Raw genomic sequence first — 53789 nt, 5'->3', positions numbered from 1 at the left:
CCTTCGGACAGCACATAGGCGCCAATCATGATGCGGCGCTTGACCTCGTCGCCAAAGCCTTCAGCGCGAGTCTTTTTGTACATGTCGTTGAGGTCGCTGTAGTTGGCCGCGCGGTGGCCGAACTTCACACCGTCAAAGCGTGACAGATTGGACGATGCTTCCGCAGGGGCCAGGATGTAGTACACCGGCACAGACAGCTCGGTGCGTGGCAGGCTGATGGGAACCAGCTTGGCCCCCAGCTTTTCGTACTCCTTCAAAGCGGCATCGATGGCAGAGCGTACATCGGCGCTCAGACCTTCACCAAAGAATTCGGCAGGAATGCCAATGCGCAGGCCTTCAATGCTGTCGTTGAGCTTCGTGGTGAAGTCCTCGGCCGGCATGTCCAGGCTGGTGGAATCGCGGTCCAGATCAGAGCCGCACATCTCGCTGAGCAGCAGTGCGCAGTCTTCGGCGCTGCGCCCCATGGGGCCGGCCTGGTCCAGCGAGGAGGCAAAAGCGATCATTCCGTAGCGGCTGGCACGGCCATAAGTGGGTTTGATACCAGTAATGCCGCAAAACGACGCGGGCTGACGGATGGAGCCACCGGTATCGGTGCCGGTCACTGCGGGTGCCAGGCGGGCAGCCACGGCTGCGGCAGAGCCGCCGGAAGAACCTCCAGGCACGCGCTCGGTGTTCCAGGGGTTGCGCACGGGCTGTGCGGCATCAAAGCCCACAGGTGCGATGGCAGAGTTTTCGTTCGCGCCGCCCATGGCGAATTCATCGCAATTGAGCTTGCCCAGGTTCACCACACCGGCGTTGGCCAGCTTGGTCACCACGGTGGCGTCAAAGGGCGACTGGTAGCCCTCGAGCATTTTGGACGCTGCGGTCGTGGGAAAGTCTTTGGTGACAAAGATGTCTTTGTGGGCAATCGGCACACCAGCCAGCTTGCCACCCTTGCCTTCGGCAATCAGGGCGTCTGCAGCCTTGGCCTGGGCCAGGGTCACGTCTTCGTTGATAGACACAAAGGCACCAAGGTTTTGGTGCTGTTTGGCGCGGGCTAGAAAGTGCTGGGCGGCTTCGACCGCAGAAATTTCTTTGTTCTTCAATCGGGCTGCCAGCTCGGCCACACCCAGGTTATGCAGTTCAGTATTGCTCATGTCGTGTGATTTGCCTTGCACTTATTCGATGACCTTGGGGACGAGGAACAGGCCTTCGCTTTGGGCGGGCGCATTTTGCATATTGGCTTCGCGCTGGTTGGCTTCCCAAGCCTCGTCCTCACGCAGGCGTAGAACCACGTCCTGGATGGCGGCAACGGGGTGTGCCAGGGGCTGGATGCCCGAAGTGTCCACAGCCTGCATCTTCTCGACAATGCCGAAAAAGCCGTTAAGTTGAGAGAGCATGCGCTCACTTTCTGCGGTTGAGAGTTCGAGCCGCGCCAAGTTGGCGATGCGGTCAATGTCGTTCGAGGTGAGTGCCATATGTTTTCTTCGGTGGGAAACCGGATGTAAAGCTGTCCGGCGGTGTGTACCGCCATGAGTTATTCACAGGGGATACGGTATTATCTGGTCTTTGCGCGATTACCATCTTTGACCATCTCTGAATGGTTGGGATTGTGCAGAAAAGCCTAAACTTGACTCCCCCCTGATTCCTGTTGATCTATACCTTGGCGATAGCAAGTCGAAGCGCGTGCTGTGCCTGAGAGGAAAATTGAATGTTCGGTGCTTTCCGTCGGTACTTTTCCACCGATTTGGCCATTGACCTTGGCACAGCCAATACCCTGATCTTTGCTCGTGACAAAGGTATTGTTTTGGATGAGCCTTCGGTGGTGGCTATTCGCCACGAAGGCGGCCCCCACGGCAAGAAGGTGATTCAAGCCGTTGGCCGTGAAGCCAAGGCCATGCTCGGCAAGGTGCCCGGGAATATAGAAGCCATCCGCCCGATGAAGGATGGCGTGATTGCGGACTTTGTGATCACCGAGCAGATGATCAAGCAGTTCATCAAGATGGTGCACCCGCGCAACCTGATGACGCCCAGCCCCCGCATCATCATCTGCGTGCCTTGCGGTTCGACCCAGGTCGAGCGCCGCGCCATCAAGGATGCTGCGGAAGCCGCTGGAGCCACCTCGGTATACCTGATTGAAGAACCCATGGCCGCCGGTATCGGCGCTGGATTGCCTGTGTCGGAAGCCTCTGGTTCCATGGTGGTTGATATCGGCGGCGGCACCACTGAGGTGGGTGTGATCTCGCTGGGCGGCATGGTCTACAAAGGCTCTGTGCGCGTAGGTGGTGACAAGTTCGACGAAGCCATCATCAGCTACATCCGCCGCAACTACGGCATGCTGATCGGTGAGCCCACGGCGGAATTGATCAAAAAGGAAATTGGTTCGGCTTTCCCAGGCTCTGAAGTCAAGGAACTGGAAGTCAAGGGCCGCAATCTGTCCGAAGGCGTGCCGCGCAGCTTCACCATCTCTTCCAACGAAGTGCTGGAAGCGCTGACCGAGCCCTTGAACCAGATCGTCTCCGCTGTGAAGAATGCGCTGGAGCAGACACCTCCCGAACTGGGCGCAGACATTGCCGAGCGCGGCATGATGCTGACCGGTGGCGGTGCGCTGCTGCGAGACCTGGATCGTTTGCTGGCCGAAGAAACCGGCCTGCCTGTGCTGGTGGCCGAAGAGCCACTGACCTGCGTGGTGCGAGGTTGTGGCATGGCGCTGGACAGCCTGGATCGTCAAGGCAGCATCTTTACCAGCGACTAATGCAGGCACACAGCTTGCCGACCTGTACCCTTGGCGTAGGCGGCAAGCTTTTGGATTGAATGGTTTCCCATGGTCTCTGAGAAAGCTCGGCTGTCCAGCGAGTCGTACGGTTCAACCGGCGATGGCGCTGGGTATACGCGCAGGTGCACACCATGAGCTTGAGAACGCTGGAGCGCGATGCTCCATCTTCATTCAAACATAGCGTTTCAGCTGGTACGCGCGTGCTGGTGCTGAGTGTGCTGGCAGTGGTGCTGATGCTGGCAGATGCCCGCTTCAGGTTGACCGAGCCATTGCGGCAAGCGGTTTCAGTGGTGCTTTACCCTTTGCAGTGGACGGTGATGCAGCCTGTTGAATGGTTGTCCAGCGGCAAAGGCTATTTCCAGGATCTGAGAGCTGCACAAAACGAAGCTGCCGAGGCGCGTCGTCAGATGACGGCCATGGTGCTCAAGGCACAAGATGCCGAACGCCTGGATAAGGAAAACCAGCAGTTGCGTGCCTTGCTGCAACTGCGTGATCGTTTGACCGTGAGCACGGTGGCTGCTGAGGTGATGTACGAAACGCCAGACAGCTACACGCGTCGCGTGGTACTGGACAAGGGCAAGGTTGCAGGCGTGGAGGCAGGAAGCCCTGTCATGGACGAGCTGGGTGTTCTGGGCCAGGTCACACGTGTGCAACCGTTTTCGAGTGAAGTGACACTGTTGTCGGACCGCGATCAGGCCATCCCAGTCATGGTGGCGCGCACAGGCGTTCGCAGCGTGGCCTACGGGGATGCATCCAACCTGCGCACTGATGGTATGGAACTGCGCTTTATGTCCAATGACGCAGATGTTCAGGAAGGTGACGAATTGGTCACCAGCGGTGTCGATGGCGTGTACATGGCCGGTCTGCCGGTAGCTCGTGTGGTGCAGGTGGAACGCCGCGCCCAGTCGCCCTTCATGCGCATTTACTGTGAGCCGATTGCCCGTTTGGATGGCGCTCGTCACGTCATGGTGCTGACACCACTCAATACCATCAAAGCCGAGCACGCACCAGATGCGCAGCCTATTGTGCCGACCGAGGCTCAGGCTCAGCAGCAGCGCGAAGACAAATCGGCCCAGCGCCGCTCCTCGGGCGTTGACAACTTGCCTGGACCGGGAGGCCAACGATGATCATGCCGCGTGGTCAGCAATTGCTGATGCCGGTGAGTCCGGCTTTTATTGCATTCAGTGTGGCAGTGGCTTTTGTGCTGAGCCTGTTGCCTTTGGGCGGCTTTGTCTGGATGCCTGATGTGCTGATGCTGGTGCTGATTTTCTGGGCCATGCACCACCCCAATCGCATGCCCATGAGTGTGGCCTTTTTGCTGGGCCTGGGTGTGGATGTGCAGCAAACAGCCTTGCTGGGTCAGCATGCGCTTACTTATGTGCTTGTTGTTTTTGTGGCACAGCACTTGAGCCGTCGCATGATGTGGTTTTCGCCACTGATCCAGGCAGTTCAATGGCTGCCTGTGTTTGCCATGGCCCATTTGCTGCAGATGCTGATTCGCATGCTGGCTGGAGGGATGTTTCCTGGGATTTCGATTGCTCTTGCTCCTGTGCTGGAGATGCTGCTGTGGCCCATTTTGGGGGCAATTTTGCTGGCCCCGCAACGCCGTGCACCCGATGCGGACAGCAACCGTCCCTTGTAAGGCTGGTGTGATGCAGCGCAGGCAGTCAACGCCCACCCTCAGGAGCCGGCATGAGTGGCTTTGAGGTCAGAAACAGCGAAACGGAGCTGATGAAGTTCCGCCTGCGCATCTGGGTGGTGGCGCTGGTGGTGCTGCTCATGTTTGGCGTGCTGGTCTACCGCCTGTTTGTGCTGCAGGTGGTGCGGCACGATGCGTTCGCTGAACGTGCCGAGAGCAACCGTACCGCAGTAGTGCCCGTGGTGCCCAATCGGGGGCAGATTCTGGATCGAAACGGTATTGTGCTGGCCACCAATTACTCGGCCTATACATTAGAGGTCACCCGCTCCAAGATCAAAGATCTGGAGGCCACCATCGATGAGCTTTCCACCCTGGTGGAGATCACGCCGCGTGACCGCCGCAAATTCAAACGTTTGATGGAGGATTCCAAACGTTTCGAGTCGATTCCTCTGCGCAGCCGTCTGACCGATGAAGAAGTGGCGCGATTTACGGCCCAGCGCTGGCGCTTTCCCGGGGTGGACATCAAGGCGCGTTTCTTTCGCAACTACCCTTTGGAAGATGTGGCAGGCCATGTGGTGGGCTACATCGGGCGTATCAATCAGAGGGAGCAAGAGGCTCTGGAAGACAGCGACGACTACGCCAACTACCGCGGCACGGAGGTGATCGGCAAGCTGGGCATCGAACAAAGCTATGAAAAGCAGTTGCACGGGCTCACGGGCTGGGAGCAGTTGGAGACTACAGCAGGGGGGTTTGCCGTGCGGCGCCTGAACAGTCGCCCGGCCACTCCTGGTGATACGGTGGTGCTGACGCTGGATGTTGGCCTGCAAAAACTGGTAGAGGAGCTCTACGGTGAGCGCCGTGGTGCCTTGGTTGCCATGGATCCACAAAACGGGGAGGTGCTGGCCATGGTGAGCAAACCTGGTTATGACCTGAACCTTTTTGTGGATGGGATTGATCAGGAAAGTTGGGACTTACTTAATAACTCGCTGGACCGGCCACTTCTCAATCGTGCGCTGCGCGGTACCTACCCTCCTGGATCAACTTACAAGCCCTTTATGGCGATCGCGGGCCTTGAGTCGGGCAAGCGCAAGATCGAGACAACCATCCAGGACAACGGTAGCTGGACTTTTGCAGGGCATACCTTTCGCTCAGGCCACCCCAACGGCCCGACCAATCTGCGCCGCTCCATCATCAAGTCCTCCAATGTGTATTACTACATGCTGGCCAACGACATGGGCGTGGACATGATCCACGAGCATCTGTTGCCTATGGGATTCGGACGCCAGACGGGGATCGACTTGCTGGGCGAGGGCAAGGGTGTGTTGCCCAGCACGGAGTGGAAGCGAAATACCTACAAACGGCCCGAACAGAAGAAGTGGTATGCGGGTGAGACCATCTCGTTGGGAATCGGCCAGGGCTATAACCACTTCACCATGTTGCAGCTGGCATACGCCACGTCCATGCTGGCCAATCACGGTATCCAGCACACGCCGCACCTGGGCAAGGGGACTGTCAATGCAGTGACGCGAGAGTTCACCTCGCTGTACCGTGAGCCCGGCAAGAACATGGGCTACAAGCCTGCACATGTGGAAGCGGTGCGCAGTGCAGTGGCTGCGGTGACCGTGGAAGGCACTTCGCGCGGTGTGTTTGCGGGGGCACCTTATACCTCGGCAGGCAAAACGGGTACGGCACAGGCCGTGACGGTGGGACAGAAGGAAAAGTACAACGCCGCCAAGCTGGCTGAACACCAACGCGACCACTCGCTCTATATTGCTTATGCTCCGGCAGAAAACCCCAAGATTGCTTTGGCGCTGATTGTGGAGAACGCGGGTTTTGGTGCGGCAGCGGCTGCGCCCATTGCGCGGCGTGTATTCGATTACTGGTTGCTGGATCGCTATCCCAGTGAGGAAGACATGGCGGCCATGCGCAAAGGCAAGGCCACACGCCCCATTGGCACACCTCGCCGTGGCTACGAAATGATGGCGCAGTATGAGCGTATGGAGCTACCCGGTGTGGGTGCACCGCGTGTGATTCAGGATTTCAGCGGTGGGGATATGGCCGAGCAGCGCGCGCAGGAATCCACATCTGCGCAAGAAGAGCCTGAAGCTGAAGCCGAGGATTGAGCCTCCAGGACACAGTTCAGACGCGGGCTGTATGGTCGGGTGCTGTTGGCTTGCTTTTTTTCAGCCACGGTGCTGGTTGCCATTGGCTGAAGATCAAGGCTGCCACAATCAAGGCCGCGCCTGCGATGGCCACCAGACCCATGCGCTCATCGATCAGCCACCATGCGGTGAGTGAAGCAAACACGGGCTCCAGACCAAACACAATGGCGCTGCGCATGGCATCCACGCGTTGCTGCCCCCAGGCTTGAAAAACAACCACCATGGCGCTGGCAATCAAGCCCAGATAAAACAAGGCAACCCATGCATTGGTCGACAGTGATGAGGCCTGGGTATGGAGCTGGTGCATGCCCTGGGGTTGCACCAGCAGAATCAGCGTGGTGCACAGCCACATGGAACCAGCCAGGGCAGCGGCCATTCGGCCTGCGCGCAACGGTGTCCGCACGTTGCGCAGCGCGGCTGCTTCCATGCTCAAAATGAAGCAGGCATAGACCAGGGCGCTGCATAGCGTGAGCGTGTCGCCCCAGTTCCATGGAGCATCTTCAAAAAACATCAGGCACATGCCGCCCACGGCCATGGCGCAGGCGCCCCAGACCTGCCAGCCAATTGCTCGACGCATCAGCAGCCAGGCGATCAGCGGGACGATCAAGACATTCAATCCGGTGACAAAGGCATTGCGGTTGCTGCTGGTGTAGTGCAGACCTTCGATTTGCAGCCAGAAAGCCACAAAGTTCAGCACACCCAGACCCAGGCCCCAGCGCCACTCGGCGCTGCGCATGCCCCGCCACAGAGGCAGCAGCAGCACTGCGGCCATGCCAAAACGCAACCAGATGATTTGCAGTGCGGTCAGATCCGCAGTGAGTTGCTTCATGGCGGGGAAGGTTGTGCCCCAGACCATGGTCACGGTCAGCAGAGCCAGCAGGCCCAGACGTTCGGTACGCATGAGAAATCGGAGAAGACGCAAAAAAAGCTGCCAGCACGGCGCTAGCAGCTCTTGAAAATAGAGGGCTGCCGCTGGGAATGCGGCAGGGTCGCAGTGCTTAGTGTGCCACGCGGCCAATAAATGCGGCGATGCGTTCGTTGGCAGGATGTGCAAAGAACTCAGCGGGAGGTGCTTCGTGGGCAATGCAGCCCTGGTCAAAGAACATCACGCGATCAGCCACTTCGCGAGCAAAGCCCATTTCATGGGTGACTACAATCATGGTCATGCCGCTTTTGGCCAGTTCGCGCATGACTTCCAGCACCTCCTGCACCATTTCGGGGTCAAGTGCGGAGGTCGGCTCGTCAAACAGCATCACCTGTGGCTCCATGGCCAGCGCACGGGCGATTGCTACACGCTGCTGCTGTCCGCCGGACAGTTGCCAAGGATACTTGTGTGCATGTGCCTGCATGCCTACGCGTTCCAGCAGTTGCATGGCTTTGGCATTGGCAGCGGCACGCGCCATCTTGTGGATGCGACGAGGTGCCAGGGTGATGTTGTCCAGCACCGTCATATGACCAAACAGGTTGAACTGCTGGAACACCATGCCGACTTCGCAGCGCTGCTTTTGCAGCGTGGCCTCATGATCGGTGACAGGCACGCCACCGATGGTGATGCGGCCTCCGTCATGGGGCTCCAGGCGGTTCAAGGCACGAAGCAGGGTCGATTTCCCGGAGCCCGAAGCGCCAATGATGACGGTCACTTCGCCCTTGCTGAACGCAGTGGACACACCCTTGAGCACCTGGTGGTTGCCAAAGGATTTGGTGACGTGTTCGCAGACGATGTACGGTGTGCGGTCTTTGGTGGCACTGATCATTTCTGGCGACCCTCCACATCAAAGCGGTACTCGACGGCTGCCGTCACCTGGGTCACCAGCGTGGTCAGCACCAGATAGGTCACACCCACGGTGATCAGGGTTTCGACGGGCTGAAATGTGGAAGACTGGATGCGGTTGCCCACATTGGTCAGTTCCACCACGCCAATGGCATACGCCAGCGATGAGTCTTTGAGCAAAGCCACAAAGTTGCTCACCAGCGGTGGTAGCGAAATCTTGAACGCCTGGGGGAAGACCACATCCGAAAACACGCGGGTTTTGGGGAGACCCAGTGCGCGTGCGGCTTCGGCCTGGCCACGCGGCACGGCATTCAGGCCAGCGCGTACTGCTTCAGCGTTGTAGGCCCCGACGTTGAGCGACAAGGCCAGGCAGGCTGCGGCAAAATCGGGCAAATTCAACCCGGGCACCAGTACGGGCAGCGCAAAGTACATGAACAGAATTTGTACCAGCAGCGGCGTGCCTCGGATGATCCAGATGTAGGTGCTGGCGATGGTGCGCAGCACAGCATTGCCCGAGGTGCGTGCCAGCGCTGCGATCACTCCAAGCAGCAGGCCTGCAGCGCCACTGATAAGAGTGAGATACAGGGTGGTGCGGGCACCCTCGGCAAATTCGGCTGCGTGGTCGCCAATAGGCTCGGGCATGAGGGCGAGCAATTCACCCAGCAAAGACACGACCACCACCATCAGCACCAGTGCGGTGACCAGGGTGGCATTGCTGCGCTGTGGACGGCTCCAATGGGAGGGCCAGAGGGCGGTAAGCATAAGAAAAATGAGGTTGGTGAAACAAAAAACGCCCTGACAAGTGGGTCAGGGCGCTGGGAGCACGCTGCGCCGGCCATCGTCATGGCGCGTGCAGCGGCTGCCCTTTCGCGGCTTTACTCAGGGCAACGAATGTCTTCCTGGAACCATTTTTGCGAAATCTTGGCGTAGCTGCCGTCCTTCAAGGATTCGGCAAATGCCTTGTTCCACGCGTCAGCCAAAGGCTGGTTGTCTTTGGCAACGGCTGCAGCGATCTTTTCCACAAACAGCAACTCGCCTTGGTGGAACTTGATCTTGGGGTTTTTCTGCAGCATTTCCTTGGCCAGGAAGCGTTCGGTTACCCAGGCATCGGAGCGCTTGGTCATCAGGGCGTTCATGGCAGCTTCGTTGGTGGGGAAGTTCACCACACGCTTGACGCCGGGAACGCTTTTTTGCACGTAGTCCAGATAGGTGGTTCCGGTCTGGGCGGATACGGTTTTGCCATCCAGATCCTTGCCTGCCTTGATGGCTGCGTCGGTGGAGATGACCTGCGCACCCGAGCAGTAATGAGGCGCAGTGAAGTTCACGGCCTTTTCACGTTCGGGCGTGATGCCGTGTGAGGAAATGACCAAGTCCCAACGGTCTTGCTTGAGGCCGGTGAGCAAAGCATCGAACGAGATGGTTTTCCACTCGAACTTCAACCCCATTTTTTGGGCCATCAGTTCGGCCAAATCCACTTCAAAGCCCACCAGCTTTTTGCCTTCAAAGTAGGCAAAAGGCGCGTAGTAGCCTTCGGTTGCGAGGCGGAGGGTGCCATCTTTTTGGATGGCATCCAAGCTACGGGCGTGGGCACCAGTAGCAGCCAGTACTGCCAAGGTGGCAGCGGCGATCACGGAAATGCGTTTCATGAGAGGTTCCTGGAGACAGTCGCAGGGTCCGGCCCCCGGCTCCAAGCGCTTGGAGCCTCCGCACGCACCACGCGGCGCGGAAACATAGGGGCCACAGCCGGCTAGCAAGGCCAGGGCTGTACCGCCCGGCAATCAGTGTTGATGCACTGATTGCCGGGCGGCCTGAGGGCGAAAGCAACTCTCGATTATAGAAGCCGCCCCTCTTTGTTGCAGACGGGTGTCTGAGCAGCCTTGAGGGATTCAGGCCCACTGTGTGCAAAGTTGCTCACGGCGCAAAGGCATCCCATCCGGTTTTAAGAATCAGCAGCCCTACCACGACAATAAAAATCACGCGGACAAAGCCAGCGCCGTGGCGCAGTGCCATCCAGGTACCCAATATGCTGCCCAGCACATTGGCAATGGCCAGTGGCACTGCAAAGTGCCACCAGACATGGCCCTTCATGGCAAACAGCAGGATGGCCGCCAAATTGGTGGTGACATTCATGAGCTTGGCATTGATGGATGCATTCAAGAAGTCGTAGCCCAGCAGACGTACCAGCAAGAACACAAAGAAACTGCCGGTGCCTGGGCCAAAAAAACCGTCATAAAAGCCAATGACCAAACCGATGGCTGCGGTGAGCCACTGGGTGGTGCGCTCGTTGTGCTGCGGCTTGTGCTCTCGACCCAGTTCTTTCTTTGCCAGGGTATAAATCAGCACACCCAGCAAGATAAAGGGCAGCAGCTTGCGCAGAAAATCGGGGTTGACCAGAGTGACGGCCCAAGCGCCAAGAAAAGCACCAACGCCTGCTGCAGCAATACCTGGAACGATGGTGCGCCAGGTGATATGGATCCGGCGGCTATATTGCCAGGTGGACATGGCAGTGCCCCAGACTGCGGCGCTTTTATTGGTGCCAAATAGCGTGGCAGGTGCGGCGTTGGGGAAAGCGGCGAACATGGCGGGGACCAAGATGAGGCCACCGCCGCCGACGATGGCATCCACAAAACCCGCAAGTGCTGATGCCAGAGAGACAAAAATCCATTCCATAGCCGTGCATTGTGCGCCCGGTGGGCAGCAAAAAGGTGTCACCCGCACAAACAAAAAGCGCCGGGGTTGCCGGCGCTTTGGAAAGGCATCTCATTGGCGGATGCTTTTTGAATATTGGTCTTGCTTGTGGATCGAGTTGTCTCCTCGGGCCCTCCTTGCTGCACCTTGGTGCGAGCTAGAGTGAATGGACTGTAAGCGCTGCATGATCTTGGTGCATCGGGGATTTCCCGCAAATATGGCGTGCATTGTCTGACAGCACGCCTTGTGCACAAGGGGTTGACCCAGAAAGTAATCCCTCGCGTTCTCCACCAAAAGCGAGCGCGGCAAGCAGCAGCTTAAGCAGTGAGTGACTGCAGCACTTCGGTCTCTGGTGTGTCCGCGACAGTGGGCAATGCAATCTGGCTCAGGCGTGCCTTTCGATCCGCACGAATCCATTCTGCAGCTTTTTCGGCCAGCATCAGTGTTGGGCTGTTGGTGTTGCCACTGGTGATGGTGGGCATGGCGCCAGCATCCACCACGCGCAATGCTTGTACGCCGCGTACGCGCAAGCGGCTGTCCAGCACCGCCATTTTGTCACTGTCACTCCCCATTTTGGTGGTGCCGACAGGGTGAAAAATGGTGGTTGCAATATCACCTGCCAGGCGCACCAAATCATCGTCGCTTTGATATTGCACACCGGGTTTCCACTCCTGCGGCTGATAGCGAGCCAGGGCGGGTTGGCTGACGATACGGCGTGTCACGCGCAAGCTTTCCGCGGCCACTCGTCGGTCTTCCTCGGTGCTCAGGTAGTTGGGTGCAATGGCTGGGGCATCTTCGAAGTTGGGACTCTTGATGCGCACAGTGCCACGGCTGCTGGGGTTGAGGTTGCAGACGCTGGCAGTGAATGCGGGGAAGTTGTGCAGCGGCTCTCCAAATGCATCGAGAGAAAGGGGCTGCACGTGGTATTGCAAATTAGGGTGCTCAAGCTCAGGGCGGCTGCGCGTGAAAGCACCCAGTTGGGACGGTGCCATGCTCATTGGTCCTGAGCGGCGCAGCAAGTATTCCCAGCCAATGCGCAGCTTGCCCAGGTTGGTGGCAGCCAAGGTATTGAGCGTGAGTGCATCGCTGATTTTGTAAACCGAACGGATTTGAAGGTGGTCTTGCAAATTGCTGCCTACACCGGGTAAGTCGTGTACCACGGCAATGCTTTTGTCATGCAGCAAATGACCAGGGCCAATGCCTGAGAGCTGCAGCAGCTGTGGCGAATTGATGGCTCCGGCGCAGACAATGACTTCTTCGGTGGCGGTCACCTGCTCCAGCCCGTCGCCAGACCAGACCTGCACACCGGTGCAGCGCAAGCTGCCGTCTGCTTGCCGCTCGGTGATGAGTCGCGTGGCCTGGGCCATGGTCCACATCTCGAAGTTAGGCCGGGCGTAGCATTTGGGGCGCAAAAAAGCCTTGGCAGTATTCCAGCGGAAGCCATCTTTTTGGTTGACCTCAAAGTAACCGACGCCTTCATTGTTGCCGGCATTGAAGTCTTGCGTGGCAGGAATGCCGGATTGCTGCGCAGCCTGAGCAAACGCGTCCAGGATATCCCAGCGCAGGCGTTGTTTTTCGACGCGCCATTCCCCCTTGTCGCCATGCAGTGCGGCAAAGCCTGCGTCCTGGGGCTGGCCTTCGTCCAGGCGCCAGTGACTCTCGTGGCGCTTGAAGGCGGGCAATACATTGTCCCAGCGCCAGGCGTCATCGCCCGTGAGCTGTGCCCACTGGTTGTAATCGCGCGCCTGGCCGCGCATATAGATCATGCCGTTGATGCTGGAGCAGCCGCCCAACGTCTTGCCGCGCGGGTAACGCAGGCTGCGTCCATTGAGTCCAGCATCAGCTTCTGTCTGGTAGAGCCAGTCGGTGCGTGGATTGCCGATGCAGTGCAAATAACCAACAGGGATATGGATCCAGTGGTAGTCGTCTTTGCGCCCGGCTTCGAGCAGAATTACGCGCACATTTCGGTCAGCGCTCAGGCGGTTGCAAAGCAAGGCGCCAGCAGTGCCGCCCCCAATGATGATGTAGTCGAAAGTGGTTTCACTCATGGTGGGCGCCGTCCAAGAACGGCCCAGAATCAAGCCGTCCGAGATGGAGGCCGCTTGCGTCATTTTGGGTAGAAGCCGCTGTCTGTCGATAGGGAAAGCGTGTAGTCCAATGCTGGCTGTGTCGCCGTCGTGCAGCCAGCGCTGACAGGGTGGCTGGGCTTGCGCCTTCGGTATCCGGGCAGAAAGCTTGTAAGCTTGTGCCAGTTTGGCTTTAGATCGCACTATGAATGACATTGCTCCTCGCTTACACCTTGCCTCGGACAACGAGGGGGCCTGGGTGCAACTGCAAGGGCGCTGGGGGGCGGCAGAGCTGGGACAGCGTGCGCATTGGGAGGCGGTGCAGCTTGCCTTGCAAGCCAGGGATGTGAAAGCGGCACAGGGGTGGGACTTGCAGCAGCTGCAATGGCTGGACCATATTGGCGCGCAGCTCTTATGGAGCCATTGGCAACGTCAATGGCCGCAGCACCTCAAGGCCACAGATTCGCAGCGGGCCATGCTGTCACGCATTGCTTCCTTGCAGCTGGCAGAGCCGCCAGTGGCCAAGCCTCTGGGCTTGATGGGACGTGTGAACCAACTGGGTTTGCTGGTGCTGCGTGCGCTGGGACACTTTCAGCATCTGGTACAGCTGATTGGTCAGTTGGCGATTGACCTGGTGTATCTGCTGCGTCATCCGCGCAAAGGGCCGTGGCGAGACTTTTCGGGGCACCTCTACAGCATGGGTGCCACAGCCTTGCCGATTACGGCCTTGGTGGGTTTTTTGATTGGCGTGGTGCTGGCGTATTTGATGGCGTTGCAGTTGCGGCAATTTGGTGCTGAAGCTTTTATTGTCGATATTTTGGGTATCTCATTGATCCGTGAGCTGGGTCCACTGCTTGCAGCCATTTTGGTGGCAGGCCGATCGGGCTCTTCCATTACGGCGCAAATCGGTGTGATGCGGGTGACCGAAGAGCTCGATGCCATGCAGGTCATGGGTATTCGACATGGCTTCAGACTGGTGATGCCACGAGCGATGGCACTGGCGCTGGCCATGCCGCTGATTTGTTTGTGGACCACTTTGGCCGCATTGGGCGGGGGCATGCTGGCCGCAGACTTGACCATGGGAATCTCTGCCGCTTTCTTCTGGGAAGCATTGCCGGATGCCGTGCAGATTGGCAACCTGGTGCTGGCGATGGCCAAATCCGTGGTGTTCGGTATTTTTATCGCCTTGATCGGTTGCCACTGGGGCTTGAGCGTGGAACCAAACACGCAGAGCCTGGGGCAGGGGACCACAGCGTCGGTGGTTTCATCCATCACCATGGTCATCATCGTGGATGCGATTTTTGCGATCGCTTTCAAGGATGTGGGGTTCTAAACTATGCATGCACAGACACCAGGCACCGAACCCGTTGTCATCGTCGACAAGCTGTGGAGCATTTTCGGCGAAGGTGACAAAGCATTTGCCGTGCACCAGGATCTGGACCTGACGGTGTATCGCGGTGAAATGCTGTCGATTGTGGGAGGCTCTGGCACGGGTAAAACGGTGCTGTTGCGACAAATTCTGGGCCTGCTGCAGCCGGGTAAAGGCAGTGTGACGACGCTGGGGCGGCCTGCTTTGGAGCTGTGCCAGGAAGGAGCTGCGGCGCGGGTTGGCATGCTGTTTCAACACGGCGCCTTGTACTCGGCCTTCAATGTGCTGGAGAACATCGGCTTTGCCTTGAGGGAGCAAGGCACGTTGCCAGACGCCATGGTGAACGAGGCCGCCATGATCAAGCTGCAAATGGTGGGGTTGAAGCCTGAGCATGCCACGCGCATGCCAGCTGACTTGTCGGGTGGCATGGTCAAGCGTGTGGCGTTGGCACGCGCCTTGATCATGGACCCGCCCCTGTTGCTGCTCGACGAGCCAACAGCAGGGCTGGATCCCACCAGCTCTGATGAGTTCTGCACTTTGCTGAGAGATCTTCACGCAGAACTGGGGCTGACCATGATCATGGTTACGCACGATCTGGACACTTTGTTTGCACTGTCCAGCCGTGTTGCCGTGCTGGCCGATAAAAAAGTCATCGTTACGGGCGCGCCGCGTGAAGTGGCGCAATTTCAGCATCCTTTTATTGAGACTTTCTTTCAGGGTGAGCGCGGTCGTCGTGCCATGGCGCCCGCACCCGTGGGAGGCAATTAAGTATGGAAAACAAATCACATGCCATGGCTGCCGGCACTTTTGTGCTGATTTTGGCGTTCATGCTGGCCGGGCTGACTTTATGGCTGACCCGAGATCGCCACGAGTACATGCTCTATGAGCTGTCGACTTCTGACGCTATCAGCGGACTGCAAAACCAGGCCACTGTGCGCTACAAGGGCGTGGCCGTTGGCAAGGTGACAGACATCACGTTTGATGATGTGCAGAAAGGGAATGTGCTGATTCGCATTGCTGTGGACAGCAAGGCTCCGGTATCTACCACCGGTACTTACGGCATGCTCGGTTATCAAGGTGTGACGGGGATTGCACACATTCAGCTCGATGATGTGACAGAGCCGATGCAAGCTTTGGAGCCTGGTGAGAGCGGTATTGCACGGCTGCCCATGAAGTCGTCGCCACTGAGCGTCCTGGCCGATCAGGGCATGACGATTTTGAGCAAGGTCGATGAGGCCACCAAGCGCATCAACCAATTGCTGGGCGATGAAAACCAGGCGCGTTTCAGCAGCTTGTTGAGCAATCTGTCGGAGGCAGCAGGCAATGTCAGCGATGTCACCCGCGCCATGGACACCGCCTTGCGTGAAGAGATAGCGCCGGCTGTCAAAGAATTCCCGGGCATGGCCCAGGATGCTCGCAAAGCGATGCAGGCCATGGAGCGCGCGGGCAATGAAGCAGGAAATCTGGCACAGGAAGTGCGCGGTATGGCGGCATCGATGCAAAAACAGGGTGGCGCGCTGGACCAGGTCACGCAAGGGGCGCAAACGATGGCACGTGCGGCAGAACGCTTTGACAGCCGTACCTTGCCGAGCATCAACCGGGCCGCTGACGATGTGTCATCCGCTGCGCGCAACTTGGGTAATGCTGCTTCAGGCATTGGCGATAACCCACAGTCTTTGATCTATGGCTTGGGCAATGACCTGCCAGGGCCTGGTGAAGCTGGTTTTGTAGCTCCTGCAGCCCGTTAGAAAAGGATTTTTCACCATGCATGTACGAATGGATTCCTGGATGATGCGCTTGGGGTGTGCGCTGGCTGTGGTGTGGCTGGCAGGCTGTTCGGCCCTGCCTTCTAGACCTGCGGCCAGTGTGCGTTATGACCTGGGGCTGGCAGATGTGAACCCTCCTGCCGCCACTGCCTCGGCTCCTATGGTGGCTCCCGTGCCTTTGGTCATGGCACCTGTACAGGCACTGAACATGCCGGAAGGTATGACGGCAATGCTGTACCGCCTGAATTATGCGGATGGGCAGCAATTGCGTGCCTACCAAAATGCTCGCTGGAGCCAACCGCCTGCCCAGATGCTGGAGCAACGCCTGCGTATGCGGCTGGGGCTGGAGCGCCCGCTGCTCTCCGAGCGTGATGAGATCAGTTTCCGTACCCCGGACAATCGCATGCTGGCAGTTCTGAAAATAGAGCTGAATGAGTTCAGCCACGTTTTTGAAAGTGTGAGCAGCAGCTATGCACTCGTGCATGTACGTGCCAGTTTGATTGCGCGGGATGCTCAAAGCGGAGGGAATATGCTGCAAGGCCAGCGCATTCTTACAGCGCAAGTTCCCGCTACTTCAGCGGATGCAGCCGGCGGAGCCCAGGCGATGGCTGCGGCAGTGGATGAAGTGGCCGGGCAGCTGAGTCGTTGGCTGCAGACCTACGGACGTTGAGGCACTTCTGGCAGCGATGGGCGGAATGGTCTGACCGTCTGGTTCCTGCATCGACTACGCCCTGCAGCGCAGTATCTTTTTAGATTAAAGCTTCGATTTGCACGAAAGTTTTCGACTGTTTCGGCGGCGAGATGTACGTGCATGCATCCTGTTTTTTTTTCATTGAGGAGGCGCTATGAACGAAGACCGTATTGCAGGCAACTGGAAGCAATTCAAGGGCAAGATTCGTGAACAGTGGGGCAAGCTCACAGATGATGATATAGATGTGGTTGCGGGCAAGCGCGATCAATTCCTGGGCAAGCTGCAAGAACGCCAGGGCATCGCAAAGGACGAAGCAGAAAAGCAGCTGGGTGACTGGCAAAAACGCAACCCGGACTTCCGCTGGGACGAGTAATTTCTGCTTGCTGTCAAGCATGGACAGTGTGTCCATTTTTTTTTGCGATAGACCATCGAAGGAGTCATCAATGTCATTGAGTACACGTTGTTTGGCCTTAGCGGCAACCGCCATGTTCGCCAGTTCTGCTTTTGCCTTGAGCAGCGACGAGTTCAAAGCTGAGAAAGAGCGTATCGCTGCGGAGTACAAGACTGCGAAAACGCAGTGCCATGCTCTGAGCGGCAACGCCAAGGATGTGTGTGAAGAAGAAGCCGAGGGGCGCGAGAAAATCGCCAAGGCTGAACTGGAACTGCGCAAGGACCCCAGTGAAAAGAATCGCTATGAACTTGCAAAAACCAAGGCGGATACTGCCTACGAGGTCGCCAAGGAAAAGTGCGATGACCTCAAGGGCAACGCTCAAGACGTGTGCGAGAAAGATGCCAAGGCCGAGCATGTGAAGGCGCTGGAAGCAGCCAAGGTAGCGGATGCCCGGGCAGATTCCAGCAAAGACGGGCAAGCCAAGGCGGCCAATGTCTCTGAAGTGCGCAAGGATGCGGCACAGAACGTACGCGAAGCAGAATACAAGGCTGCGAAAGAGCGCTGTGACTCCTTGTCTGGAGATGCCAAGGACAAGTGTGAAAACGACGCCAAACGTATGTTCGCGCAGTAATTGGCCTGGTATCTACGCAGGCCCTTTTGTGAAACTGATGCCCCGCTCGACGGGGCTTTTTTGCGCTGATGAAATAAAACTGTAAGTCAAAGCCTTGTGCTGGCTCTGCTTTGATGTGCCGCAAATCCTTAATCAATGTCAACCATAAGCTGGCGCTCGTTGTAACAACACATATAAAAAGGAGTTGCGCTATGGCCACACTTGAATGGTCCCCAGATTTGGTGCTGGACATTCCTGTCATGGATGAAACGCACAAGGAGTTTGTGGATCTGCTAGCCGGTGTTGAGAGCGCGGCAGATGCTCAGCTAGTGCCCTTGTGGCAAGCGTTGATTGAGCACACTGTAGAGCACTTCGGTCAAGAAGACCGCTGGATGGAGGCTACCGGGTTTGCAGTGGGCAATTGCCATGCGAGCCAGCACAAGGTGGTGCTGGAGATTATGCGTGAAGGCGCCCAGAAAGCCGAATCTGGCGACTACACCATGATTCGCGGCATGACGCCGGAGCTGGCCTCCTGGTTCAGTTACCACGCACAGACTATGGATGCGGCATTGGCGCAGCACATGCAAAGCCTGGGCTTTGACCCGGAAACAGGGGTGATGACCAATGCGCAGGCATTGCCGGAGGAGCTCATCAGTGGCTGCGGTGGTGCCTGCTCTCAACCCGAAGACCATGCCAAGCATGAGGCACAGGCGGAGAAAGTGGCGCAGGCTGCATTTTGAGTGGTTTTCGTTCTGCGCTGGCGGCGGCAAACGCTGGGGCAGAGCGAGCTTAGCCAGCAGCCAAAACCGGGAAAATTTTTATCAATCCGCCTGCCATCACCTCTACGGCCAGCGCCGCCAGAATCAGCCCCATCAGGCGCGTCATGACATTGATGCCTGTCTTGCCCAGGACCCGTGCGATCGGCTCCGCCATGGAAAAGCTGGCCCAGACGGCAGCAGCCACGACAACCCCATAACCTACCAGCGCCAAGTGTTGCCAGAACGTGGCAGCCTTGTCCGCATAGATCACCACTGTGGACATGGCTGCCGGGCCGGTCAGCAGGGGGATGGTTAGTGGCACTACGGCAATACTGTTGCCCATGGCCGCTTTTTCAGCTCCGGCTTCCAGTGTGTCCTCATGGCGTCGGTCTTCGGCTGGCCGGGCGTTGAGCATGTTCATGGCGCTGATCAGCAGCAGCAAGCCACCCCCCACCTGAAAGCTTTGAAGCGAGATGTTGAAGAAGTCCAGCACCTGAAGGCCAATCAAGGCACAGGCGGCAATCACCACAAAAGCACTGAACGCCGCAGTGCGAATGGTTTGTGCACGCTGCGCCGCATCAAAGCCCTCTGTGTAGTGGATGAAAAACGGGACAATCGCCAAAGGATTGATGATGGCGACGAGGGTAATCAGCGGTTTTAAATCCATGGGTGCTCAAGCCTGAGGCAAAGGATGGGTGTAAGTGGAACGCAGATTGCTTAAAGTCGCCATTGTGGTGGCCGAAGTCAATAAGGCGTTTGTGTGCACTCGGGCCACACACAACAACCATAAGGGGATTCAAGCATGGGTCATTTTGTACAGTTGGTGGCAGAAGATGGTAAGCAAATTCCCGCCTGGGTGGCTGAGCCGCAAGGCCAAGTACGCGGCGCGGTGGTTGTGGCGCAGGAAATTTTTGGCGTGAATGCCCATATTCGGGAGGTCACGGATCGCCTGGCAGAGCAGGGCTTCATTGCCATCGCACCTGCGCTATTTGCACGCTTGGCACCAGATGTGGAACTGGGCTATGACCAGGAGGGCGTGGCAGAGGGCAAGCAGTTCAAAGCAGCCGCAGAGGCTCTGCCAGGGCAGGGCGTGATGCAGGATATCCGTGCTGCTGCACGCTGGGCGAAGGAGCGCAGCGGCTGTAATGTGGGGATGGTGGGTTTTTGCTGGGGAGGCCTGCTGACATGGCGCGCGGCAAGCTTGATTGATGAGATTGCTGCAGCCGTGTGCTACTACGGTGGCGGGATGACCGTGCCACCTGAAATTGCGCGAACACCTCGTATTCCGGTGATGGCGCACTTCGGTCGTCGCGATGCCTATATTTCGCTGGACAGCGTTCAGGCTTTTAGTGCAGCACACCCTGAGGTGCAAGTGCATTTGTACGACGCGGACCACGGTTTCAATTGTGACCACCGGGGCGGCTACGATGAAGTCAGTGCAGTGCAGGCCAAAGATCGGACCTTGACTTTCTTTGAGCAGCATTTGAGCTGCGATGCGGGGCGAAGTGTTGGCGCTGAAAAGCGCTGAGGCACAGAGAATCAGCAATGGGCTGTCAGGAAGGGCTGAGCATCGACTCAGTCTTGTTCGCCGAGCAAGCTGGCTTTCTCGATGTAGCGGCGGCGCCAGAAGAACACCAGCAGCACGATGCCAATCAGGGCCATGGAGCCCATTGCCCACCAGAAACCGTCTTCTTTGTGTACCAGGGGCAGAACATCAAAGTTCATGCCGAACACGGCGGCGATCAGGTTCAATGGCAAAAAAATGGCTGTGAGTGTGGTCAATGTGCGCATGATGTCGTTGGCGCGGTTGCTCTGGGCAGAAAAATGCATCTGCACCGCTGCTTCAGCGCTTTGCTCCATGCGGTGCACATGGTGAATCACCCGTTCAATATGTTCCAGTACATCGCGCGAACGCACACGCAGCAGCTCTAGCGCACGGCGTTCGGACTTGCTGCTGTGCTCGTCTTGCCAGGTTTGCAGTGCGTCCAACCAGTCCTGGATGGCTGATCGCTGGTCTTCACAGATTTCATCGAGCTGGTGCAGCGCCATGCGTGCCTGCAAGACCTTGCCCCATTCGTTGAAGCGAGACTTGGGGTTGAGCAGCTGCATTTGCCAGACATCGATTTGCTTGGCCATCTCTCGCCGCAAGTTCAGAAAATCGTCCACCATCAGATTGATCTGGCGCAGCATCAAGTCAGCGCTGCTGGCTGGCAGACGGTTGGCAATGCCGCGTTTTTCGGGTGCTGTGCTGGGTGTCAGCAAGCGTTGCAGGCTCTGTGCCCGCACTTGGCATGCGCTGGAATGCACGCTCAATAGCAGCGCATCAAAGACAGCGTAGCCCACGGGTATGGTGGTAATGGCCTGGAGCGCGGTTTTTCCCGATGCATTGGCAGGCATCTCCAAACGTCGGAAAAGCATGACGTCATAGTCAGATGTGTAGTCGAACGTGGAGGGGATTTGCGCATTGAGCAAGTCTGAAATGTGCAAATCCACCAAAGTCGCACCGCATAGCTGGTGCAGCAGGGCCTGTACGGCAGGCAAATGGGCTTCGAACTCGTCGCGTTCTCCGGACAGCCAATAGAAGCTGTCGCCTTCAGGCTGGACCAAATGCGGTGCATCTGCGACAGGCCATGGGCCAAGGTCTTGAATGCGTTTGGTGGCGGGCTCTATCAGCAGCAGGCGCATGGTGGGTCAAGAAAATGACTGCGGGCGTGAAGACATCAGGCACAGGCAGTGCACAAAAACAAAAAAGGCAGCCCAGAGGCTGCCTGTGCATGGGAGGCCTACAGCTTACAGACCACGCAGTTTTTTCGCAGCATCAATGGCGAAGTAAGTCAGGATGCCATCAGCACCTGCGCGTTTGAAGGCCAGCAGCGCTTCCATCATGACGGCGTCGTGGTCGAGCCAGCCGTTGGCCGAGGCAGCCTTGATCATGGCGTACTCGCCGCTGACCTGATAGGCAAAGGTCGGAACCTTGAACTCGTCCTTGACGCGACGCACGATGTCCAGATAAGGCATGCCTGGCTTGACCATAACCATGTCTGCACCTTCGGCAATGTCCATGGCGACTTCACGCAGGGCCTCGTCGGTGTTGGCGGGGTCCATCTGGTAAACGTTCTTGTCGGCTTTGCCCAAAGCACCGCGCGTACCCACGGCATCACGGAAAGGCCCGTAAAAGCTGCTGGCGTACTTGGCGCTATATGCCATGATCTTGGTGTAGATATGGCCTTGCAGCTCTAACGCTTCACGTATGGCGCCAATGCGGCCATCCATCATGTCGCTGGGGGCGACCATGTCCACGCCGGCTTCAGCATGGGCCAGCGCTTGACCGACCAGAACTTCCACAGTCTCTTCATTGAGGATGTAACCGGTGTCGTCCAGGATACCGTCCTGGCCATGGCTGGTATACGGATCCAGGGCCACGTCGGTCATCACGCCCAACTGGGGGAATTCTTTTTTCAGGGCTCGAACCACACGAGGGATGAGACCATCGGGGTTCAGCGCTTCTTTGCCATCGGGTGTTTTCAGACTGGCATCAATGGCAGGAAAAAGCGCAAGCACGGGAATTTCCAGTTTGGCGCATTCCTCTGCGATGGGAAGCAACAGATCAAGGCTCAGGCGTTCCACACCGGGCATGGAGGCGATAGCTTCGCGGCGGTTGTTGCCTTCGTGCACAAACACGGGATAAATGAAGTCGTGCGCCGACAAGCGGCTTTCGCGCACCAGGTTACGGGTGAAGGCGTCGCGGCGCAGACGGCGTGGACGGCTTTGCGGGAAAGGGGTAGGGCTAGACAGATGCATGTCCGCCATTGTGCGCTTGTCCGCTCATCCTTGCGAGGTGGTGCGCTTGACGCAGGTAAAGCATTGGCTGCAAGCACCTTGGGGATTGTCCCTGTGTACGTGTTCGGGTGCGATTGCTAGATTTGCTGCTGAGCGCGGTTCGCCGCATTCCCTGCTTCACCTCCCTGAGCAGGCCTCTTCCAAGAGGATTTTCAAAGCCCGGCAGTGCCGGGCTTTTTTTATGTTCCGTCCTGCCCTTTACACTGTGTGCATGTTGTGGGTCAAAGCTTTTCATATCGTCTTCGTGACCAGCTGGTTTGCTGGTCTGTTTTATCTGCCGCGCATTTTTGTGAATCTGGCCATGGTGACGCCTGGCTCAGTGGCGGAGCGTGAGCGCTTGATCGGCATGTCGCAGCGCTTGTTGCGCTTTACCACGATCCTGGCTGTACCCGCAGTGGCGCTGGGCTTGTGGCTGTGGCTGGGATACGGCTTTGCGGGCGGATGGCTGCACGCCAAGCTGTTATTGGTGTTGGCGGTCATGGCCTACCACTACAGCTGTGCCGTGATGCTGCGTCAACTGGTGGCCGAAACCTGTCAGCGTAGCCACAGCTGGTTCCGTTGGTATAACGAGTTGCCCGTTTTGCTGTTGATGGCCATCGTGATTTTGGTGGTCGTCAAACCTTTCTAAATCGCGTACGCCTCAAGTTGAGGGGGGCTGACTGTGTTCAAAACTTCGGCGTGGCCACTGGCCATGCTGTACACCGCCATGATTGTCTTTGCCAGCCTGTTCCCTTTCGAAGGCTGGCGGGCGCAGGGCATTTCACCGTGGGTGTTTGTCTCGGCACCGTTGCCACCTCCATACTGGACGTGGTTTGACGTCAACATCAATGTGATCGGGTACGCCCCGCTGGGCTTTTTATTGGCGCTAGGAGGTCTGCGTAGCGGCTTGCGTGGCTGGTCACTGCCCATAGCCCTGGTAGTTGGCGCAGGGTTGTCGCTGTGCATGGAGTTCTTGCAGATCTATTTGCCGCGTCGAGTACCTTCGAATTTGGACTTTGTGCTCAATGCTGCAGGTGTACTGCTGGGTGCATTGGTGGCTGGTGCGCTGGAATGGCTGGGCGCCCTGGATCGCTGGAGTGTATTTCGCGAACGCTGGTTTGGTCAGCAGCCTCATGGCGGTCTTGTGCTCATCGGCCTGTGGCCGCTGGCACTGCTTTTTCCGCAGGTCCTGCCTTTCGGGCTGGGCCAGGTGCTGGAGCGGCTCGATAAAACACTCGATGCATGGCTGGAGGGCACACCCTTTATGGATTGGCTGCCTCTGCGTGAAGAACCTTTGGTGCCGTTGATGCCCAGCGCAGAGATGCTGTGCGTCATGCTCGGTCTGCTGGCGCCGTGCTTGCTGGGTTATATGCTGATTGATCACAAAGGGCGCCGTGCCATTTTTGCGCTGGTGACTTTGGTGGCAGGTCTGGCGGCGACAGGTTTGTCTTCAGCCATGGCCTATGGCCCCAATCATGCGTGGGAGTGGCTCACCTTGCCCACGCAGGCGGGCATGGTCGTGATGGTTTTTTTGGCCGCATGTGCGTTGCCTGTCCCGCGCCGCTGGTGTGCAGTGCTGCTGATTCTGGTGCTGATGTGGCAGCTTAACTGGCTCAATCAGGCGCCACTCAATCCCTATTTTGCAGACAGCCTGCAATCGTGGGAGCAAGGGCGGTTCATGCGGTTTTATGGTCTGGGGCAGTGGCTGGGTTGGGTCTGGCCCTATGCCGTGCTTGCTTATGTGGCACTTCGCCTGACTCAGCGGCCAGCGCAATCCTAGAATGAGTAAATCATGAGTGAAAACACACCCAGCGGCTACTACAGCCGCCATATTTTCTTTTGTCTGAATGAGCGCCCCAACGGGGAAGACTGCTGTGCCTTGCATGGAGCTAAAGCGGGCTTTGATCGCTGCAAGAAAGCGGTCAAGGACGCGGGTTTAGCTGGCAAGGGGCAAGTGCGTGTGAACAAGGCTGGCTGCCTGGATCGCTGTGCGGCAGGTCCGGTGGCCGTGGTTTACCCGGAAGGTACGTGGTACACCTTTGTGGACGATGCGGACATCGATGAAATTGTGGAGTCGCATCTCAAAAACGGTGAAATTGTTGAGCGACTGTTGGTACCACCGGAACTTGGTCGATAAAACAGACTCCCAGGTGGCAATGTGAGATTTCTGGCAACACGCTTGTCTGGTAAAAGCAGATTGCTATGAATAGAGTAGTATTTTGACGAGGACCGCTTTGAACGCCCAAACTGAACGTTTTTCTCTCACCGGCGCTGCCGGTTTGATTGAGGCTTTGCGGGACCGCCCCGCAGGCATGCCAAAGGGGGTTGCTGTAATTGCCCATCCCCATCCGTTGTTTGCTGGCACCATGGACAACAAGGTGGTGCAGACACTGGCTCGAGCCTTCGTACAGTCTGGGTGGGAGGCAGTCCGTTTCAATTTTCGAGGCGTAGGTGCCAGCGAGGGAGTGCACGATGGCGGACGTGGTGAGGCCCAGGACTTGATTGAGGTGGTGCGCCAAGTGGCTCCGCAAGGAGCGTTGGCGTTGGCGGGCTTCTCGTTTGGTGCGTTTGTAGCCACCCATGCCGTGGCGGCGCTTTGGGACGAGGGGCGCGTTGAGAAGGTGGTGCTGGTTGGCACTGCCGCCAGCCGCTTTGAGCCAGCACAGTTGCCTGTAGCGGCCCACGAGCGCACCTTGGTGTTGCACGGCGAGGCTGACGATACGGTTCCACTGCAGTCCGTGATGGACTGGGCTCGTCCACAGACACTGCCTGTAACAGTTGTGCCCGCTGGAGGTCATTTCTTCCACGGACAATTGCCCTTGCTCAAAGGGCTGGTGGCTCGCCACCTGAGTGCTTCACACCCGTGAAACACTTTCCTTGTGATCCTGATTAACTCGAGTTGTTCATGAAGCCTGTTTTTTCGACCTTGCGCACGTTGGCGCTGACCGCGGCCTTGGCTCCCTTGTGGGCCAATGCCCAGATTGCACAGTTGCAGCCACCAGAGATTGCGGCGCACACCTATATGCTCGTGGATGTAACGGCTAACCAGGTGCTGGCCTCCAAGGATGTGGATGCACCGGTTGAGCCTGCATCACTGACCAAGCTGATGACCGCGTACATGGTGTTTGATGCCCTGCGCGCCAAGAAGGTGACGCTGGAGCAACGTCTGCCTGTGAGCGAGCTGGCCTGGAAGATGCCAGGTTCGCGCATGTTCATTGATCCCAAGATGCAAGTGCCTGTGGAGGACTTGCTCAAAGGCATGATCGTGCAGTCGGGCAACGATGCGACCATGGCGTTGGCTGAAGGCGTTGGTGGCAGCAAAGAGAACTTTGTTCGCTTGATGAACGAGCAGGCCAAAGCGCTGGGCATGACCGGTACCACCTACAAGAACCCTGAAGGTTTGACCGAGCCAGGCCATGTCACCACAGCCCGTGACCTGTCCATCTTGGCCATGCGCCTGATGCGAGACTTCCCCGAGTACACCCACTATTACTCCATCAAGGAGTATCGCTACGAAGGCACGCCCGCAGCGAACAGCCGTAATCGCAACACCTTGCTGTTCCGTGACCCATCGGTGGATGGCCTGAAGACCGGGCATACGAATGCTGCGGGCTACTGTCTGGTGTCTACTGCCAATCGAGAAATTCCCAATGTGGGGGGGCGTCGCCTGCTTTCGATTTTGCTGGGTGCTGCCAGCGATAACGCACGTGCCAATGAAAGCCAGAAGCTGTTGAATTGGGGCTACACCGCATACGACGCAGTCAAGCTGTTTGATGCAGGCAAGGCCATGGAAGAGGCGCAGATCTGGAAGGGCTCGCAAGGCACCATCAAGATTGGCCGTGAAGGCGCAACCGTGGTGACCGTGCCATCAGGCAGTGCCGGCAAGATCACGACCCAGGTGGTGCGCACGGACCCCTTGATGGCGCCAGTGACCAAGGGGCAGCAAGTAGGTACCTTGAAGGTGCTGGTGGCGGAGCAGGTGGCTGCGGAGCTGCCTATCTTTGCGCTGGAAAGCGTGGATGAGGGCGGTTTCTTCAGCCGCCTGTGGGACACCATCCGACTGTGGATTCGTTAGGCGAAGTCGATGACAGACGCAGCATCCGGAATTTGCGGGTGCTTATCGTTTAATCACACATGACTTGCCCCAAGTTTGCCAAGCTGGTACATTTGAGGGCTTTTCGGAATTTCCGAAGGGTTTCACGTTTTCGTTTTTTACGTTTAGGGACGTATATATGCCAACCATTAATCAACTCGTGCGCCAGGGCCGCACGGTCGAAGTTGTTAAATCCAAGAGCCCTGCTATGGAAAACTGCCCCCAACGCCGTGGCGTGTGCACCCGTGTGTACACCACCACACCTAAGAAGCCTAACTCGGCTTTGCGTAAGGTGGCTAAGGTGCGTCTGACCAACGGTTTCGAAGTGATTTCGTATATCGGCGGTGAAGGCCACAACCTGCAAGAGCACAGCGTTGTGCTGGTGCGTGGCGGTCGTGTAAAGGACTTGCCAGGTGTGCGTTACCACATCGTTCGCGGTTCTCTGGACCTGCAAGGTGTGAAGGATCGTAAGCAAGCCCGTTCCAAGTACGGTGCTAAGAAGCCTAAGGCTAAGTAATTAGCTTTTCGGTTCTAGAACACATCGGTGTTTGATTCGCCTGACTGGCGCGGTCAAACGTAGTGGCCCGAAGCGCAAATGTTTTGCGTGGGTCGAGTAAGTGAGAGTTTTTTTGAATGGCTCTCGCGGTGCCTGAAAAGTCACCAACTGAAGCAAAGATAGAGGTAAAAATGCCACGTCGTCGCGAAGTCCCCAAACGTGAAATCCTGCCAGATCCTAAGTTTGGCAATGTAGAGCTGTCCAAATTCATGAACGTGATCATGGAAGGCGGCAAGAAGGCAGTTGCAGAGCGCATCATTTACGGTGCTCTGGATCTGATCGCCAAGAAGCAACCTGAGAAGGAAGCTCTGGAAGTTTTCGTTACTGCTATCAACAACGTGAAGCCCATGGTGGAAGTGAAGTCCCGCCGCGTGGGTGGTGCTAACTACCAGGTGCCCGTTGAAGTGCGTCCTGTTCGTCGCTTGGCTCTGTCCATGCGTTGGATCAAGGAAGCTGCCCGTAAGCGTGGTGAGAAGTCGATGGCCCAACGTCTGGCCAACGAACTGATGGAAGCCACCGAAGGCCGTGGCGGCGCCATGAAGAAGCGTGACGAAGTGCACCGTATGGCCGAAGCCAACAAGGCATTCAGCCACTTCCGCTTCTAATCTGCTTATTGCAGGTTGAAACAAGACGGGCCGCTCGCAAATCTTGCCTGCGGCCTTGTCTCGATTCAAGGCACCCCCATATAGTACTGCTGGCCCCAGCGCACAAGGCCGGGTAAAGGCAGACTCTCCCCCCGATCAATCAAGGATCAATCATGGCTCGCAAGACCCCCATTGGCCGTTATCGCAACATCGGTATCTCGGCCCACATTGACGCAGGTAAGACCACGACTTCTGAGCGTATCCTGTTTTATACAGGTGTAACCCACAAGCTGGGTGAAGTGCACGACGGCGCTGCGACCACCGACTGGATGGAGCAAGAGCAAGAACGCGGTATCACGATCACCTCGTCTGCTGTGACCTGCTTCTGGAAGGGTATGGACCTGTCCCGCCCCGAGCACCGCATCAATATCATCGACACCCCCGGCCACGTGGACTTCACTATTGAAGTTGAGCGCTCCATGCGCGTGCTGGACGGCGCTGTGATGGTGTATTGCGCCGTGGGTGGCGTGCAGCCACAGTCGGAAACTGTGTGGCGTCAAGCTAACAAGCACAAAGTGCCTCGTCTGGCCTTTGTGAACAAGATGGACCGTACTGGTGCCAACTTCTTCAAGGTCGTGGACCAGATGAAGCTGCGCCTGAAGGCCAATCCAGTGCCAATCGTGGTGCCAATCGGCGCGGAAGACAACTTCCAAGGCGTGGTGGACCTGATCAAGATGAAGGCCATCTACTGGGATGAAGCTTCCCAGGGCATGAAGTTCGAATACCGCGACATTCCTGCAGAACTGGTTGAGGTGGCACAGAAGTGGCGCGAAAACATGGTGGAAGCTGCTGCTGAAGCCAACGAAGAGCTGATGAACAAGTACCTGGAAGAAGGTGACTTGTCCGAAGAGGAAATCATCTCCGCTCTGCGTCAGCGCACCATCGCTACCGAAATCCAGCCAATGCTGTGCGGCTCGGCTTTCAAGAACAAGGGCGTGCAGCGTATGCTGGACGCGGTGCTGGATCTGCTGCCTGCTCCTACCGACATTCCTGACGTCACTGGTACTGATCCTGATGACGAAGAGAAGAAGCTGTCGCGTAAGGCTGACGACGACGAGAAGTTCTCTGCGCTGGCATTCAAGCTGATGACCGACCCATTCGTTGGTCAGCTGACTTTCGTGCGCGTGTACTCCGGTGTTCTGACCAAGGGTGAAACCGTTCTGAATGCTGTGAAGGGCAAGAAAGAGCGTATCGGCCGTATCGTTCAGATGCACGCCAATGAGCGCCAGGAAGTGGAAGAAATCCGCGCTGGTGACATCGCTGCATGCGTGGGCCTGAAGGATGTGACCACTGGTGAAACCCTGTGCGACATCGCAGCACCTATCGTGCTGGAGCGCATGGTGTTCCCTGAGCCCGTGATTGCACAGGCTGTGGAGCCCAAGTCCAAGGCTGACCAGGAAAAGATGGGTATTGCCCTGTCTCGTCTGGCTGCTGAAGATCCATCTTTCCGCGTGCGTACCGACGAAGAATCCGGCCAGACCATCATTGCTGGTATGGGTGAGTTGCACCTGGAAATTATTGTTGACCGCATGAAGCGCGAGTTCAACGTGGAAGCCAATGTGGGCAAGCCCCAGGTTGCATACCGCGAAACCGTGCGCAGCACCGTCAAGGACGTGGACGGCAAGTTCGTTCGTCAGTCTGGTGGTAAGGGTCAGTACGGTCACGTGGTGTTCACGCTGGAGCCACAGGAAGCCGGTAAGGGCTTTGAGTTCGTGGACGAAATCAAGGGTGGTGTGGTTCCTCGCGAATACATCCCTGCGGTTGAAAAGGGTGTGATCGAAGCGCTGACAACCGGCGTTTTGGCTGGCTACCCCGTCGTGGACGTGAAGGTGCGTCTGACATTCGGCTCGTACCACGATGTGGACTCGTCCGAACAGGCGTTCAAGATGGCTGCTATCTTTGGTTTCAAGGAAGCTGCCAAGAAGGCCAATCCCGTCATTCTGGAACCCATGATGGCTGTGGAAGTGGAAACACCTGAGGACTACGCTGGTACCGTGATGGGTGACTTGTCGTCCCGCCGCGGTATGGTGCAGGGCATGGAAGACATGGTTGGTGGCGGCAAGGCCATCAAGGCAGAAGTGCCTCTGTCGGAAATGTTCGGCTACGCCACTTCGCTGCGTTCGCAGACGCAAGGCCGTGCGACTTACACCATGGAATTCAAGCACTACGCTGAAGCTCCTCGCAACGTGGCTGAAGCCATTGTTGCTGCACGTGCCAAGTAATTGCCAGATCAGTCATAATTGACTGTTTGGTTGCGGCAAGCCCTGAGTTTGCCGCAGTTGGATTGCCGGTCTGCGATCGCATGCCACTTTGTTCCCTGTGCGAAGTGAATCAGCAATGCGGTGCAGACCTTAAAACCCCACACAGGTTTGCTCTTTTTATTCGGAGAATTTGCAATGGCAAAGGAAAAATTCGAACGTACCAAGCCCCACGTGAACGTGGGTACCATTGGTCACGTTGACCACGGTAAGACCACCCTGACAGCTGCTATCGCTACAGTGCTGTCCAAGCACTTCGGCGGCGAAGCTCGCGACTACTCGCAGATCGACAACGCGCCCGAAGAAAAGGCTCGTGGTATCACCATCAACACTTCGCACGTTGAGTACGAAACCGCTACTCGTCACTACGCTCACGTTGACTGCCCCGGTCACGCTGACTATGTGAAGAACATGATTACCGGTGCTGCTCAGATGGACGGCGCTATCTTGGTTTGCTCCGCTGCTGACGGCCCAATGCCCCAGACACGCGAGCACATCCTGCTGGCTCGTCAGGTTGGCGTTCCTTACATCATCGTGTTCCTGAACAAGTGCGACATGGTGGATGACGAAGAACTGCTGGAGCTGGTGGAAATGGAAGTCCGCGAACTGCTGGACAAGTACGATTTCCCTGGTGACGACACACCTATCATCCGCGGCTCTGCCAAGCTGGCTCTGGAAGGCGACCAATCCGACAAGGGTGAGCCAGCAATCCTGCGTCTGGCTGAAGCTCTGGACTCCTACATCCCCACACCTGAGCGTGCTGTGGACGGCGCATTCGTGATGCCTGTGGAAGACGTGTTCTCGATCTCCGGTCGTGGTACCGTGGTGACAGGCCGTATCGAGCGCGGTGTGATCAAGGTTGGCGAAGAAATCGAAATCGTCGGTATCAAGGACACACAGAAGACCACCTGCACAGGCGTGGAAATGTTCCGCAAGCTGCTGGACCAAGGTCAAGCTGGCGACAACGTGGGTCTGCTGCTGCGCGGCACCAAGCGTGAAGACGTGGAACGCGGCCAAGTGCTGTGCAAGCCCGGCTCCATCAAGCCACACACACACTTCACTTCCGAAGTGTATGTGCTGTCCAAGGACGAAGGCGGCCGCCACACTCCTTTCTTCAACAACTACCGCCCTCAGTTCTACTTCCGTACAACTGACGTGACCGGTTCCATCGAGCTGCCAGAAGGCAAGGAAATGGTGATGCCTGGCGACAACGTCTCCATCACTGTGAAGCTGATCGCTCCTATCGCTATGGAAGAAGGTCTGCGTTTCGCTATCCGCGAAGGTGGCCGTACTGTTGGCGCCGGTGTGGTTGCTAAGGTTCTGGGTTAATTCTTAGAAAAACTAGGAATTAACAATGTCCAAGCAAAAAATCCGCATCCGCCTGAAGGCTTTCGATTACAAGTTGATCGATCAGTCTGCAGCTGAAATCGTTGATACCGCCAAGCGTACTGGCGCGATCGTTAAGGGTCCAGTGCCACTGCCTACACGCATGAAGCGCTTCGACATCCTGCGTTCGCCCCACGTGAACAAGACTTCGCGTGACCAGCTGGAAATCCGCACTCACCAACGCCTGATGGACATCGTCGATCCTACCGACAAGACCGTTGACGCTTTGATGAAGCTGGACCTGCCTGCTGGCGTGGACGTCGAAATCAAACTGCAATAAGAACGTACGGGCGCTGCTTGCAGCGCCTTGTAAGGTCTTCTTTTAACGCGAACTTGCTTGAAAAAGCAGTTCGCGTTAAAATTTGGAGCTTCGCCAAAATGGCGGAGTTTTATTAACCTTCTTTCGTGCACTTTCAGGCTTCTGAATTGGGTGCAACGCTGGGCCAATTGCAGTTACAGCGGCGAGAGTTTTGGAGAAACAAATGAGTCTGAGCAACTCCCTGGGGTTGCTGGGTCGCAAGGTGGGCATGATGCGTCTGTTCACTGATGATGGGGACGCAGTGCCTGTCACAGTGGTGGATGTTTCTAACAACCGCGTGACTCAGGTTAAAACCCAAGAGAACGATGGCTATGTGGCTTTGCAAGTCACATTCGGTACACGCAAGGCATCTCGCGTGACCAAGCCTGAAGCTGGCCACCTCGCTAAGGCGGGCGTTGAAGCCGGTGAAGTTACACAAGAATTCCGCGTGACAGACGAAACCGCTGCCAAGTATGCAGCTGGCGCAGCTCTGCCCGTGGCTGATCTGTTCAGCGTGGGCCAGAAGGTAGACGTGCAAGGCACGACTATTGGTAAGGGCTTCGCAGGCACGATCAAGCGTCACAACTTCGGCGCACAACGCAACTCGCACGGTAACAGCCGTTCGCACCGCGTACCTGGCTCTATCGGTATGGCACAAGACCCCGGTCGCGTGTTCCCCGGCAAGCGTATGACAGGTCACATGGGCGTTGACACCGTGACTACCCAAAACCTGGATGTGGTTCGCATTGACGAAGCACGCCAACTGCTGTTGATCAAGGGTGCTATTCCTGGCGCCAAGGGTGGCTTTGTGTCCGTCCGTCCCGCGATCAAGGCTAAAGCTTCCAAAGGAGCGAACTAATGCAGCTCGAACTCCTGAATGAACAAGGTCAAGCTGCGTCGACATTTGACGCACCTGAAACCGTGTTCGGTCGTGCATACAACGAAGATCTGATCCACCAGATCGTGACTGCCTACCGTGCCAACGGTCGTCAAGGCACTCGCGCTCAAAAGGATCGCGAACAAGTTCGCCACACCACAGCCAAGCCTTTCAAACAAAAGGGTACAGGCCGTGCACGTGCTGGTATGTCTTCCTCGCCTCTGTGGCGTGGGGGCGGTCGCACATTCCCCAATCTGCCTGAAGAAAACTTCACGCAGAAGATCAACAAGAAGATGTACCGCGCTGGTATGGCTTCGATCCTGTCTCAGCTGGCCCGCGAAGGCCGTCTGGCAGTGGTGGATTCGCTGACTGTTGACACTCCAAAGACCAAGGTTCTGGCTGACAAGTTCAAGTCCATGAATCTGCAGTCGTCGGTGATGGTGATCGCCGAAGAGATTGACGAGAACCTGTACCTGGCTTCCCGCAACCTGAAGAACGTGTTCGTGGTGGAACCCCGCTACGCTGACCCCGTTTCTCTGGTGCATTACAAGAAAGTGCTCATCACCAAGGGTGCAATCGACAAACTCAAGGAGATGTTCGCATGAGCACTACCAAGTTTGACGAAGGTCGTCTGATGCAAGTGTTGGTTGCTCCCATCGTGTCCGAGAAGGCCACCATGGTTGCTGAGAATTCCAACGCTGTGACTTTTAAGGTACTGCAAAACGCTACCAAGTTTGAAATCAAGGCCGCTGTGGAGTTGATGTTCAAGGTTGAAGTATTGGGCGTTTCTGTGGTGAACACCAAGGGCAAGACCAAGCGCTTTGGCAAGACCATTGGCCGTCGTGACAACGTTCGCAAGGCTTATGTGCGTCTGAAGCCCGGTCAAGAGCTGAACCTGTCCGGGGAGGCTGCTTAATCATGGCTGTTATCAAACTCAAACCAACTTCGCCTGGCCGTCGCGGCGCGGTGAAGGTGACTCGTGACCACCTGCACAAGGGTGCTGGTTTCGCTCCTCTGCTGGAAGCGCAATCCGAAAAGGCCGGTCGCAACAACAACGGTCACATCACAACACGTCACAAGGGCGGTGGTCACAAGCACCACTACCGCGTGGTGGACTTCAAGCGCAACAAGGACGGTATCCCCGCCAAGGTTGAGCGCATTGAATACGACCCTAACCGTTCCGCTCACATCGCTCTGGTGTGCTATGCAGACGGCGAGCGTCGTTACATCATTGCTCCTCGCAACCTGGCTGTTGGTGCAACCATCGTGAGCGGCTCCGAAGCCCCTATCCGCGTTGGTAACACTCTGCCTATCCGCAACATCCCTGTGGGTTCGACCATCCACTGTATCGAATTGCAACCTGCTGGCGGCGCTCAAATCGCTCGTTCCGCTGGTGCATCCGCTACGCTGCTGGCCCGTGAAAGCGTTTACGCCCAGGTGCGTATGCGTTCTGGCGAAGTGCGCAAGATTCACATCGAATGCCGCGCCACCATCGGTGAAGTTGCCAACGAAGAACACAGCCTGCGCCGCTACGGCAAGGCCGGTGTGAAGCGTTGGATGGGTATTCGTCCTACCGTCCGCGGTACTGCCATGAACCCAATCGATCACCCACATGGTGGTGGTGAAGGTAAGACAGGCGAAGGCCGTCACGCAGTTGACCCATGGGGCAACCTGACGAAGGGCTACCGCACCCGTAACAACAAACGCACACAAAACATGATTGTGTCGCGTCGCAAGAAGTAAGGGGTAGCAAATGACTCGTTCTCTCAAAAAGGGTCCGTTTGTTGACCATCACTTGGTAGCCAAGGTTGAAAAGGCCGTTGCCACCAAGGACAAGAAGCCAGTCAAGACATGGTCGCGTCGCTCCATGGTTTTGCCCGAATTCATCGGTCTGACCATCGCTGTGCACAACGGCAAGCAGCACGTGCCTGTCTACATCACCGACCAAATGGTAGGTCACAAGTTGGGCGAATTCGCTCTGACTCGTACCTTCAAGGGTCACCCCGCCGACAAGAAGGCCAAGAAGTAAGGAACGACCATGTCTGAAACACGTGCAGTCCTCCGTGGCGTCCGCTTGTCGGTTGACAAGGGTCGTCTGGTCGCGGATCTGATCCGCGGCAAGAAGGTGGATCAAGCTCTGAACATCTTGACTTTCACACAGAAAAAAGCTGCTGTGATCGTGAAGAAGGTTCTGGAATCCGCTATCGCTAACGCCGAGCACAACGACGGCGCCGATATCGACGAATTGAAGGTCAAGACCATCTACGTCGAACAAGGCACTACGCTCAAGCGCTTCACAGCGCGCGCTAAGGGTCGCGGCAACCGCATCAGCAAGCCTACATGTCACATTTACGTGACAGTTGGTAACTGAGGCCTAAAGGAAGAATATGGGACAGAAAATCCATCCTACCGGCTTCCGCCTTGCTGTAAGCCGTAACTGGGCTAGCCGTTGGTACGCTAGCAACCGTGACTTCGCCGGCATGCTGGCGGAAGACATCAAGGTTCGCGAGTACCTGAAGGCTAAGTTGAAGAACGCTGCTGTTGCACGCGTGCTGATCGAGCGTCCTGCAAAGAATGCCCGCATCACAATCTTCTCGGCCCGTCCTGGTGTTGTGATCGGCAAGAAGGGTGAAGACATCGAGGCCTTGAAGAAGGAACTCGCTACTCGCCTGGGCGTGCCAGTCGCAGTGAACATCGAGGAAGTGCGCAAGCCTGAAATCGATGCCAAGCTGATCGCTGACTCCATCTGCCAGCAGCTGGAAAAGCGCATCATGTTCCGTCGCGCCATGAAGCGTGCGATGCAGAACGCCATGCGTCTGGGTGCCCAAGGCATCAAGATCATGTCGTCCGGTCGTCTGAACGGTATCGAAATCGCACGTACTGAGTGGTACCGCGAAGGCCGCGTGCCACTGCACACTCTGCGTGCAGATATCGACTACGGCTTCTCCGAAGCTCAGACCACCTACGGCATCATCGGCGTGAAGGTGTGGGTCTACAAGGGTGATACCTTGGGCCGCAACGACCTGCCCGCCGTCGAAACTCCCCGTCCTGAAGACGAGCGTCGTCCACGTGGCCCCCGCCGCGATGGCCGCCGTGACGGTGCAGGCCGTGGTGCCCGCCGCCCCACAGGCGGTAACGCAGCTCCTGTAGACGGCAGCGACAAGCCTGCTGGCGCTGGCGCTGACTCCGTTAAGCGCGTTCGCAAGACTGACGCGCCCGCTACAGCAGCGGACGGTAAAGGAGAATAAACATGCTGCAACCTGCACGCCGCAAGTTCCGTAAGGAACACAAAGGCCGCAATACCGGTATCGCTACCCGTGGCAACGCTGTTGCTTTCGGCGATTTCGGTCTGAAGTCTACCGACCGTGGTCGTCTGACAGCACGTCAGATCGAAGCCGCACGTCGTGCGATTTCGCGTCACGTCAAGCGTGGCGGCCGTATCTGGATTCGTGTGTTCCCTGACAAGCCAATTTCCACCAAGCCTGCTGAAGTGCGTATGGGTAATGGTAAGGGTAACCCCGAGTACTACGTTGCCGAAATCCAGCCCGGCAAGATCATCTACGAAATCGTGGGTGTTCCTGAAGAGCTGGCTCGTGAAGCGTTCCGCTTGGCTGCTGCAAAGCTGCCTCTGCGTACGACCTTCGTTGCCCGTCACATTGGTGAATAAGGAGAATCAACATGACTAAAGCTGCTGAACTCCGCCAAAAAGACGTGGCCGCACTGGAAACTGAAGTGAAGTCCTTGCAAAAGGCCCACTTTGGTCTGCGTATGCAAAAGGCCACGCAACAACTGGGTAACACTGCGACTTTGAAGGCGACTCGCCGCGATATCGCTCGTGCCAAGACCATCCTTGCTGAAAAGCAAGCCGCCAAGTAAGGAGCCGACATGACGGAAGCTAAAACATCCCTCAAGCGCACCTTGGTTGGCAAGGTGGTTAGCGACAAGCGCGCTAAGACAGTGACCGTATTGGTGGAGCGTCGCGTGATGCACCCCATCTACGGCAAGATCGTGGTGAAGTCCTCGAAGTACCATGCCCACGACGAGCAAGGTGAATTCAAGATGGGTGACACCATCGAAATCACCGAAAGCCGTCCGCTGTCGAAGACCAAGAACTGGGTTGCGACCCGCTTGGTGCAAAAGGCTGCCTTGGTCTAAGCGTTCAACCGCTTTGACTGCACAGTCTTAAAAAGCGACCCACAATGTGGGTCGCTTTTTTGTTTTCAGGCTTTGCTTTTAAGTGCAAACCACGGAGAAGCGAAGGCTTATTTAAACCATTGGAGGACACACATGATTAAGGTTGGAGACGCACTGCCCGCAGTGAAGTTGATGGAATACGTGGAAGTTGAAGGCAACGGCTGCAGCATTGGCCCTAACCCTGTCGAGCTGCCACAGGCCTTGGCAGGCAAGACCATCGCTTTGTTTGCGGTTCCTGGTGCATTCACCCCCACTTGCTCGGTGCAGCACTTGCCTGGCTATATTGCACAGGCAGATGCATTCAAGGCTGCAGGTGTGGATGAAATCTGGTGTGTGGCTGTCAATGACGCCTTTGTGATGGGCGCCTGGGGGCGTGAGCAAAAGGCTGCTGGCAAGGTGCGCATGATTGCCGATGGCGATGCTGCTCTGGCCAAGGCATTGGGTCTGACGCTGGATTTGAATGGCAAGGGCCTGGGCTTGCGCAGCAACCGCTACTCGATGTTGATCAAGGATGGCAAGGTCGCCACTTTGAATGTAGAAGGTCCAGGCAAGTTTGAAGTCTCGGACGCGGCAACATTGCTGGCACAAGCCAAGGCTTAAACAGCTCTAGAAGCTGCACAAAAAAAGCGCTGCTTCGGCAGCGCTTTTTTATGAGTGATACGTGTCAAAAAATGTCGACCTTGAGATAGTGCGCCCCTGGGATGGGGTTGTGATAATAAGGATCGATGCTTTGGAAGCCCAGGTCGGTGTAGAGGTTGCGCGCAGCTTCCATATCGTCCAGCGTATCGAGAAGCACACTGGAGTAGCCCACTCGGCGGGCAGCGTCCAACGTGGCCTCTGTGAGCTGCCTGCCCAGACCGAAGCCGCGGAAAGCCTTGCGCACATACAGACGCTTCATTTCTGCAGCGTTGGCGGTGTCTGCACTGTCGAGAGGCCTTAACGCACAGCAACCTGCCAAGGCACCGTCGACATAGGCCAACAGCAAAGCGCCGCGCGGCAGTGCATAGTCGCCCGGCAAATGGGCAAGCTCATGCTCGAAGTTCTGAAAGGCCAGATCCCAGTCCAGAGTCTCTGCGTATTCGCGAAACAACTGGGCTGCACAGGCCATGTCTTGGGCGGTGGTGGCGATATCAATCACCACACAGGGCTGATCCACGGTCAAAACGAGTGTGCTGGAGTAAAAAAAGACAGGTTCTCAGTGTAGCCACACAAGGACAACAGGGACATAGGGTTAAAACGATGTGGCTCGCGTCCACACCCAATACGTCATCACGGCGCACGCGGCTGCAAAGAACAGTGCAGGAACGATGGCGCGCCAGCCATCCCGGCTAGCAGGCAGGGTTTGTGGTTGTCCAGGCTTGTCGCCATGCAGCATGGCTAGCACCAGCTTTTCACGTTTGAAGATGCTGTAGCCCGCAATCGCGATCAGGTGAAGCGCCACGATGGCATACACCAGCCACTGGCCCCAGCCTTTGTGCCAGACCGTTGCCCAGGCAATGGTGTCGCCGGATACAAATCGCACCAATGACCCGGCAAAGGCTATTTCATCATCGCTGATCAGGCCTGTGCCCACTTGTGCTGCCAATATCAGTAACATGGCAATGACGGAGAGGGCTCCCAGCGGGTTGTGCCCAGCTTTGTCCGCAGCGCTTCCTTGGCCCTTCAAATAGCGCAGCAAGCGCGCAGGACCAGGGATAAAGGTGGAAAAGCGTGACCAATGCCCTCCCGCAAAACCCCAAAGAAGGCGAAACAGAAGCAGCCCCAATACCACATGACCCAGGCGCAAATGCCACTCCATGGCATTGCCTCCCATTTTGGAGGTGACAACCAAAGCAATCGTGCTTGCGGCCAGCAGCCAGTGGAAGAGGCGGGTGGGAAGGTCCCAGATACGCAGGCGGGAAGTTTCGGAAGATCTCATATTTTGAATGTACGGGCTGGGGAGTCGGAATGACTGTTGTGCATCAAGAAGATGGGCTTAAGTTTTGGGAACCTAGTTTTTATCGGGATACTCCCTACTGAGAGTGTGTTTATTTTTTGTCAGTTCTATAGCAAGAAAGGAAGTTCCCCATGCGATTGAAAACTCTGTCAGCTGCTGCTTTGGCTGTGTCCGCGGCATTGGTCAGTGTGTCAGCTTCGGCAGATACGTTGAAGTTCGGCAAGTCTGAAGACGCTATCAAATATCGTCAGAGTTCGCTGTTTGTCATTGGACAGCACTTTGGCTCCTTGGGCGCCATGGCCAACGGTCGTGCAGCATTCAACGCGGATCTGGCCAAGCAAAATGGTGCGGTGCTGGAGAGTATTGCTGCATTGCCATGGCAGGCGTTTGGTGCTGGGACAGAGGGTGGCAAGACCAAATCTGAAGCATGGTCTGAGAAAGCCAAGTTTGATGAGCATGCAGACAAGTTTGTGGCTGAAGCTGGCAAGTTGGCTGCGGCTGCCAAAACAGGTGATCTGGCGCAACTGAAGGCAGCATTTGGGCCTGCTGCCCAAACTTGCAAGGCTTGCCACGACGCATTCCGCAACCGCTGATAGCGTGGGTGTTTCCGCACGATGGAAACACTTGATGCAAACATAAAAAAGAGCGGCTAGCACTGGTGCTAGCCGCTCTTTTTTTATGCAGAAGCCGGACTATCAGGCCTCTGCTAACAACTTTTCAATCAGCTGATGCAATTCGGAAAAATTAGGCTGACCAATATAGGTTTTCACGATTTCACCGCGTTTGTTGACGATGTAAGTGGTGGGGGTGAGTTTTACATCGCCCCATGCCTTGGCTACAGCACCGGTGTTGTCCAAAGCGACGTTGAAGGGCAACTGGCGAGATTGCGCAAAATTCACGACATAGCTGGGTGGGTCGTAACTCATTGCCACAGCCAGAGTATCAAAGCCTTTTTCTTTGAACTTGTTATGAGTGGCAATGATCTCGGGCATTTCTGCCACACAGGTCACACAACTGGTTGCCCAGAAGTTCACCAGTGTGACCTTGCCTCGCATGTCCTGTGTCGTTTTGCTTGAACCGTCCAGCAGAACAAATTGTGAATGCGGCGCAGGCTGGGCACCCTCTCCCAGATAGACGTAAGCAGCCAAGCCAGCGAATGCGGCTAGCGCTACACCTGCCACGATATGTTTAATTGCCATAGTTCGCCATTTTGCCAATTTGCGCTGTTGGCTGCAGGACAAAACCTATTGCGGTACTGATATTTGGAAATCAGAGACAGGTAAAAGTTCGCTATCCAGTTCTGTTAATGGCTGCCGATAATGCGTGCATGAACAAGAACCAAACGCTGAAGCATTATGCGGTGGGTGCTGTGGCTGCGCTAGCGCTGTTGAGTGCCTGCACGGACAAGGAGCCAGAACTGTCATGGCAGCATGTGTCGTTGGAAGACGCAGGTTTGGATATGGAATTTCCTTGCGTCCCCCAGTTTGCCAGCTCACAGGTGGATTTTGGGATGGAAATTGGTAGTGTGCCCGTGACAATGATGGGGTGCGATGCTGTGGACTCAACCTTTGCCATGTCGCACTGGCTGCTTGACGATGCTGCGCAAGCCGATGATGCATTGGCGTTTTGGCAGGTGGCGGTACTTTCTCGCTTCAATGCTGTAGATGGCGATGGTGCGAAAAGCGGGGCACGCTTTGTGCCTGCGGGTGCACTGGATTTGCCGCGATCCATTCAGGCAACGGTTGAGGGCGTCGGCCGTGCAGGTTGGACCGTGACCACACATGGGGTCTGGTTCGCGCGCAAGGAGGGGGATAAGGCGCGTATTTTTCATGCGGTGGTCTATAGCCCGAAGGCTTATCACAGGACGGCCCGTACTTTTTTCAACAGCATTAGTTTGAAATAACTCAAGCGATCTACTTGGGCGACTGGGATGCAGGCTTATGCCGACAGCTTGAGAAGCAGGCTCAAGCCATAATAGGTATGCAAAAGAAAGCTTCATGACAACCATCGCCAACCACATTTTATTGATTGCTCATGCTCCCTTGGCTCAAGCTTTACGGGAATGTGCATTGCATGTCTTTGCCGATTGCGGTGATGACATCAGTGTGCTGGATGTGCCATCCAGTCAAAGCCCTGAAGCGACGCTGCGAGAGGCAGAAATACTGTTGTCGCAAAGTGGTGCACAGCGCACTTTGGTGCTGACGGATGTATTCGGTGCAACGCCCAGCAATGTGGCGCACCGTCTGGTGGAAGGCACTCCCGCTCGTTTGCTGGTAGGGGTAAATCTGCCCATGCTGCTGCGCGCACTGTGCTATCGGAATGAGCCGCTGGAGCAGCAAACCGAGCGTGCATTGGTAGGTGGGCAACAAGGCATGTTGCAAGTGGGGGGAGGTAGTGCGCCCCAAAACCAGAATTCCCGGAAAGAACATGGTCAAGACAGAGATCACCATCAGCAATAAATTGGGGTTGCATGCACGCGCTTCGGCCAAACTGACCAAGCTCGCAGGGAGCTTTCCTTGCGATGTCTATATGAGCAAGGGTGAGCGACGTATCAATGCGAAAAGCATTATGGGAGTGATGATGCTGGCTGCCGGAATGGGCTCTGTGGTTGAGCTGGAAACCGATGGCCCGCAGGAGCAGGAAGCGTTGGATGCTTTGGTTACCTTGATCAACGACAAATTTGGCGAAGGCCAGTAATTTCTGCTTTGCAGCTTGCCTGAGAGCAAGTTGCCATGAATACCTCGCATTGTGCTGCGTAGCGCACAGTTGAAAAGGACTAGGCATGACTTTTGCCATCCATGGTTTGGCGGTTTCGCGTGGAATTGCCATTGGGCGTGCCGTTGTGGTGGCATCAAGCCGAGTGGAAGTGCGCCACTACTTTATCGAGTCTTCGCAAATTGGTGCGGAGATTGATCGAGCGCGTAAAGCGCGCGACGCCGTGGTCGACGAGTTGCAGCGCTTGGTCAGTGATTTGCCTGCAGATGCTCCGGGGGAACTGGCTGCGCTGCTGGAAGTGCATCTCATGCTCTTGCAAGACGAGGTGCTGGCATCTGGCGTGCGTCATTGGATTTCAGACCGTTTGTACAACGCTGAATGGGCATTGATGACCCAGTTGGAGCAGATATCGCGGCAGTTTGATGAGATGGAGGATCCCTATCTGCGCGAGCGCAAGGCGGATCTGGAACAGGTGGCCGAGCGTATCCTGCGCTATATGCGCGGTATTGCGGCGAGTCCCATTGCGCCGCCTCCAGCAGGGCAGGTTGCGGAAGGACTGCAGCCCGCTTTGGACGGGATGGCAGAGGCGCCGCTGGTGTTGGTGGCTCAGGATCTGTCACCGGCGGACATGTTGCAGTTCAAGCGCAGCGTGTTTGCGGGGTTTGTGACGGCAGTCGGAGGCAGGACAAGTCACACCGCCATTGTCGCGCGCAGCATGGATATCCCTGCGGTTGTAGGTGCGCGTGCCGCAGGTCAGCTGATTCGCCAGGACGATTGGATCATCATTGATGGCAATGCCGGTATTGTTCTCGTGGATCCATCTCCCATCATTTTGGAGGAGTACCGCTTTCGTCAGCGTCAGGATGCGCTGGAGCGTGAGCGCTTGGCTCGTTTGCGACACACGCCATCGGTGACCTTGGATGGACAAAAAGTCGAGTTGTTGGCCAATATTGAACAGCCTGGCGATGCGGCGGCAGCAGTGCATGCGGGTGCTGTGGGCGTGGGACTGTTTCGCAGCGAGTTTTTATTCATGGGTCGCGAAGGCCAGTTGCCGGGTGAAGATGAGCAGTTTGAAGCTTACAAGGCGGCCCTTGAAGGCATGCAAGGCTTGCCCGTGACGATCCGCACCATTGACGTGGGTGCTGACAAACCACTGGATAAAAGTAGCAAAGATGCCTCGCTGAACCCCGCTCTGGGACTGAGAGCCATTCGCTGGAGTTTGGCCGAGCCCGCCATGTTTCGTACGCAATTGCGCGCTATATTGCGAGCAGCCGCATTTGGCAAAGTCCACCTGCTGTTTCCTATGGTCTCGCATCAGCACGAGGTCCACAGCATCCTGGCGCAGGTGAAGCAGGCACAAGCGGAGCTGGATGCGCGAGGTGTTGCATATGGCGTGGTGCAGCTGGGGGCAATGATTGAAATTCCTGCGGCAGCCATCATGGTGCGCAGCTTGCTCAAGAACTTTGACTTTGTCTCGATTGGCACCAACGACCTGATTCAGTACACGCTTGCTATTGACCGCGCAGATGAGGCGGTTGCACATCTCTATGACCCTTTGCATCCGGCTGTACTGGGATTGGTGGCGCAAGTCATTCAAGCGGCCAACGACATGGGGAAGCAAGTCTGTGTTTGCGGTGAAATGGCAGGAGATACCAGCATGACAAGGTTGTTGCTGGGGCTGGGCCTGCGCAGCTTCTCCATGCATCCCGCGCAAATCCTGAGCGTCAAGCAGGAGGTGCTACGCGCGGATACCCGCAAGCTGCAGCCATGGGCGCAAGCGGTGTTGGCGTCCGATGCGCCGGCGCAGGCCATGGAGGCAGCGAAGTAACCGTTCGTCAGTAATTTTCATCGAGATGAAAACTATTTGCGATTAATTCTCATTCAGTGTTATAGTTGGCAGCACTGAGTCCCGAAGAATTGCTCTGGTGGGGGAACTCCAAGGGACTGCAGTGGTTTTGGTTTCATCGTGGGGCGACAAGCAGGCCTGTAAAGCCTGTGAGTCGTTTTTTGCCAGCCAGCGGAATGCCCGGTTAGCCACGCACTTTTTTCCGATGAGATAGAAATAATCACAGATACGAGCTTTGGCAGCGGTATTAGGATTTTTAGGCGTGCTGATTTCTGCAAGCCAACAAAAAAGCAACCCGAGGGTTGCTTTTTTGTTGGCTGTCGAGCGCCTCTCAGACGCCAGCGGCATGGGCCTGTTGGTCGGCATGGTAGCTGGAGCGCACCATGGCGCCAACAGCCGCATGACTGAAGCCCATTTTGTACGCTTCTTCCTCGAACATCTTGAAGGTGTCGGGATGCACATAACGGCGCACTGGCAAGTGACTGTTGGTGGGTGCAAGATACTGACCAATGGTCAGCATCTCGATGTCGTGCGCACGCATATCGCGCATCACTTGCAAAATCTCCTCGTCGGTTTCGCCCAAACCTACCATCAAACCACTCTTGGTGGGAACATCAGGGTGCAGGGCCTTGAATTTTTTCAGCAAATTCAGGGAGAACTGGTAGTCGGAGCCGGGGCGTGCTTCTTTGTACAGACGTGGAATCGTTTCCAGGTTGTGGTTCATCACATCTGGGGGGGCTGCCTTCAAAATTTCCAGAGCGCGATCGTCACGGCCACGGAAGTCCGGAACCAGAATTTCAATTTGTGTATTTGGCGATAGTGCACGGGTTTGTCTGATGCATTCGACAAAGTGCCCAGAGCCACCATCACGCAAGTCGTCACGGTCCACGCTGGTGATGACCACATACTTCAGGCGCAGACGAGCAATGGTTTCCGCCAGCTTGCGGGGCTCATCCACATCCAGAGGATCAGGGCGGCCATGGCCCACATCGCAGAAGGGACAACGGCGGGTGCACTTGTCACCCATGATCATGAAAGTGGCCGTGCCCTTGCCAAAGCATTCACCAATATTGGGGCACGAAGCTTCTTCGCAGACGGTATGCAGTTTCTGTTCGCGAAGAATGTCTTTAATTTCGTAGAAGCGCGTGGTAGGGCTGCCAGCCTTGACGCGGATCCACTCCGGCTTTTTCAGCACTTCGGCTTGTTCTACCTTGATCGGGATGCGCGAGAGCTTGGCAGCTGCTTTTTGCTTGGCCAAGGGGTTGTAAGTTTCGGCGGACTGCGCTTCGCGCACGACTTCGTTGCTGCTCATGGTGTATGTCTCAGAGAGTAAGGCGTGTGATCAGCTGATGACCAAACACTTGTGCCGCCTCACTCCAGGTTGTCTGGATGCCGATTGTAGAAAGATCAACCGTTGCCATTCCTGCATAACCGCATGGGTTGATCCGGTGAAAGGGTTCAAGATCCATGCCGACATTCAAGGCTACGCCGTGGTAAGTGCAGTGGCGGCTTACTTTGATACCCAGTGCGGCAATCTTTCCCAGGCCTGCAAAATCAGGTTGGGGGGGCGGGCTTCCAGGCTCGCGGTGTTGCGGGCGCTGCTCCAGTATGGCGTGGCTGAAGGGATCATCCAAACGCACGTAGATACCCGGTGCGCCGGCTACCCGGTGACCAGTCACGCCGTAGTAGGCCAAGGTGCGAATCACTGCCTCTTCGAGGCGGTAAACATATTCCTTGACGAAATATCCTCTGCGTTGCAGATCCAGCAAAGGATAGGCAACGACTTGACCAGGGCCGTGGTAGGTCACCTGACCACCGCGATTGGTGGCAATCACAGGAATGTCTCCGGCAGCGAGCACATGCTCGGCCTTGCCTGCCAACCCCTGAGTGAACGTAGGATTGTGTTCACACAGCCACAGTACGTCGGCAGTAGATGCATCGCGTTTAGCGGTGAATTCCTGCATAGCTGTATTGCAGGCTGCGTAGTCCACGCGCCCTAGCCAGCGGGCGTCAAGGTGTTGGCACATGGGAGGCGCTCAAAGTACTACCTTGACCATGGGGTGACCAGTCAAAGCACGATAAAGGTTATCGAGCTGTTCGCGGCTGGTGGCTGTCACAGTGATCGTTACACCGAGGTATTTGCCGCTGCTGCTCGGGCGCAACTCCACCGTGCTGGCATCAAAGAAAGGGTCGAAATCTTTGGCAACCTTGGTGATGCTGTGTACGAAATCGTCCGAGTGAAGGCCCATAACCTTGATGGGGAACAGGCTTGGATACTCAATCAGCGAGTCCTTGCGGGGATCAGTACTAGCGGATGTGTCGGACATGTTCATGATGGAGTTGAAAGCAAAGGTTTTTGCTTGGTTTGAAGTGCATTGTGCGCTATGGTTGCGCCGCTGGGTGAAGGGCGGGTTAAAGAAGCTGACTTGCCAAGAAAGCTACGCTGTGCAAGCGGGAAAACCCAGAGTCGTGTGGGTAGTAAGACACGCAGAAATTAGGGATTGTCCGTGAAAACCCCCGAAGGATGTCGGAGGTCATCAGTTCAAAACGGGTTTCTACGTATAATCAGAGGCTTTGTAAAAATTCCGGTTTGAGTTTTGGCTCGCTGAACACATGAAACATCAAGCCCCTGAATCGGAATTTGAGGACGAAGAGCCGCAAATCAAGCCCCTGACGCCTGAAGAGGCAGCAGTGTGGCGCAAGCAGCAGCCCAAGATGTCCATGTGGCGCATTTTGGCTGTGCAGGTACTGATTGGTGCCGTGGTTGCGCTGCTGGCGTGGTGGATTGCGGGTCGTGCTGCCGGATGGTCTGCCGCTTATGGTGCGCTGGCCATTGTGGTGCCTGCTGCGTTGTTTGCCCGAGGTGTGGCGCGCAACAGTGGTAGAGCGGCGAATGCGCCGGGTGCGATTGCAAGGCTTTTCGCCTGGGAATTTGTCAAGTTGGTGCTTTGCATTGCCATGTTGGCTGCAGCGCCCTTCTTGGTGCCAAACCTGCATTGGCTGGCGTTGCTTGCAGGAATGGTCGTAACAATGAAAACGTACTGGCTGGTCCTGGTGACAGGTCGAGCCAGTGTCCGAAAAACCGATTGATATTGAGAGAAGAGTTCACCGATGGCAGCCGACGCGCACGCTCCAACCGCAAGTGAATACATTGTTCACCACTTGCAGCACCTGCAAAATATCAAGCAGAACTCCATCATCGACTTTTCGGTGGTGAACCTCGACTCCGTTGCAGTGAGTGTGATCTGCGGCGTGCTCGGCCTGTTCGTGCTGTGGCTGGCAGCCCGCAAGGCAACTTCTGGCGTTCCTGGCCGTTTCCAGGCTGCCGTGGAGATGCTCGTCGAGATGGTGGACAACCAGGCCAAGGCCAATATTCACAATGCCGAATCGCGTAAGTTCATCGCGCCTCTGGCTCTGACAGTGTTCGTCTGGATCTTCCTGATGAACGCCATGGACTTGTTGCCCGTTGATTTGCTGCCCGTGTTGTGGCAAACCGCGCAAGGTGACTCGCATGCCTATCTGCGTGTGGTGCCCACCGCTGACCTGTCGACCACGCTGGGTCTGTCGACTGGCGTGCTGCTGCTGTGCTTCTTCTATAGCCTGAAGATCAAGGGTGCAGGTGGCTGGGCGCACGAATTGGTGACAGCACCATTCGGTACCTCCAAGAATCCTATCTTCGCCCTGGTTCTGGGCGTAGTGAATCTGCTGATGCAGATCATTGAATATGTTGCCAAGACGGTTTCGCACGGTATGCGACTGTTCGGCAATATGTACGCTGGTGAGTTGGTGTTCTGCCTGATTGCCCTGATGGGTGGTGCGGCTGCCATGTCGCTCTCTGGTGTGTTGCTCCCCGTGGGGCACATCATTGCAGGCTCTATCTGGGCGATCTTCCACATTCTGATCATTACCCTGCAGGCCTTCATTTTCATGATGCTGACGCTGATTTATCTCGGCCAGGCGCATGAAGCCCACTGACCTTTCCCTTTCAACTTCAACTTTCCTTTAATCCCTAGGAGTCATCATGGAAAACATTCTCGGTCTCGTCGCTCTGGCTTGTGGTCTGATCGTTGGTTTGGGCGCTATCGGCGCTTCGATCGGTATCGCACTGATGGGCGGTAAGTTCCTGGAATCCTCGGCTCGTCAGCCTGAGCTGATCAACGAACTGCAAACCAAGATGTTCATCTTGGCTGGTCTGATCGACGCGGCTTTCCTGATCGGCGTGGCTATCGCTCTGCTGTTCGCTTTCGCCAACCCCTTCGTCCTGGCCTAAGCTCCGATCAACGCCCTAGAAAGAAAGGTGTTGCCGTGAGTATCAACGCGACCCTGTTCGTTCAGTGCATCGTTTTCCTGATCTTGGTGCTGTTCACGATGAAGTTCGTGTGGCCCCCGATCGCGAAGGCGTTGGACGAGCGAGCCCAGAAAATCGCCGATGGCCTCGCTGCTGCTGACAAGGCCAAGACCGAGCTGAGCGCTGCTAACAAGCGCGTCGAGCAGGAATTGGCCCAGACACGCAACGAGACAGCATCGCGGCTTGCGGACGCCGATCGCCGCGCCCAGGCCATCGTTGAAGAAGCCAAGGCCCGCGCGACAGAAGAAGGCAACAAGATTGTTGCTGCTGCCCGCGCCGAAGCTGAACAGCAAGCTATCGCTGCCCGTGAAGCCCTGCGTGAGCAAGTGGCTGCATTGGCTGTGAAGGGCGCTGAGCAGATCCTCCGCAAGGAAGTGAATGCTGGCGTTCATGCTGATCTGCTGAACCGCCTGAAGACAGAGCTGTAAGGAAAGCAAAATGGCAGAACTCGCCACCATTGCCCGCCCTTATGCTGAAGCCTTGTTCAAGGCCAGCCCTCAGGCTGAGCTGAACAGCACTGTCGCTTGGGTGGAGGAACTGGCGGCGATTGCCGCTGATCCGCAATTGCGTCAACTGGCCGACAGCCCCAAGGTGACAGTCGAGCAAGTGCTCGATGTCATCACCGGTGTGGCCCGTTCGGCTTTGCCCGATGCCGCTCGCAACTTCCTGCGCGTCATCATTGAAAACGGTCGTCTGGACGCCCTGCCTGAAGTGGCTGTGCAGTTCCGCGGCATCGTCAACCGCCTCAATGGCTCGTCCGACGCTACTGTCTACAGCGCTTTCCCCGTAGAGGAAGCCGCTTTGAATGACATTAGCGATGCGCTGCAAAAGCGTTTCGGTCGCAAGCTGAACCTGTCTGTCCAGATCGATGAATCTTTGATTGGCGGCGTTCGTGTGGTGGTGGGCGATGAGGTGCTGGATACCTCCGTCAAGGCTCGTCTGGAACAAATGAAAGCGGCCCTCACCGCGTAAGCGCTGAGGTCTCGGCTAACCAAAAGAAAGAAGGAAAGAGTCATGCAACTCAATCCCGCAGAAATTTCTGAACTGATTAAGAGCCGCATCGAAGGGCTGGAAGCGAACGCCGATATTCGTAACCAAGGCACTGTGGTGTCGGTAACGGACGGTATCGTGCGCGTGCACGGCCTGTCGGATGTGATGGCTGGCGAAATGTTGGAATTCCCCGCTACAGCGGATGGTCAGCCTTCTTACGGCCTGGCTTTGAACCTGGAGCGTGATTCCGTCGGTGCAGTGATCTTGGGTGAGTACACCCACATCGCTGAAGGTGACACTGTGAAGTGCACCGGCCGCATCTTGGAAGTTCCCGTGGGCCCCGAACTGGTCGGCCGTGTGGTGAACGCACTGGGCCAGCCTATCGACGGCAAGGGTCCTATCAACGCCAAGATGACCGACGTGATCGAAAAGGTTGCACCTGGTGTGATCGCACGTCAATCCGTGGACCAGCCGCTGCAAACCGGTATCAAGTCTATCGACTCCATGGTTCCCGTGGGTCGTGGTCAGCGCGAGCTGATCATTGGTGACCGCCAGACTGGTAAGACCGCTGTTGCGATCGATGCCATCATCAACCAAAAGGGCCAGGGCGTAACTTGTGTCTACGTGGCTATTGGTCAGAAGGCCTCTTCTGTCAAGAACGTAGTGCGCGCTTTGGAGCAGGCTGGCGCGATGGAATACACCATCGTCGTGGCTGCAACCGCTTCTGAATCTGCAGCAATGCAGTACGTGTCTGCCTACTCAGGCTGCACGATGGGCGAATACTTCCGCGACCGCGGTGAAGATGCCCTGATTGTTTATGACGATCTGTCCAAGCAAGCTGTGGCTTACCGTCAAGTTTCGCTGCTGCTGCGTCGCCCACCAGGACGTGAAGCCTTCCCTGGCGACGTGTTCTATCTCCACTCGCGTCTGCTGGAGCGTGCCGCTCGTGTGAACGCTGATTACGTGGAAGCTTTCACCAAGGGTGAAGTCAAGGGCAAGACCGGTTCTTTGACAGCTCTGCCTATCATCGAAACACAAGCTGGCGACGTGTCCGCTTTCGTTCCTACGAACGTGATTTCGATTACTGACGGCCAGATCTTCCTGGAAACCAACCTGTTCAACGCCGGTATCCGTCCTGCGATTAACGCTGGTATCTCGGTGTCCCGCGTGGGTGGTGCAGCGCAGACCAAGGTGGTCAAGGGCCTGTCCGGCGGTATCCGTACCGACCTGGCGCAGTACCGTGAACTGGCGGCCTTCGCGCAGTTCGCTTCCGACCTGGATGACGCAACCCGCAAGCAACTGGACCGTGGTGCACGTGTGACCGAGCTGCTCAAGCAGCCCCAGTACTCGCCTCTGAGCACTGCGCTGATGGCTGCTTCGCTGTTTGCCGTGAACAAGGGCTTCATGGACGATATCGAAGTCAAGCAAGTGCTGCCTTTCGAAGCTGGTCTGCACCAGTTCCTGAAGACCAGCCATGGTGCTTTGCTCGATCGTCTGAACGAAAAGCGTGCTTTCGACAAGGAAGGCAAGGACGAAGCTGAATTGACCGCTGCTGTTGCTGCGTTCAAGAAGTCCTTCGCTTAATCCGGACGAGGAGCCATCATGGCAGCAGGCAAGGAAATACGCGGCAAGATCAAATCGGTGGAAAACACCAAGAAGATCACTAAAGCCATGGAAATGGTAGCTGCATCCAAAATGCGCAAGGCGCAGGAACGGATGCTGGCTGCCCGTCCATACAGCGAGAAAGTCCGCAACATTGCAGCCCATCTTGGCGAAGCCAACCCCGAGTACGTGCATCCCTTCATGAAAGTGAATGCGGATGCAAAGAAGGCCGGCGTCATCACTGTGACGACCGACAAGGGGTTGTGCGGCGGTATGAACACCAACGTGTTGCGTGCCGTTACGAACAAGTTGCGCGAACTGCAAGATGCAGGCGTCTCCGCTGAGACCGTGGCCATTGGCAGCAAGGGACTGGCGTTCCTGAACCGTATTGGTGCCAAGGTGGTCTCTCAAGCCACAGCACTGGGCGATCAGCCCCACCTGGACAAGCTCATAGGGCCTGTCAAGGTGCTGTTGGACCAATACGCTGAAGGCAAGCTGAGCGCGGTGTACCTGAGCTACACCAAGTTCATCAACACCATGAAGCAAGAGTCGGTGGTGGAGCAGTTGCTTCCACTGTCGAACGAGCAAATGCAAGCCGAAAAGACGGGTGCATCGTGGGAATACATCTACGAACCTGACGCACAGAGTGTGATCGACGATCTGCTGGTGCGTTACGTAGAGTCTCTCGTGTACCAAGCCGTTGCGGAAAACATGGCGTCCGAGCAATCGGCGCGCATGGTGGCCATGAAGGCTGCTACCGACAATGCGGGCAACGTCATCAGCGAGTTGAAGCTGGTCTACAACAAGACGCGTCAAGCAGCGATTACGACCGAGTTGTCGGAAATCGTGGCCGGCGCTGCCGCTGTGTAATCGGCTTTAACAGATATACAGATTGGAGCAAAGAATGGCTCAAGTACAAGGCAAGATTGTTCAATGTATCGGCGCTGTGGTGGACGTTGAGTTCCCTCGCGACCAGATGCCCAAGGTGTACGACGCCCTGAAGCTGGAAGGCTCGGCCCTGACCCTGGAAGTGCAGCAGCAACTGGGTGACGGCATCGTTCGTACCATTGCCCTGGGTTCTTCCGACGGTTTGAAGCGTGGTCTGATGGTGACCAACACTGGTGCAGCTATCACTGTGCCCGTGGGCAAGGCCACTCTGGGCCGTATCATGGACGTGTTGGGTAACCCCATCGACGAACGTGGTCCTGTGGATCAGGCACAAACTGCCGTTATCCACCGCAAGGCTCCTGCGTACGACGAACTGTCGCCTTCGCAAGAACTGCTGGAAACCGGTATCAAGGTGATTGACTTGGTCTGCCCCTTCGCCAAGGGCGGTAAGGTGGGCCTGTTCGGTGGTGCCGGTGTGGGCAAGACCGTGAACATGATGGAGTTGATCAACAACATCGCCAAGGCACACTCGGGTCTGTCCGTGTTTGCAGGTGTTGGTGAGCGTACCCGTGAAGGTAACGACTTCTATCACGAAATGTCTGACGCTGGCGTTGTGAACCAAGAGAACCTGGGCGAGTCCAAGGTTGCCATGGTTTACGGTCAGATGAATGAGCCTCCAGGAAACCGTCTGCGTGTTGCGCTGACCGGCCTGACCATGGCTGAGTCTTTCCGTGACGAAGGCAAGGACGTGCTGTTCTTCGTAGACAACATCTATCGCTACACACTGGCCGGTACCGAAGTGTCCGCGCTGCTGGGTCGTATGCCTTCCGCGGTGGGCTACCAGCCGACACTGGCCGAAGAGATGGGCCGTCTGCAAGAGCGTATTACTTCGACCAAGGTTGGTTCGATCACTTCGATCCAGGCCGTGTACGTGCCTGCTGACGACTTGACTGACCCTTCGCCTGCGACAACGTTCGCCCACTTGGACTCGACCGTTGTGTTGTCGCGTGACATCGCATCGCTGGGTATCTACCCCGCTGTGGATCCACTGGACTCCACCAGCCGTCAGCTGGACCCTCAAGTGGTTGGCGAAGAGCACTACAACGTGGCTCGCCAAGTCCAAGGTACGCTGCAGCGCTACAAGGAATTGCGTGACATCATTGCGATTCTGGGCATGGACGAACTGGCTCCCGAAGACAAGATGACCGTGGCTCGTGCCCGTAAGATCCAGCGTTTCCTGTCGCAGCCTTTCCACGTGGCTGAAGTGTTTACCGGTGCCCCTGGTAAGTACGTGCCTCTGGCAGAAACCATTCGTGGTTTCAAGATGATCTGTGCTGGTGAGTGCGATCATTTGCCCGAACAGGCTTTCTACATGGTTGGTACCATCGACGAAGCCTTTGAAAAGGCCAAGAAGCTGGCAGCTTAATTTGCTAGATTCACCGGGGTGTGAGCCTCGGTGATTGAAGCAAACAAGCCCAGTCCCACCTTTTCCTAGGAGCAAAGATGAACACCATCCACGTTGATGTGGTCAGCGCAGAAGAATCCCTCTTCTCGGGTGAAGCACGCTTTGTTGCGTTGCCCGGTGAAGCAGGCGAGCTGGGTATCTTGCCCAAGCACACTCCGCTGATCTCTCGCATCAAGCCCGGTTCCGTGCGCATCGAATTGCCCGATGGCAGCGAAGAGTTCATCTTCGTGGCCGGTGGCATTTTGGAAGTGCAACCCAACTGCGTGACTGTGCTGTCCGATACCGCCATTCGTGGCAAGGATCTGGACGAGCAAAAGGCGCAAGAAGCCAAGGCAGCAGCTGAAGAAGCTATGAAAAATGCCAGCAGTGACGTTGATCTGGCTAAAGCCCAGTCGGAACTTGCTGTGCTGGCTGCCCAGATGGCCGCACTGCGCAAATACCGCGGCAAGCACTAATAGCGCTTCGCCGATCAAAAGCCACCTTCAAGGTGGCTTTTTTTATGCTTCGTGCTCTCGTTCTTGTGCATCGCATGCAAGGCTGGCTTGAGCAATGGCGGCACATCTTCAAACCCGTGCTGCAGGTGGCAGCTCAGACAGGAATATGGCATGGCGTATTGGGGCACTCTGGTGGAGTGGAACGATCTTCGCAGCTTTGGCTTTATTGCCATCGATGGAGAGCAAGCGCATGTGTTTGTGCATATCAGTGCTTTTCAACCTCGGCCTTCGGCGCAGGCGCGTCCACGCATTGGTCAGCGGATACAGCTTGAAGTAGGAATAGCAAAAGGCCTAAAGTGTGCACAAAAAGTTCGATGGACAGCTGAGACCGCTGCGCGGCAGTGGGGAGCCTGTCCCGAAGAGTCATTCTCTAGCAGCAAGCCATGGGGCCATGGATTCGCGCGGCACACGCTGCTGGCCGTATTTGTGCTGCTGTTGCTTACGCTTGCGTGGCTGGGGAGCATGGCATGCTGGGTGTTTTCACTGTATGCCGTCATGAGTCTGATCACCTTTTTTGCATACTGGAAAGACAAGGCGGCCGCCCGGGCAGGGCGCTGGCGCACGCCGGAGTCTACATTGCACGCTTTGGCGTTGTTGGGTGGCTGGCCTGGAGCCATGCTGGCGCAGCAGTGGCTGCGGCACAAAACAAGCAAAAGGTCATTCAGGTGGGTATTCTGGCTGACCGTGCTGGCCAATGTTGCACTGCTGCTCTAC

The 53789-nt window shown here is 56.6% G+C and carries 65 protein-coding genes (2 of these 65 cut by a window edge); 48 read left to right on the top strand and 17 right to left on the bottom strand.

Translation table 11 applies throughout. The annotated features are described in order from the left end of the window. Together gatA and gatC are read right to left on the bottom strand one after the other, a co-directional pair. Positions 1 to 1136, bottom strand: the 5' portion of a protein-coding gene (gatA, locus tag QEP11_RS07840) for an Asp-tRNA(Asn)/Glu-tRNA(Gln) amidotransferase subunit GatA (protein ID WP_284336081.1). The gene continues 355 nt to the left of window position 1, outside the view; the window shows 1136 of its 1491 coding nt (coding positions 1–1136); the start codon lies at positions 1134 to 1136; the stop codon falls past the left edge of the window. A 21-nt stretch (positions 1137 to 1157) separates the two neighbouring features. After that, positions 1158 to 1457 (bottom strand): Asp-tRNA(Asn)/Glu-tRNA(Gln) amidotransferase subunit GatC, encoded by a 300-nt coding sequence (gene gatC, locus QEP11_RS07835; protein WP_284336080.1) that lies wholly within the window; start codon positions 1455 to 1457, stop codon positions 1158 to 1160. Between the two features lie 233 nt (positions 1458 to 1690). Between gatC and QEP11_RS07830 the strand changes: the two genes are divergently transcribed. The 4 genes from QEP11_RS07830 (at position 1691) to mrdA (ending at position 6517) form a co-directional block, all read left to right on the top strand. Then, entirely contained in the window at positions 1691 to 2734 is a 1044-nt protein-coding gene (locus QEP11_RS07830; RefSeq protein ID WP_284336079.1) for a rod shape-determining protein, read from the top strand. Positions 2735 to 2886: 152 nt separating this feature from the next. Further along, positions 2887 to 3882 carry a rod shape-determining protein MreC gene (mreC, locus tag QEP11_RS07825; RefSeq protein WP_284336078.1) on the top strand — a complete coding sequence of 332 codons (996 nt, stop codon included), beginning with the start codon at positions 2887 to 2889 and terminating at the stop codon, positions 3880 to 3882. Then, positions 3879 to 4397 (top strand): rod shape-determining protein MreD, encoded by a 519-nt coding sequence (gene mreD, locus QEP11_RS07820; RefSeq protein WP_284336077.1) that lies wholly within the window; start codon positions 3879 to 3881, stop codon positions 4395 to 4397. The genes mreC and mreD overlap by 4 nt, the downstream gene beginning before the upstream one ends. A gap of 50 nt (positions 4398 to 4447) precedes the next feature. Beyond that, positions 4448 to 6517, top strand: coding sequence for a penicillin-binding protein 2 (gene mrdA / locus QEP11_RS07815; protein ID WP_284336076.1), 2070 nt, complete (start codon positions 4448 to 4450; stop codon positions 6515 to 6517). Positions 6518 to 6533: 16 nt separating this feature from the next. Here mrdA and QEP11_RS07810 read toward each other — a convergent pair whose 3' ends face one another. From QEP11_RS07810 to QEP11_RS07785, 6 genes are all read right to left on the bottom strand, one after another. Next, on the bottom strand, positions 6534 to 7457 hold the full coding sequence (locus tag QEP11_RS07810; protein WP_284336075.1) for a DMT family transporter: 924 nt from the start codon (positions 7455 to 7457) through the stop codon (positions 6534 to 6536). A gap of 97 nt (positions 7458 to 7554) precedes the next feature. Then, entirely contained in the window at positions 7555 to 8310 is a 756-nt protein-coding gene (locus tag QEP11_RS07805) for an amino acid ABC transporter ATP-binding protein (RefSeq protein WP_284336074.1), read from the bottom strand. Beyond that, entirely contained in the window at positions 8307 to 9089 is a 783-nt protein-coding gene (locus QEP11_RS07800; RefSeq protein WP_284336073.1) for an amino acid ABC transporter permease, read from the bottom strand. Before QEP11_RS07800 ends, QEP11_RS07805 begins: the two co-directional genes overlap by 4 nt. A 113-nt stretch (positions 9090 to 9202) precedes the next feature. Then, positions 9203 to 9973, bottom strand: a complete 771-nt coding sequence (locus QEP11_RS07795) for an ABC transporter substrate-binding protein (protein ID WP_284336072.1) — start codon at positions 9971 to 9973, stop codon at positions 9203 to 9205. A 265-nt stretch (positions 9974 to 10238) separates the two neighbouring features. After that, positions 10239 to 10997: a sulfite exporter TauE/SafE family protein gene (locus QEP11_RS07790; RefSeq protein ID WP_284336071.1), complete on the bottom strand. Its 759-nt coding sequence runs from the start codon at positions 10995 to 10997 to the stop codon at positions 10239 to 10241. 335 nt (positions 10998 to 11332) lie between these two features. Beyond that, the gene (locus tag QEP11_RS07785; RefSeq protein ID WP_284336384.1) at positions 11333 to 13063 is read right to left on the bottom strand and encodes a GMC family oxidoreductase; all 1731 of its coding nucleotides are present in this window, start codon (positions 13061 to 13063) and stop codon (positions 11333 to 11335) included. Between the two features lie 223 nt (positions 13064 to 13286). On the opposite strand from QEP11_RS07785, the gene QEP11_RS07780 reads away from it, so the two are divergent. The 7 genes from QEP11_RS07780 (at position 13287) to QEP11_RS07750 (ending at position 18648) form a co-directional block, all read left to right on the top strand. Next, entirely contained in the window at positions 13287 to 14414 is a 1128-nt protein-coding gene (locus QEP11_RS07780) for an MlaE family ABC transporter permease (protein WP_284336070.1), read from the top strand. A gap of 3 nt (positions 14415 to 14417) precedes the next feature. Continuing rightward, positions 14418 to 15218, top strand: a complete 801-nt coding sequence (locus QEP11_RS07775) for an ABC transporter ATP-binding protein (protein ID WP_284336069.1) — start codon at positions 14418 to 14420, stop codon at positions 15216 to 15218. Positions 15219 to 15220: 2 nt separating this feature from the next. Beyond that, positions 15221 to 16198 (top strand): MlaD family protein, encoded by a 978-nt coding sequence (locus QEP11_RS07770; RefSeq protein ID WP_284336068.1) that lies wholly within the window; start codon positions 15221 to 15223, stop codon positions 16196 to 16198. 16 nt (positions 16199 to 16214) lie between these two features. After that, on the top strand, positions 16215 to 16886 hold the full coding sequence (locus QEP11_RS07765; RefSeq protein WP_284336067.1) for an ABC-type transport auxiliary lipoprotein family protein: 672 nt from the start codon (positions 16215 to 16217) through the stop codon (positions 16884 to 16886). A 175-nt stretch (positions 16887 to 17061) separates the two neighbouring features. Continuing rightward, positions 17062 to 17280, top strand: coding sequence for a CsbD family protein (locus QEP11_RS07760; RefSeq protein ID WP_284336066.1), 219 nt, complete (start codon positions 17062 to 17064; stop codon positions 17278 to 17280). Positions 17281 to 17350: 70 nt separating this feature from the next. Next, entirely contained in the window at positions 17351 to 17929 is a 579-nt protein-coding gene (locus QEP11_RS07755; RefSeq protein ID WP_284336065.1) for a hypothetical protein, read from the top strand. A 191-nt stretch (positions 17930 to 18120) separates the two neighbouring features. After that, the gene (locus tag QEP11_RS07750) at positions 18121 to 18648 is read left to right on the top strand and encodes a hemerythrin domain-containing protein (RefSeq protein ID WP_284336064.1); all 528 of its coding nucleotides are present in this window, start codon (positions 18121 to 18123) and stop codon (positions 18646 to 18648) included. A 49-nt stretch (positions 18649 to 18697) separates the two neighbouring features. Here QEP11_RS07750 and QEP11_RS07745 read toward each other — a convergent pair whose 3' ends face one another. Next, positions 18698 to 19333 (bottom strand): MarC family protein, encoded by a 636-nt coding sequence (locus QEP11_RS07745; RefSeq protein WP_284336063.1) that lies wholly within the window; start codon positions 19331 to 19333, stop codon positions 18698 to 18700. 135 nt (positions 19334 to 19468) lie between these two features. Here QEP11_RS07745 and QEP11_RS07740 point away from each other — a divergent pair, with 135 nt between their 5' ends. Continuing rightward, a complete protein-coding gene (locus QEP11_RS07740) occupies positions 19469 to 20194 on the top strand; it encodes a dienelactone hydrolase family protein (protein ID WP_284336062.1) in 726 nt (241 codons plus the stop codon). A gap of 47 nt (positions 20195 to 20241) precedes the next feature. Here the strand turns inward: QEP11_RS07740 and QEP11_RS07735 are convergent, their stop codons facing one another. Both QEP11_RS07735 and hemB read right to left on the bottom strand, forming a co-directional pair. Continuing rightward, on the bottom strand, positions 20242 to 21351 hold the full coding sequence (locus QEP11_RS07735) for a magnesium transporter CorA family protein (RefSeq protein ID WP_284336061.1): 1110 nt from the start codon (positions 21349 to 21351) through the stop codon (positions 20242 to 20244). Positions 21352 to 21456: 105 nt separating this feature from the next. Further along, positions 21457 to 22467: a porphobilinogen synthase gene (gene hemB, locus QEP11_RS07730; protein ID WP_284336383.1), complete on the bottom strand. Its 1011-nt coding sequence runs from the start codon at positions 22465 to 22467 to the stop codon at positions 21457 to 21459. Positions 22468 to 22717: 250 nt separating this feature from the next. Here hemB and QEP11_RS07725 point away from each other — a divergent pair, with 250 nt between their 5' ends. The 21 genes from QEP11_RS07725 (at position 22718) to QEP11_RS07625 (ending at position 37391) form a co-directional block, all read left to right on the top strand. Continuing rightward, on the top strand, positions 22718 to 23134 hold the full coding sequence (locus tag QEP11_RS07725) for a CopD family protein (protein ID WP_284336060.1): 417 nt from the start codon (positions 22718 to 22720) through the stop codon (positions 23132 to 23134). 33 nt (positions 23135 to 23167) lie between these two features. Continuing rightward, complete coding sequence (locus QEP11_RS07720; protein ID WP_284336059.1) at positions 23168 to 24265, top strand: VanZ family protein; 1098 nt, start codon at positions 23168 to 23170, stop codon at positions 24263 to 24265. Between the two features lie 12 nt (positions 24266 to 24277). After that, entirely contained in the window at positions 24278 to 24622 is a 345-nt protein-coding gene (locus tag QEP11_RS07715; protein WP_284336058.1) for a (2Fe-2S) ferredoxin domain-containing protein, read from the top strand. A gap of 97 nt (positions 24623 to 24719) precedes the next feature. Further along, positions 24720 to 25352 (top strand): alpha/beta hydrolase, encoded by a 633-nt coding sequence (locus tag QEP11_RS07710; RefSeq protein ID WP_284336057.1) that lies wholly within the window; start codon positions 24720 to 24722, stop codon positions 25350 to 25352. Positions 25353 to 25390: 38 nt separating this feature from the next. Next, positions 25391 to 26560 (top strand): D-alanyl-D-alanine carboxypeptidase family protein, encoded by a 1170-nt coding sequence (locus QEP11_RS07705; protein ID WP_284336056.1) that lies wholly within the window; start codon positions 25391 to 25393, stop codon positions 26558 to 26560. Positions 26561 to 26717: 157 nt separating this feature from the next. After that, on the top strand, positions 26718 to 27095 hold the full coding sequence (rpsL, locus tag QEP11_RS07700) for a 30S ribosomal protein S12 (RefSeq protein ID WP_003059441.1): 378 nt from the start codon (positions 26718 to 26720) through the stop codon (positions 27093 to 27095). Positions 27096 to 27265: 170 nt separating this feature from the next. Continuing rightward, the gene (rpsG, locus tag QEP11_RS07695) at positions 27266 to 27739 is read left to right on the top strand and encodes a 30S ribosomal protein S7 (RefSeq protein WP_219163511.1); all 474 of its coding nucleotides are present in this window, start codon (positions 27266 to 27268) and stop codon (positions 27737 to 27739) included. Positions 27740 to 27891: 152 nt separating this feature from the next. Further along, on the top strand, positions 27892 to 30000 hold the full coding sequence (fusA, locus tag QEP11_RS07690; protein ID WP_284336055.1) for an elongation factor G: 2109 nt from the start codon (positions 27892 to 27894) through the stop codon (positions 29998 to 30000). A 174-nt stretch (positions 30001 to 30174) separates the two neighbouring features. Next, a complete protein-coding gene (tuf, locus tag QEP11_RS07685; RefSeq protein WP_284336054.1) occupies positions 30175 to 31365 on the top strand; it encodes an elongation factor Tu in 1191 nt (396 codons plus the stop codon). 25 nt (positions 31366 to 31390) lie between these two features. Then, entirely contained in the window at positions 31391 to 31702 is a 312-nt protein-coding gene (rpsJ, locus tag QEP11_RS07680) for a 30S ribosomal protein S10 (protein ID WP_005796953.1), read from the top strand. A 202-nt stretch (positions 31703 to 31904) separates the two neighbouring features. After that, on the top strand, positions 31905 to 32579 hold the full coding sequence (rplC, locus tag QEP11_RS07675) for a 50S ribosomal protein L3 (protein WP_284336053.1): 675 nt from the start codon (positions 31905 to 31907) through the stop codon (positions 32577 to 32579). Beyond that, complete coding sequence (gene rplD / locus QEP11_RS07670; protein WP_284336052.1) at positions 32579 to 33202, top strand: 50S ribosomal protein L4; 624 nt, start codon at positions 32579 to 32581, stop codon at positions 33200 to 33202. The genes rplC and rplD overlap by 1 nt, the downstream gene beginning before the upstream one ends. Continuing rightward, a complete protein-coding gene (gene rplW, locus QEP11_RS07665; protein ID WP_284336051.1) occupies positions 33199 to 33513 on the top strand; it encodes a 50S ribosomal protein L23 in 315 nt (104 codons plus the stop codon). Before rplD ends, rplW begins: the two co-directional genes overlap by 4 nt. Before the next feature lie 2 nt (positions 33514 to 33515). Then, a complete protein-coding gene (gene rplB, locus QEP11_RS07660) occupies positions 33516 to 34340 on the top strand; it encodes a 50S ribosomal protein L2 (RefSeq protein ID WP_219163515.1) in 825 nt (274 codons plus the stop codon). A gap of 10 nt (positions 34341 to 34350) precedes the next feature. Then, the gene (rpsS, locus tag QEP11_RS07655) at positions 34351 to 34626 is read left to right on the top strand and encodes a 30S ribosomal protein S19 (protein WP_042418928.1); all 276 of its coding nucleotides are present in this window, start codon (positions 34351 to 34353) and stop codon (positions 34624 to 34626) included. 9 nt (positions 34627 to 34635) lie between these two features. Next, positions 34636 to 34968 (top strand): 50S ribosomal protein L22, encoded by a 333-nt coding sequence (rplV, locus tag QEP11_RS07650; protein ID WP_042418925.1) that lies wholly within the window; start codon positions 34636 to 34638, stop codon positions 34966 to 34968. 16 nt (positions 34969 to 34984) lie between these two features. Further along, on the top strand, positions 34985 to 35845 hold the full coding sequence (rpsC, locus tag QEP11_RS07645; protein WP_284336050.1) for a 30S ribosomal protein S3: 861 nt from the start codon (positions 34985 to 34987) through the stop codon (positions 35843 to 35845). 2 nt (positions 35846 to 35847) lie between these two features. Further along, positions 35848 to 36264, top strand: a complete 417-nt coding sequence (gene rplP, locus QEP11_RS07640) for a 50S ribosomal protein L16 (RefSeq protein ID WP_284336049.1) — start codon at positions 35848 to 35850, stop codon at positions 36262 to 36264. Positions 36265 to 36275: 11 nt separating this feature from the next. Continuing rightward, on the top strand, positions 36276 to 36473 hold the full coding sequence (rpmC, locus tag QEP11_RS07635) for a 50S ribosomal protein L29 (protein WP_284336048.1): 198 nt from the start codon (positions 36276 to 36278) through the stop codon (positions 36471 to 36473). 9 nt (positions 36474 to 36482) lie between these two features. Further along, positions 36483 to 36752, top strand: a complete 270-nt coding sequence (gene rpsQ / locus QEP11_RS07630; protein WP_045265664.1) for a 30S ribosomal protein S17 — start codon at positions 36483 to 36485, stop codon at positions 36750 to 36752. A 132-nt stretch (positions 36753 to 36884) separates the two neighbouring features. After that, positions 36885 to 37391 carry a peroxiredoxin gene (locus QEP11_RS07625; protein ID WP_284336047.1) on the top strand — a complete coding sequence of 169 codons (507 nt, stop codon included), beginning with the start codon at positions 36885 to 36887 and terminating at the stop codon, positions 37389 to 37391. Between the two features lie 64 nt (positions 37392 to 37455). Here the strand turns inward: QEP11_RS07625 and QEP11_RS07620 are convergent, their stop codons facing one another. After that, entirely contained in the window at positions 37456 to 37899 is a 444-nt protein-coding gene (locus QEP11_RS07620) for a GNAT family N-acetyltransferase (RefSeq protein ID WP_284336382.1), read from the bottom strand. 123 nt (positions 37900 to 38022) lie between these two features. Continuing rightward, the gene (locus QEP11_RS07615) at positions 38023 to 38709 is read right to left on the bottom strand and encodes a cytochrome b/b6 domain-containing protein (RefSeq protein WP_284336046.1); all 687 of its coding nucleotides are present in this window, start codon (positions 38707 to 38709) and stop codon (positions 38023 to 38025) included. 155 nt (positions 38710 to 38864) lie between these two features. Here QEP11_RS07615 and QEP11_RS07610 point away from each other — a divergent pair, with 155 nt between their 5' ends. Further along, entirely contained in the window at positions 38865 to 39320 is a 456-nt protein-coding gene (locus QEP11_RS07610; RefSeq protein WP_413788709.1) for a c-type cytochrome, read from the top strand. A 102-nt stretch (positions 39321 to 39422) separates the two neighbouring features. Here QEP11_RS07610 and QEP11_RS07605 read toward each other — a convergent pair whose 3' ends face one another. Continuing rightward, complete coding sequence (locus QEP11_RS07605) at positions 39423 to 39926, bottom strand: TlpA disulfide reductase family protein (protein WP_284336044.1); 504 nt, start codon at positions 39924 to 39926, stop codon at positions 39423 to 39425. Positions 39927 to 40054: 128 nt separating this feature from the next. Between QEP11_RS07605 and QEP11_RS07600 the strand changes: the two genes are divergently transcribed. The 4 genes from QEP11_RS07600 (at position 40055) to ptsP (ending at position 43270) form a co-directional block, all read left to right on the top strand. Then, the gene (locus tag QEP11_RS07600) at positions 40055 to 40630 is read left to right on the top strand and encodes a hypothetical protein (protein WP_284336043.1); all 576 of its coding nucleotides are present in this window, start codon (positions 40055 to 40057) and stop codon (positions 40628 to 40630) included. A gap of 103 nt (positions 40631 to 40733) precedes the next feature. After that, positions 40734 to 41186 (top strand): PTS sugar transporter subunit IIA, encoded by a 453-nt coding sequence (locus QEP11_RS07595; protein ID WP_284336381.1) that lies wholly within the window; start codon positions 40734 to 40736, stop codon positions 41184 to 41186. After that, positions 41155 to 41424 (top strand): HPr family phosphocarrier protein, encoded by a 270-nt coding sequence (locus QEP11_RS07590; RefSeq protein WP_284336042.1) that lies wholly within the window; start codon positions 41155 to 41157, stop codon positions 41422 to 41424. Before QEP11_RS07595 ends, QEP11_RS07590 begins: the two co-directional genes overlap by 32 nt. Positions 41425 to 41509: 85 nt before the next feature. After that, positions 41510 to 43270: a phosphoenolpyruvate--protein phosphotransferase gene (ptsP, locus tag QEP11_RS07585; RefSeq protein WP_284336041.1), complete on the top strand. Its 1761-nt coding sequence runs from the start codon at positions 41510 to 41512 to the stop codon at positions 43268 to 43270. Between the two features lie 349 nt (positions 43271 to 43619). Here ptsP and lipA read toward each other — a convergent pair whose 3' ends face one another. Genes lipA through QEP11_RS07570 form a run of 3 tightly spaced genes read right to left on the bottom strand, consistent with a single transcriptional unit; the run spans position 43620 to position 45621 of the window. Continuing rightward, positions 43620 to 44600, bottom strand: coding sequence for a lipoyl synthase (lipA, locus tag QEP11_RS07580; RefSeq protein ID WP_284336040.1), 981 nt, complete (start codon positions 44598 to 44600; stop codon positions 43620 to 43622). A 10-nt stretch (positions 44601 to 44610) separates the two neighbouring features. Next, on the bottom strand, positions 44611 to 45315 hold the full coding sequence (gene lipB / locus QEP11_RS07575; protein WP_284336039.1) for a lipoyl(octanoyl) transferase LipB: 705 nt from the start codon (positions 45313 to 45315) through the stop codon (positions 44611 to 44613). Positions 45316 to 45324: 9 nt separating this feature from the next. Continuing rightward, complete coding sequence (locus QEP11_RS07570) at positions 45325 to 45621, bottom strand: DUF493 family protein (RefSeq protein WP_413788696.1); 297 nt, start codon at positions 45619 to 45621, stop codon at positions 45325 to 45327. 280 nt (positions 45622 to 45901) lie between these two features. Here QEP11_RS07570 and QEP11_RS07565 point away from each other — a divergent pair, with 280 nt between their 5' ends. From QEP11_RS07565 to QEP11_RS07520, 10 genes are all read left to right on the top strand, one after another. Next, positions 45902 to 46378, top strand: coding sequence for an ATP synthase subunit I (locus QEP11_RS07565; protein ID WP_284336037.1), 477 nt, complete (start codon positions 45902 to 45904; stop codon positions 46376 to 46378). 21 nt (positions 46379 to 46399) lie between these two features. After that, the gene (gene atpB, locus QEP11_RS07560; RefSeq protein ID WP_284336036.1) at positions 46400 to 47263 is read left to right on the top strand and encodes a F0F1 ATP synthase subunit A; all 864 of its coding nucleotides are present in this window, start codon (positions 46400 to 46402) and stop codon (positions 47261 to 47263) included. Positions 47264 to 47309: 46 nt separating this feature from the next. Continuing rightward, positions 47310 to 47558, top strand: coding sequence for a F0F1 ATP synthase subunit C (gene atpE / locus QEP11_RS07555; protein ID WP_011803767.1), 249 nt, complete (start codon positions 47310 to 47312; stop codon positions 47556 to 47558). 35 nt (positions 47559 to 47593) lie between these two features. Next, positions 47594 to 48064, top strand: a complete 471-nt coding sequence (locus QEP11_RS07550) for a F0F1 ATP synthase subunit B (protein ID WP_284336035.1) — start codon at positions 47594 to 47596, stop codon at positions 48062 to 48064. A gap of 10 nt (positions 48065 to 48074) precedes the next feature. Further along, a complete protein-coding gene (locus QEP11_RS07545; RefSeq protein WP_284336034.1) occupies positions 48075 to 48608 on the top strand; it encodes a F0F1 ATP synthase subunit delta in 534 nt (177 codons plus the stop codon). 42 nt (positions 48609 to 48650) lie between these two features. Continuing rightward, entirely contained in the window at positions 48651 to 50210 is a 1560-nt protein-coding gene (atpA, locus tag QEP11_RS07540; protein WP_284336033.1) for a F0F1 ATP synthase subunit alpha, read from the top strand. An 18-nt stretch (positions 50211 to 50228) separates the two neighbouring features. Next, on the top strand, positions 50229 to 51098 hold the full coding sequence (gene atpG / locus QEP11_RS07535) for a F0F1 ATP synthase subunit gamma (protein WP_284336032.1): 870 nt from the start codon (positions 50229 to 50231) through the stop codon (positions 51096 to 51098). 34 nt (positions 51099 to 51132) lie between these two features. After that, a complete protein-coding gene (gene atpD / locus QEP11_RS07530) occupies positions 51133 to 52542 on the top strand; it encodes a F0F1 ATP synthase subunit beta (RefSeq protein ID WP_284336031.1) in 1410 nt (469 codons plus the stop codon). Positions 52543 to 52619: 77 nt separating this feature from the next. Beyond that, entirely contained in the window at positions 52620 to 53036 is a 417-nt protein-coding gene (locus tag QEP11_RS07525) for a F0F1 ATP synthase subunit epsilon (protein ID WP_284336030.1), read from the top strand. Between the two features lie 150 nt (positions 53037 to 53186). Continuing rightward, positions 53187 to 53789, top strand: the 5' portion of a protein-coding gene (locus QEP11_RS07520) for a cold shock and DUF1294 domain-containing protein (protein WP_284336029.1). Its footprint extends 48 nt past the window's final position; only the first 603 of its 651 coding nucleotides appear in the window; it begins with the start codon at positions 53187 to 53189; its stop codon lies off the right edge, out of view.

Origin of the sequence: Comamonas halotolerans (assembly GCF_030162935.1) — a bacterium.
Lineage (GTDB): Bacteria > Pseudomonadota > Gammaproteobacteria > Burkholderiales > Burkholderiaceae_C > Comamonas > Comamonas halotolerans.
This window is presented reverse-complemented; position numbering and strand designations above follow the sequence as displayed.

What these genes read in the sequence shown, in the direction of transcription:
- lipB (WP_284336039.1), bottom strand. Translation starts at nt 45,315, where the DNA reads ATGTGCCAACACCTTGACGCCCGCTGGCTAGGGCGCGTGGACTACGCA.
- QEP11_RS07785 (WP_284336384.1), bottom strand. Translation starts at nt 13,063, where the DNA reads ATGAGTGAAACCACTTTCGACTACATCATCATTGGGGGCGGCACTGCT.
- rplB (WP_219163515.1), top strand. Translation starts at nt 33,516, where the DNA reads ATGGCTGTTATCAAACTCAAACCAACTTCGCCTGGCCGTCGCGGCGCG.
- QEP11_RS07725 (WP_284336060.1), top strand. Translation starts at nt 22,718, where the DNA reads ATGTTGTGGGTCAAAGCTTTTCATATCGTCTTCGTGACCAGCTGGTTT.
- rpmC (WP_284336048.1), top strand. Translation starts at nt 36,276, where the DNA reads ATGACTAAAGCTGCTGAACTCCGCCAAAAAGACGTGGCCGCACTGGAA.
- QEP11_RS07790 (WP_284336071.1), bottom strand. Translation starts at nt 10,997, where the DNA reads ATGGAATGGATTTTTGTCTCTCTGGCATCAGCACTTGCGGGTTTTGTG.
- QEP11_RS07810 (WP_284336075.1), bottom strand. Translation starts at nt 7,457, where the DNA reads ATGCGTACCGAACGTCTGGGCCTGCTGGCTCTGCTGACCGTGACCATG.
- gatC (WP_284336080.1), bottom strand. Translation starts at nt 1,457, where the DNA reads ATGGCACTCACCTCGAACGACATTGACCGCATCGCCAACTTGGCGCGG.
- QEP11_RS07605 (WP_284336044.1), bottom strand. Translation starts at nt 39,926, where the DNA reads ATGGCAATTAAACATATCGTGGCAGGTGTAGCGCTAGCCGCATTCGCT.
- atpE (WP_011803767.1), top strand. Translation starts at nt 47,310, where the DNA reads ATGGAAAACATTCTCGGTCTCGTCGCTCTGGCTTGTGGTCTGATCGTT.
- QEP11_RS07780 (WP_284336070.1), top strand. Translation starts at nt 13,287, where the DNA reads ATGAATGACATTGCTCCTCGCTTACACCTTGCCTCGGACAACGAGGGG.
- QEP11_RS07740 (WP_284336062.1), top strand. Translation starts at nt 19,469, where the DNA reads ATGGGTCATTTTGTACAGTTGGTGGCAGAAGATGGTAAGCAAATTCCC.
- mreD (WP_284336077.1), top strand. Translation starts at nt 3,879, where the DNA reads ATGATCATGCCGCGTGGTCAGCAATTGCTGATGCCGGTGAGTCCGGCT.
- QEP11_RS07830 (WP_284336079.1), top strand. Translation starts at nt 1,691, where the DNA reads ATGTTCGGTGCTTTCCGTCGGTACTTTTCCACCGATTTGGCCATTGAC.
- QEP11_RS07525 (WP_284336030.1), top strand. Translation starts at nt 52,620, where the DNA reads ATGAACACCATCCACGTTGATGTGGTCAGCGCAGAAGAATCCCTCTTC.
- QEP11_RS07795 (WP_284336072.1), bottom strand. Translation starts at nt 9,973, where the DNA reads ATGAAACGCATTTCCGTGATCGCCGCTGCCACCTTGGCAGTACTGGCT.
- mrdA (WP_284336076.1), top strand. Translation starts at nt 4,448, where the DNA reads ATGAGTGGCTTTGAGGTCAGAAACAGCGAAACGGAGCTGATGAAGTTC.
- atpA (WP_284336033.1), top strand. Translation starts at nt 48,651, where the DNA reads ATGCAACTCAATCCCGCAGAAATTTCTGAACTGATTAAGAGCCGCATC.
- QEP11_RS07805 (WP_284336074.1), bottom strand. Translation starts at nt 8,310, where the DNA reads ATGATCAGTGCCACCAAAGACCGCACACCGTACATCGTCTGCGAACAC.
- hemB (WP_284336383.1), bottom strand. Translation starts at nt 22,467, where the DNA reads ATGCATCTGTCTAGCCCTACCCCTTTCCCGCAAAGCCGTCCACGCCGT.
- QEP11_RS07745 (WP_284336063.1), bottom strand. Translation starts at nt 19,333, where the DNA reads ATGGATTTAAAACCGCTGATTACCCTCGTCGCCATCATCAATCCTTTG.
- QEP11_RS07735 (WP_284336061.1), bottom strand. Translation starts at nt 21,351, where the DNA reads ATGCGCCTGCTGCTGATAGAGCCCGCCACCAAACGCATTCAAGACCTT.
- atpD (WP_284336031.1), top strand. Translation starts at nt 51,133, where the DNA reads ATGGCTCAAGTACAAGGCAAGATTGTTCAATGTATCGGCGCTGTGGTG.
- rpsC (WP_284336050.1), top strand. Translation starts at nt 34,985, where the DNA reads ATGGGACAGAAAATCCATCCTACCGGCTTCCGCCTTGCTGTAAGCCGT.
- atpG (WP_284336032.1), top strand. Translation starts at nt 50,229, where the DNA reads ATGGCAGCAGGCAAGGAAATACGCGGCAAGATCAAATCGGTGGAAAAC.
- rpsQ (WP_045265664.1), top strand. Translation starts at nt 36,483, where the DNA reads ATGACGGAAGCTAAAACATCCCTCAAGCGCACCTTGGTTGGCAAGGTG.
- tuf (WP_284336054.1), top strand. Translation starts at nt 30,175, where the DNA reads ATGGCAAAGGAAAAATTCGAACGTACCAAGCCCCACGTGAACGTGGGT.
- QEP11_RS07545 (WP_284336034.1), top strand. Translation starts at nt 48,075, where the DNA reads ATGGCAGAACTCGCCACCATTGCCCGCCCTTATGCTGAAGCCTTGTTC.
- mreC (WP_284336078.1), top strand. Translation starts at nt 2,887, where the DNA reads ATGAGCTTGAGAACGCTGGAGCGCGATGCTCCATCTTCATTCAAACAT.
- rpsL (WP_003059441.1), top strand. Translation starts at nt 26,718, where the DNA reads ATGCCAACCATTAATCAACTCGTGCGCCAGGGCCGCACGGTCGAAGTT.
- QEP11_RS07620 (WP_284336382.1), bottom strand. Translation starts at nt 37,899, where the DNA reads ATGGCCTGTGCAGCCCAGTTGTTTCGCGAATACGCAGAGACTCTGGAC.
- rpsS (WP_042418928.1), top strand. Translation starts at nt 34,351, where the DNA reads ATGACTCGTTCTCTCAAAAAGGGTCCGTTTGTTGACCATCACTTGGTA.
- fusA (WP_284336055.1), top strand. Translation starts at nt 27,892, where the DNA reads ATGGCTCGCAAGACCCCCATTGGCCGTTATCGCAACATCGGTATCTCG.
- QEP11_RS07770 (WP_284336068.1), top strand. Translation starts at nt 15,221, where the DNA reads ATGGAAAACAAATCACATGCCATGGCTGCCGGCACTTTTGTGCTGATT.
- rplV (WP_042418925.1), top strand. Translation starts at nt 34,636, where the DNA reads ATGTCTGAAACACGTGCAGTCCTCCGTGGCGTCCGCTTGTCGGTTGAC.
- QEP11_RS07615 (WP_284336046.1), bottom strand. Translation starts at nt 38,709, where the DNA reads ATGAGATCTTCCGAAACTTCCCGCCTGCGTATCTGGGACCTTCCCACC.
- QEP11_RS07750 (WP_284336064.1), top strand. Translation starts at nt 18,121, where the DNA reads ATGGCCACACTTGAATGGTCCCCAGATTTGGTGCTGGACATTCCTGTC.
- ptsP (WP_284336041.1), top strand. Translation starts at nt 41,510, where the DNA reads ATGACTTTTGCCATCCATGGTTTGGCGGTTTCGCGTGGAATTGCCATT.
- rpsJ (WP_005796953.1), top strand. Translation starts at nt 31,391, where the DNA reads ATGTCCAAGCAAAAAATCCGCATCCGCCTGAAGGCTTTCGATTACAAG.
- QEP11_RS07565 (WP_284336037.1), top strand. Translation starts at nt 45,902, where the DNA reads ATGAAACATCAAGCCCCTGAATCGGAATTTGAGGACGAAGAGCCGCAA.
- rplP (WP_284336049.1), top strand. Translation starts at nt 35,848, where the DNA reads ATGCTGCAACCTGCACGCCGCAAGTTCCGTAAGGAACACAAAGGCCGC.
- QEP11_RS07625 (WP_284336047.1), top strand. Translation starts at nt 36,885, where the DNA reads ATGATTAAGGTTGGAGACGCACTGCCCGCAGTGAAGTTGATGGAATAC.
- lipA (WP_284336040.1), bottom strand. Translation starts at nt 44,600, where the DNA reads ATGAGCAGCAACGAAGTCGTGCGCGAAGCGCAGTCCGCCGAAACTTAC.
- rpsG (WP_219163511.1), top strand. Translation starts at nt 27,266, where the DNA reads ATGCCACGTCGTCGCGAAGTCCCCAAACGTGAAATCCTGCCAGATCCT.
- QEP11_RS07775 (WP_284336069.1), top strand. Translation starts at nt 14,418, where the DNA reads ATGCATGCACAGACACCAGGCACCGAACCCGTTGTCATCGTCGACAAG.
- rplW (WP_284336051.1), top strand. Translation starts at nt 33,199, where the DNA reads ATGAGCACTACCAAGTTTGACGAAGGTCGTCTGATGCAAGTGTTGGTT.
- QEP11_RS07570 (WP_413788696.1), bottom strand. Translation starts at nt 45,621, where the DNA reads ATGAACATGTCCGACACATCCGCTAGTACTGATCCCCGCAAGGACTCG.
- QEP11_RS07755 (WP_284336065.1), top strand. Translation starts at nt 17,351, where the DNA reads ATGTCATTGAGTACACGTTGTTTGGCCTTAGCGGCAACCGCCATGTTC.
- QEP11_RS07800 (WP_284336073.1), bottom strand. Translation starts at nt 9,089, where the DNA reads ATGCTTACCGCCCTCTGGCCCTCCCATTGGAGCCGTCCACAGCGCAGC.
- rplD (WP_284336052.1), top strand. Translation starts at nt 32,579, where the DNA reads ATGCAGCTCGAACTCCTGAATGAACAAGGTCAAGCTGCGTCGACATTT.
- QEP11_RS07760 (WP_284336066.1), top strand. Translation starts at nt 17,062, where the DNA reads ATGAACGAAGACCGTATTGCAGGCAACTGGAAGCAATTCAAGGGCAAG.
- QEP11_RS07705 (WP_284336056.1), top strand. Translation starts at nt 25,391, where the DNA reads ATGAAGCCTGTTTTTTCGACCTTGCGCACGTTGGCGCTGACCGCGGCC.
- atpB (WP_284336036.1), top strand. Translation starts at nt 46,400, where the DNA reads ATGGCAGCCGACGCGCACGCTCCAACCGCAAGTGAATACATTGTTCAC.
- QEP11_RS07765 (WP_284336067.1), top strand. Translation starts at nt 16,215, where the DNA reads ATGCATGTACGAATGGATTCCTGGATGATGCGCTTGGGGTGTGCGCTG.
- QEP11_RS07590 (WP_284336042.1), top strand. Translation starts at nt 41,155, where the DNA reads ATGGTCAAGACAGAGATCACCATCAGCAATAAATTGGGGTTGCATGCA.
- rplC (WP_284336053.1), top strand. Translation starts at nt 31,905, where the DNA reads ATGAGTCTGAGCAACTCCCTGGGGTTGCTGGGTCGCAAGGTGGGCATG.
- QEP11_RS07715 (WP_284336058.1), top strand. Translation starts at nt 24,278, where the DNA reads ATGAGTGAAAACACACCCAGCGGCTACTACAGCCGCCATATTTTCTTT.
- QEP11_RS07600 (WP_284336043.1), top strand. Translation starts at nt 40,055, where the DNA reads ATGAACAAGAACCAAACGCTGAAGCATTATGCGGTGGGTGCTGTGGCT.